A 56,083-nucleotide genomic window follows, 5' to 3' on the forward strand; every position below is an offset into this window, starting at 1 on the left:
GTAAACGGGGCCAGCACTTTGGCCAACTGCCCGGCGTCGGTGGCCACTTCCCGCTGTTCCATGACATTGCCCTGCTCATCCACAACGGCAACAGCACTTGATTTGGAAGCCAGATCGATGCCAGCGTAATTCATCGGACAACCTCCTCTTCTGCTGAGGCTCTTCGGGTGACCTCGTTTCTCATTGGCGGAGGTTGTCCTCTTCCTTCCGGCCCGATCAAGGCCTGCCCGCTTTATCCCATCTCCTACAACGGGATATCGCCCTACTGAACGCTATAGGCCATTCAGTGACGTAACGCCGTAACGACCTCAATACAACGGGGCTTCCAGGTCAGAGCCAGGGCCACTGCAAACCCACCGGCAACGAGCGCCATCACCCACAGCGGCACACCGAAATGAGCCGCGTCACGCAGCAGCGCCCAGACCAGGGAGAGCAGCAACCAGAGCGCACCGCCCAGGCGAAGCCGCCGGATGCGTGCGCGGCCGGGTGTTCCGCCCCTGACCGCGCGCCAGTGCCTTTCCTGGCTGAGTGCCAGCCAGGCCATACCGGTGTAGGCGCAGGCGAATACCGCCAGCAACAGTAGCCCGTCAACCAAACTCCACCTCCCGGAGCCTGACGGCCCTGTGCTGTGTCAGCCGCCGGGCACTCCACACGGCCACGGCGGCCCCGGCGAGCAGCATCAGGTCCATACCCGCCACCGGCCAGTAGCCCTCGGCCAGTGTCTTCAGCAGGTGATCGCCGGTGGTCACCGCGTTCAGGGCCACCGCCGCCACCGCCAGCATGGCTATGGCCCAGCACTGCCCGCGCCAGGCATCACTGCGTTGCAGCCAGCCATGGACGAAGGCGCCGAGCCACACCAGGAAGAAGACCCAGACCTCCAGGGCCGCCCGCTCATAACCGGCAAAGCGGGCCTCCAGCGGCAGGAGCCGGTTGGCCACGAAGAACGCCAGGGTGGCCAGGATAATGCCGGTTACGGAGCCGACCGTGAGCCCTTCAACAAGCCGGAACGCGCCCTGCCCCGCATGGCGCTTGCGCCGGGCCTGGAGCCAGAAGATGAAGCCGGTGACGATCATCACGCAGCCCGACAGTCCCCCGCCAAAATACAGCCAGCGCAGGGGCCAGTGGTCGAACTGGATGAAATGCAGGCCACTGATGAAGCGCTGGGTCTTCATCAACGGCATGGCCTCGAACCGGAACAGCACCTCGCCGGTGCCCCCATCGAAATAAAGCTGGTCGCGGTTGATGCGCACCATGTTCTGGTTGGAACGCCGCATCTCCACGTAGGAAGCCGCATCGCCCGGATGCCACACACGGACAAACGCCGGCCCTTCGCCCGACCACGCCGCGCGGGCCCGCTCAAGCATGGGCTCAAGGGGAGCCAGCGTACCGGGCTCGCCGGCGGGCGGACGGCTGAAACGGCCCAGGCCCTCCTCGATGAAGCGCCCCTGGGGATCGGCCGCGTCGTCGTAGGCCAGCGTGGCCGCATCGGGGAAGTAGATGTTGACGAAGATGACCAACCCGGAGAGCGTCATAATGAAATGGAACGGCAGGCCGACCACCCCGGTCAGGTTGTGGAGGTCCAGGTTGGCACGCCCGAGCCGCTTGTGCGCCCGGAAGGTGAACAGGTCCTGAATCGGCTTGCGGTGAACCACCAGGCCGGAGACCAGAAGCGACAACATGGCCATCCCGGCCAGTCCCACCAGCCAGTACCCAAGCTGCCCCGCCTTCAGGTGCAACGAGAAGTGGAATGGAAAAATGAACTCACTGCCGGCGAGCGTGCCCTGCGGGGGCAGCGGTCGGCCAGTGCCGGGCTCCAGGTCAACGAACTGCAGGTCACCCCCGGCATCCGGATAATACAGCCGCATCTGAGGCGAGCGTGAAGTGGGCAGCATCAAGCGCCAGCGCGAGGCATCCGGCGCCACCTTCCGGGCGCTGGCCAGGGCCGGCGCCAGGGAGAGTGACTCGGGCGGCTCGAGCCGCGTGGCCGGCATCATCCACCGGTCGATTTCCTTATCGAACACACTCAGGCTGCCCATCCAGAAGATGGCGAACAGCAGCGCCCCCAGAACCAGCCCAACCCAGGTGTGCTGCCAGCGCATGGATTCACGCCAGGAGGCCACCATTCAGGCCACCCCCGGCGCCAGGCTCACCATCACCCAGGCGGCCAGACTCCCGCCACCCAGCACCAGCCACAGCGTGAGCAGGCGCTGTTCGGCAAAGGCCCAGAGCGATACCCCCAGGTAGACCAGGAAGCCCAGCATGGCGGCCAGTACGACCGCCTCGCTGCGCGGCAGGACGGCACTCAACAGCCAGGCCAGCAGCACCACCGCCGCCAGGCTGAATCCGTAACCACCCGCCACCGCGAGCCCAATCCGTTGAACCGTGCGAAGCCATCCCTGGGCCATACCGCCACTCGTGCTCATTGCTGTCTCAGAAGTCCACCTCGTAACCCAGGGTGAAGGTGCGGCCACGTCCGGCGAAGAACTGGTTGGCCCCATCCCGCGCCGTCTGGGAATAGTAGGTGATGTAGTCCTCATCCAGCAGGTTCTCGATGCCCAGGCTCGCCTTGCCCACTGGCAGGCGGTAGCTCATGGCCGCATCCACCAGGGTATAGCCCCGGAAGTGCCGGAGGTTGGGATTGGACTGATCCTCGTTGGTATCGTTGAAGTTGTGACTGCCCTGCAACTGGGTCGAGAACCGCTCGCCCCAGAGTGCCTGCCACTTCAGCGTCAGCCGCTCGGGCGCCACATTGAAGCCGGTGAGATCGGTATCCACCCTGCCATCCCCGTCGGTATCGGACTCGCCCTGGTTGAACGCGTAAAGCAGCTCCAGGGTGTGCGCCTCGTTCAGGTCCCATTCGGCGTTAACGTCCACGCCCTGGATCTCGACCTTCTCGCGCTTGCCCACAAAGGTGGTGCCCTCCTGGGTCAGGCGCTCGCCAATATCGGAGTTTGACTCGTAATAGCTCGCCTCGAACCGGTAATTCGGCCCCTTGAAGCGGACACCAATCTCGCGGTTGTCGGTGACGATGGGCACCAGCTGGACCAGGGAATCCACGTCCTGGTTGGGTTGATCAATACCGCGCAGCGCCCGCCCCGCATCCGGTAGCCCGAAGCCTTCCGAGAGGTTACCAAACACCTGGAAGCCGGGCGTCACCTGGTAAACGGCGCCCACATTGAACAGGGTCTCGTTGAAGTCCGGGCTGCCACCATCAACCTGAACCAGGTCCTGGGTGACATCACTGCGGTCAATGGTGTTATAGCTTTCAACATTGAGCTGCGCGTACTCGTAGCGCACCCCGGAATGCACGGAAAGCGCATCCGTCACCGCAAAATCGGCCTGCAGGAAGGCCGCCACGTTGTGCAGCTGGGACTCCGGCACATAGGTGCGCCCCGTCTGCACCAGCATCTGCTGGGTTTCATCCTGGAGCAAATCCACCCCGGTGGTCAGGTCGAGACGGTCATCGATCATCCCTTCCCGGGTGAAGGTGAACTTGGCCCCCACCTTGTCCGACTCGGTCCGGGTCTGGTCCAGGCGATCATTGCCGTCCTCATCCTCATAGGGAAACGCCGTGGGATGGGTCCCGAACTGGGCGCGGAAGCGCTGGTAGTACAGCTGCGTATCAACCTGGTTGCCGTGCCAGTCACTGTGGCTGTACGCCAGGTTCGCGGTGGTGGAGCGGTTGAAGGGCGCGTCGCCGACAGGCGTGCCCTCGCGTGAGGTCGTCGGCGTACCCTGGCTCCGGTCGCCGGGCACGGCCACGTAATCGTTGTTGCTCTCCAGGTTGAAATGGTTCACCGAGAGCTCAACGTTCTGCTCGCTGTCGAGCCAATGCCCCACCTTGGTGAACACATCGTAGCTGGTGGAGTCCTGGACCTCGCCGGAGATCTCATCGATCCCCACCGTGCGGCCCTTGCCGTCGTAGAACAGGCCGCGCTCGTGCAGGGTGGCGCCGGTCTGATAGTCCCAGTCCCCCTGCTGACCGCTGACCCGGTAATTCAGCTTATACCCGGTGCCCTCGCCATGGACGCCATCGTCCGTGGTCATCTGGACACCCGCATGCTGGTTGAGCTGCCCGCTCTCGGGGCGCCGGGTCACATAGTTGATGATGCCACCGGTCGCGCCCAGGCCGTGCTCCGCACTGGCCCCGTGGATCACCTCGATGCGCTCAACCATGTCCAGGTCAATGGTATAGCCATCCCGCGCACTGTCGCGCAGCGGGTTGGACTGGGGAACCCCGTCCACCATGATCAGCGCCTCCCGACCCCGGAAGGTTTCGCCGGAATTGGTGAGCTTCTGGCGGCCCGGCGAATAGCCCGGGATCAGGTTATTGAGGATCTGGCCCCGGTCCTGGGTGAACTGCTGCTGCCGCTCAATCTGCTCGCGCGTGATCACCGTGACCTTCTGCGGCGTTTCGCCTTCAGACGTCTTGGCACGGGTAGCGGAAACGGTGATGGGCGCCAGCGATAGATCTTTCTCCCCGGCATGGGCGGGTGCGACCGCGGCCATCATCCACCAGGGCGACAGGGTGGACGCCATGGTCACGGCCAGAAAACGGCGTCGTCGGGACTCTGATTGCATCGGAACTCCTTGTTTCTTCAGGTGACAGCACAACTCATCCGTCCGACCACTGAGGTCTAGATTAAGAGGATGCAATCCTAATACCGTTAGTAATGGTTATCAACTGCTTTTAATGCATATTCCTATAAACCTAAACAGAAACCACCCACGGGAATGTCACTTAATAACCATTTTTATGGGTCATTTGGCCAGTGATCCCGGGTTTCTCGCCATCCATAATGATCAGAATTGCCGATAAACCTGTAGGAGCTTGCTCGCAAGCGACCTGAAACAATCGCGAGCAAGCTCGCTCCTACAACGGGACATCGCACTACTGACCCTATAGGCCATGGAGCGGGGCAGTCCTTTCAGGCAGGCTAGCGACAACAATGACAACCCCACTCCGTTTCATCACCTCAACATCCCTCTTCGATGGCCACGACGCCGCCATCAACATCATGCGCCGCCTCATCCAGCAGAAAGGCGCCGAAGTCATCCACCTCGGCCACAACCGCAGCGTCGACGACATCGTCCGCGCCGCCGTCCAGGAAGACGCCGACGCCATCGCCGTCTCCTCCTACCAGGGCGGCCACAACGAGTACTTCCGCTACCTCATCGACCGCCTCAACGACGAAGGCATCGGCCACGTCGCCGTCTTCGGAGGCGGTGGCGGCACCATCACCCCCGGCGAAATCCAGGAACTCGAAGCCTACGGCGTCGAACGCATCTACCACCCCAACGACACCCTGAACTCAGGCCTCGTCGCCATGATCGACGACGTCGTCGAACGCGCCGAACAGCGCCGCCAACACGGCAGCAGCCAGACCCCCACCGAGGTCGCCCGCATCGCCCAGCATCTCTCCGCCATCGAAGGCGAAGCACACACCGGCGAGATCCCGGCCAGCAGCACCCCGGTCCTCGGCATCACTGGCACCGGCGGCGCCGGCAAGTCCAGCCTCACGGACGAACTCATCAACCGCTTCCTGCGCTTCTGCCCCGGCCAGCGCGTGGCCGTGCTCGCCATCGACCCCACACGCCGGCGCACCGGCGGCGCCCTGTTGGGCGACCGCATCCGCATGAACAGCCTGCGCAACGACAATGTCTTCTTCCGCTCCATGGCCACCCGGCGCTCAAACCAGGCCACCAGCGCCGTGCTCAACGACGCCATCCGCTACCTCAAACAGGCCGGGTTCGACCTGGTCATCGTCGAGACCGCCGGCATCGGCCAGTCCGACTCCGAGATCATCGACTTTGTCGACCACTCCCTCTACGTGATGACCAGCGACTTCGGCGCCGCCAGCCAGCTCGAAAAAATCGACATGCTCGACCTGGCCGACACCATCGTCATCAACAAGTTCGAACGCGCCGGTTCCCTCGATGCCCTGCGCGACGTGCGCAAACAGTGGAAGCGCAACCACGTGCAGTTCGAGGTGGCGGATGAAAACATCCCCGTCTTCGCCACCAACGCCAGCCAGTTCAACGACGCCGGCGTCAGCGCCCTGTTCACCCACCTGGCCGACTGGCTCGAATGGCAGCCCAGCGAACGCTTCCCCTGGACGCTGCCGGACACCCACCCGCTGATCGCCGCCCACCGCACCCGCTATCTCGCAGACATCGCCGAGGACAACCGCGCCACGGGCGAGGCCATCGAACGCATGGCCGAAGCCGCGCAACAGGCCCAGACCGCGTGGAAGGCCCTGGAAGCACTGAACGACGACGCCCTGCCCGAGGCGCTGCAACCCTTCGCCAGCACCGAGCACAGCAACGACGCCATCGCCACCCTGCGCCGCCAGTACAACGACGCCCTGCAACGCATCGACCCGCACTGGCTGGAGGAACTGCGCCAATGGCCCCAAAAGAAAGCCGGCGTGGAACGCGAGCACTACCAGTACCAGGTGCGCGACAAGACCATTGAAGGCGATAACTACAGCACCACCCTGAGCGACCTCCAGGTGCCCAAGGTCGCCCCGCCGCAGACCAAGGACTGGGGCGAACTGGTGCGCTTCCTGGCGCGGGAAAACCTGCCCGGCTATTACCCCTACACCGCCGGCGTCTTCCCCTACCGCCGCCAGGGCGAAGACCCCACGCGCATGTTCGCTGGCGAAGGCCCGCCTGAGCGCACCAACCGCCGCTTCCACTACCTGGCACTGAGCGAGCCCGCGGCGCGGCTCTCCACCGCCTTTGACTCCGTCACCCTCTACGGCGAGAACCCCGCCGAACGCCCGGACATCTACGGCAAGGTGGGCAACAGCGGCGTGTCCATCGCCAGCGTCGACGACATGAAAAAGCTCTTCTCCGGCTTCGACCTGTGCGACCCGACCACTTCCGTCTCCATGACCATCAACGGCCCGGCGCCCACGATCCTGGCCTTCTTCATGAACGCCGCCATCGACCAGCAGGTGGAAAAACACCTCCACGAGACCGGCCAGTGGGAACGGGTGGAAAAGGAAATCGCCAAGCGCGACCGCCCCAGCTACAAGGGCGACCTGCCGGAAGGCAACAACGGCCTGGGCCTGGGACTGCTCGGCGTGAACGGCGATGAAGTGGTGGACCGCGAGACCTACGAACGCATCCGCGAGACCACCCTCAAGCAGGTGCGCGGCACCGTGCAGGCGGACATCCTCAAGGAAGACCAGGCCCAGAACACCTGCATCTTCTCCACGGAATTCGCCATGCACATGATGGGCGACATCCAGCAGTACTTCATCGACCACGGCGTGCGCAACTTCTACAGCGTCTCCATCAGCGGCTACCACATCGCCGAAGCCGGCGCGAACCCCATCACCCAGCTCGCCTTCACCCTGGCCAACGGCTTCACCATCGTCGAGTACTACCTCTCACGCGGCATGCACATCGACGACTTCGCCCCCAGCCTGAGTTTCTTCTTCAGCAACGGCATGGACCCGGAATACGCCGTGATCGGCCGCGTGGCACGCCGCATCTGGGCCCGCGCCATGAAAAACCGCTACGCCGCCAGCGAACGCGCCCAGAAACTCAAGTACCACATCCAGACCAGCGGGCGCAGCCTCCACGCCCAGGAGATCCAGTTCAACGACATCCGCACCACCCTGCAGGCGCTCTACGCCCTCTTCGACAACTGCAACAGCCTGCACACCAACGCCTTCGACGAAGCCATCACCACCCCCACGGAAGACTCGGTGCGCCGCGCCGTCGCCATCCAGCTCATCATCAACCGCGAGCTCGGCCTCAACGCCTGCGAAAACCCCTGGCAGGGCTCGCACATCATCGAGCAGCTCACGGACAAAGTGGAAGAAGCCGTACTCCAGGAATTCGAACGGCTGAACGAACGCGGCGGCGTACTCGGCGCCATGGACACCATGTACCAGCGCGGCAAGATCCAGGACGAATCCATGGTGTACGAACACCGCAAACACGACGGCAGCCTGCCCATCATCGGCGTGAACACCTACAAACCCAAAGAAGGCCAGGAAGCCGGCGGCGAACTGGAACTGATGCGCTCCAACGACGAAGAAAAGCACCAGCAGATTGATCAACTCAGGGCGTTCCAGGGGATTCACCACAGCCAACGAGACTACTGGCTGGAGCAGCTACAGCAGGTGGCGGCGAACCGGGGGAATACCTTTGAGGTGTTGATGGACGCGGTTAAGCATTGTTCGTTGGGGGAGGTTTCGGAGGTGTTTTATCGGGCTGGGGGGGAGTATCGGAGGAATATGTGACTCCGCCAAACAACTCTATGATTAAACAGCGCATGTCAAAGTGGACTCCACCGACAGTTTAGGTTTAATACCCCAAGACATCATGCCGAACCGTGATCTGGGAATTATTGTCCAAGTCCTCGACAAAGCGCTCCCAAGCTCCCTTCTCAACCCTGCGTGCCATATATCGACATGCCATAGTTGCAAAACTTGATGCGACATTGTCTAAGTTCGAAAGGAAAGTATTTAGGGTCTCTGTCCGGTTCGCACCATAGGACAAGTAAATTGAGTCTCTGTAGTTTGCTTTACCCCGGTACCTGGAGGCCTGCGTCAAAAAATTCACCGGTTTCTTGCCCAGTCGCGCATCCCTAAGCTGAGCAGCCCTCTTGGTCTTAAAGTTGCTGACACCTAGCTCCTTAAACTGACGCGAAGCTCGAACCAGCCTCTCCACTTTTTCTTGTTCGTATCCTGCTGTTCCACTCAGGTATGCAACACAAGCTCCCCACGCGTCAGCTTCATCAGTAGCTTCCTTTGTCAACGCAAACCTGTTGCCTTCTCTTAGCCGCTCCACCTCTGCCTTGACCTCTCTCGGAACTAGGGTGTTCAGATGCAAGCCGAACGGACCTATAGCATGCCCTCTGATAGCAATATCTGAGTGCCAGGTTTTCGCAGTCTCAGCGTGTGTCTCTGGTTTGGCGCCGGAAGCAGCCGCCACCATGCCGCTTGCGGCGTAATAGATCGTGTAATACCAGGTGATTATCGCGGACCGGATTACAGGAAGAGGCTCGCACTTCCTAGACATTTCTCCTAGAGCTTCCATATTGTGGAGCATCATAAAGACGTTTTCGAAGCACCAAGTGTCAGCTTCCTCGTTAACGGTTCGGCGGGGCACGGCCAAATAAAAAGACCGCATTGCTTCCGGGGAGAAGGCTTCCGAGTCGCACAAGATAGACAAGGCCGCCATCCAGTTGACGGTGCTTTGGTAGGCAAACCTTGGCGTGGCGGGGTCGCTGTGGGCGAACAAGCGTTGCAACAACCGCTGCTCCATCTCACTCCTCCAATTAATCCCAACTACGAAAAATAGACACTCGGTTATGCGCATTTGTGCTCATCGTTCGCTGTCCCGTAGAGCTCCCTTTTGAGTACACCACTATGTTCTCCAGCGATCTATTACTGCGGAGAAGGTGACATCTCGCCAAGGCTTCTTCCATTCTTTGTCGAAGCAAACGCTCTGTGAATGAGGCTCAGGCTTTGGCAAGGGCATCTGGACAACGGCGGGAAGCAGAACAGCGTCACCCACGACAATACATTCGCCGGGCGCAAGGTTTGGAAGGATATCCGTAATCCCGCTCGAGTTATCCGGGAAAAGCCTTTTCACGTAATTTTGATCCGCATTGTTGGTCAGCCTGAGCGCGACGAAGTTGTTGCATTGCGCAAAGATTGTTTCCGAAACCTCTGACGGACGTTGGCTCACAACCATAAGGCTAAGACCGTATTTCCTCCCCTCCTTCGCGACACGCTCCAGCGACTTTCGGGATGCCCGATATGCCGCATTATCTCTCTGCGGAATATAGTTGTGCGCCTCCTCGCAAACAATCATAACGGGCACATCATTCAGACAATCCTCTTTGTGACGCAACTTCGAGTAGTGGAAGCAAAAATCGAAAATCAAACGTGAGAGCAGGCTGACTGTAATACTTAAGACTTCAAAGGGAATCCCACTCAGGTCTACGATTGTGACATTAGCTTTATTGATATAACCGAGGAACTCTCTCATGATCTCCTCGAAATCCTCTGTCTCGAAAGGAGTCCCGTCGGCCTTGGCTGGATCAAGCAGAAAGCGTAGGCGTTTGTCGGAAAGCGTGGCTTCTAGTCGTGATACGAAGCGGTTGAATTCACCGTTAAATGGACCATTTGTCGCCTTCGTTGCGGCTGCACTATTCGGGGCAACAAAGACGCATTTTTTGTCAAAGTAATAGTCTTTTCGATCCTCAACCAGTGTCCCGTCTTCCAGCTTGGGCTTATCCTCACCGGCCAAACGCCCAATCACCTCACGATTCATGTTTTCAATGTAGCGATAAACTTCCTTGATCGAAAAGTACACCGGGGTGTCGTAAGTCATCTCTTGGATTCCCGGGTTGTGTCGCTCCTTATTCATAATGACAGCTTGTTTAAACTGGCTCACCTGATTGTGCGAGCTCTGCTCATTACTCTCGATGAACATACTCTCTAGCTCTTCGGAGTTCATAAGCCAGTAAGGAAGCTGAAGACTATCTATATCCAAACGATTCAAAGTGAAGTTCTGCTCTGCCTCCAGAGTAAAGGCCGCCGTATACTCATCATGGATATCAAAGATGACAACATGGGAGTTGTTCTGATTACCGAGCCTTGAATTCTTTTCATCGGCTATGCCCACCACATCTTGCAGAATCCTAGATACACTGCTGGATTTACCAGAGCCGGTAGACCCCACGACTGCGATGTGCTTGCTGAAAAACCGGTCCCCATGAATCTTCATGGGTGTTGCCTTGTTCAGCGATAGATGGCCGAGGGGGAACTGATAGTCCGAATCTCCTTCGAAGAGCATGCTCAATGTTTCTTGTCCTGCCGCGAACACTGGCTCAGTAGGAACCGGCAGCAAAACACTTGCGCGCTCAAACTTCTTACCGTCAACAAGCGTCCCTACTGCCTGGCATTCAATGTGAAATTGCCACTTCGGCTGTCCCTCTGTGTCCTCCCCATGAACCCCGCGGATATTGCGCACAGAAGCGATGGTAAAATCATGATTTCCTTGTGCGATCTGCAAAAACCGTCCTACTTGAAGCTCCTCCTTGTGCTCTTCGAACACTTGTAAGTCATCGACTAGAACAATGATTGCTTCTGGGGAGCAGGATAGAACCTTCCCGATGCTATTCGTAGACATTACTTACTCCCATAACGTATTTGATTTCCTTCATGGAGGCTCCTGCCAGCCGTTCGACGTTCACATCGACGGTATCGAGTGAATTGCAGTCCGGTTCACCAACTATGAAAAGATCATCACACTTCCGGTTGTTCAAGACATTGCCGTGATCTTCCCAACTCAGGATACGGAGACTGAATTCACGTTTCGTCTCTCCACCAGCGCCTTTTGAAATCAGCGGTTCTCGAAAAAAATAAGATTCTTCAAACTGCCCGCCCAGATAACCATCATTAGACACAATACCCTTCTGGTACAAGCGGTGCTGGATATCCTGAATCTCGCTTCGGTCCGCACAGAGGCAAAACGTGGGTGTGTTAATGTGCGCAGGCTTAAAGTGATACTTGTCTATATAGTCGGATATAAAAATAACAATTTCACTGTGGTAATCCTCGATACTATTGGGATCAATAATGAAGTAGCGAAGCCGCGCATTTTTATCCAGATTAATTTTGAGCTGCTTACGACGTGCTTGGATCAATTTTTCTCGGGTCTTGAGCGCCAACGTCCATCGGGAAATGGCCGTCTTTCGGATAGCCAGTAGATCAGAAATAAATTTCTTTTTCGTGATTTTCCTCTTCGCTTCGTCATGCTTAATACTGAGCGTAGCGATCATGTGAATCGCATTTGGATATACTAGGGTCTCAATGTCGCCCTTTGGAATCTCACTGGCCTCTAGCTGCTCAAAGACGCGCTTCACTATTTCGTCGTAGGAAGGACCGAACTCCATAGTAAATCGGCCTAAGAAACTATCAAGATCGATATGGGAAGGTATTACCCTAATGTGCTTCTCAAGTTCCTTATCCTTGGAACTCAAGGCTGCTACCAAGGTAGCCTTATCAATGGAAGGTTCCGGCGTAGGGACCCCAGAAAAATGGGCAAACAGGACGTAGCGTATGTTCCTTTCCTGATTATCAGAAAAGTGTTTTAGCATCTGGAGCAACGGCTTGTACACTGCGCTCGCAGTGAAGGATGTGCTCGCCTCATGGTACTTGCACTGGACCGCCGTCACCGTCGTAGGGGTAGCCACCTCAATATCTTCAACAATGCCCTCGACTGTGACTTCGTCATCTTCTTCCGCTCCCAATATCTCTAAAGCAGTCTTATTAAACTGATACAGGAAGCCTTGAATCGTATAGTCAGCAGTACGGGGCATATCGCCTTTCCTTAATCTTAATGCTCCCCAACGTTAAAGTCAGAGTTTGAGCCCCAAACCTGAGGAATTTAGGATTGGGGGCTGGATCGTTACAAAGCTAGTTTGCACTTAGCTTGAGTTCATTAAATATCTTTTTGGGATCATCGGGCTGAAGAGCCCATCTGTAGGCCGGATGCACCTCCCAGTCATACCCGAACTCAACAAACTTGTTCGACAGATAACGATTCTCCTCAAAATACTGCCTATCGATCCCTTTGTTCATTTCTTTTCTAGCGGTTAAAAAATTTATCTTATAAAGAAATGCCGCAAGCTCTTTTGTTGTTGCGATAGAGCCTTTTGCCCACCTAAAACTGCCTTGCTCCTCAATAGCAGAAATCTTTTTGAGAAGCTTGTCTGTAGAATACACATAACCTTCTGAAGCCCTTCTTTCTACTTTTGTCGGCTTCATGCCAAGCACTAATCGTTCTATATCAGGTAACTCCGATCTGTACTCATTAAATGTATCCTGCAACCTCCCCTGCGAATAGCTTTCAAATATACTTTCGAGATGGGATGTTCTTATTATTTCATCCTCTGCATTATTCGCTTCACGCCCAGCTAACGTTAAAAGCTTAACAAGATCCCGAGGGCGCTTCCTAATCAAAGACATCAAGACTCGGTACATTGGTGCATTATTCCAGTGACCCTTCCCCATAAACCTTTCTTCAATAACTGGAGAAAGATACTTCATTAACTCCCACTGATCTTTTCTCAGCAAGTCTTTTTCGTCAACGTCCCTCCCAAAATAACTCTCAATACGCTTTACCAGAAGTGCCAATATTTCATGATTACTCCAGTGATACCAAATAACCGATCCTTCAGTTTTATCTGTCGATTCATCTGATGTTCGAGAAAGGAAGTAAACATCCGACCGCAAACTTATTCTAAAGAATATCCCTCGATTTTCTGTAGAGATATCTCTTACTGCATTGAGCAATGCAGAAATCCGTTTTATATCCCATTCTTTACCTTCCCAACCTCTGTCCAAGTCGTCTATATACACATATATTTTATTATCCTTCAGAAAACTATTTATTACGGCCTTTTTTGATTCACTTAAATTTACTTTTTCATCAGCCCGAAGGGTAGATTCCAAGAAGTTTAGGGCTACACCACCGAATTGGTTTAATTTCTGACGCCAACCTTCATGGAGAAGCCCAAACGACTCCAAAGCTTTTCTCGCTATTATTTCGTTTACTCCGGACTTCCATTCACTTATCAAACCTAAAAAGTCTGAGGTATCTCTTCCTATCCCCTCAACATCATTGGGTTTAATTAAAAGAGTAAGTTTATTGGACTTTGATTGCTCATCAATCGCCACTTGAAAAAGCGCCGACTTACCAATGCCTTTATGACCCACCACTATTCTAAGAGGTAGGTCGTTCACTACTTGTTTATACAATTTACTTTTGAAGTAGTATTCCTTTAGCCGTTCAGGGTCTTCGCTTTCGGCTGCTTCATGCCCAAAAAGTCGCTGCAGATGATACTCGTCAAATTCCATATGGACCTCTAAATTTCTCTATTTGTCTTTTAACTGCTATCACACCATGTCACGCGATATACCCTCGAACTGCGTTCTAGATGAACCCGTTCGACAACTTTTTAAAAATCTATTTTTAGTTTTAAAACGTCCCCTTACCGGTGAGTCCTACGCCCACTGTAAGCATGTGGCTTCCTTATATCGTTGAATCAGTGACGTTCAGCATAGAACGGCGTTTTCCCAAGAAGCACAGGCATGGCACAACCGCGTATCTTTAAAAAATCACCAAGGCCACTCCGCTTACTCAACAGCCACACGCTGAGTGTCACTAAATGCCTCATCGTCACCTTTCTCAACCGGATCCTTCCGATTAATCTTAGGCGGTGGCGCCACCCAAGCCCTTAACCTCTGCCCAACCTGCTCATAGAAATGCGGCACAGCCGCTTCCAGCTCGTCGATGAACACCTTGTTCCCGGAGAACCGCCCGGCAAGATCCACCATGTAGAACACCTCGAATCGGGAGGGCACCACTGAAGTCGTATCGGAATCCAGCGCACTTCCGTCTTTCAAAACCGTTTCCAGCGGCGCCTGGGTTTCCTCGGCGTTGCCGGTCCGGAAGGCCTTCACGTACATGTCCCCGGTTTCGGCCTTGGTGAGCTGGCGGGCGAGCCAGTTCACCCGTGCTGAGGTGCGTTTCTTGTCCTTGGGCGCGGCCAGTTTCATGGAACAGGAGATGGTGCGCTTGGTGAGGTTGGCGACAACTTCCAGGTCCGTGGCGGCGTGGGGTACGTCCAGCACGCAGCGCAGTACGTTTTCGTTGACCAGGGTTTCGCAGTCATCCTTCAACCGGGCCTGGGGATCGGTGCGGTGGTTTTTGGAGAGTTTCAGGCCCACGTTCCGGCCAAGCTTGCGGCTCATGATGAGGCAGAGGTCGCGCTGTTCCTGGTGCCAGCAAGTGACAGTGTTGATCACTTCCTCGGAGTTCTTGCTGAGCGTCGCCCCACTCTTCACGTGGCCGACCACGTCCTTCCATTCGGAATTCATGCGGTCGAAGCTGGAGATGCCGCTGGAGTCATGGCTCAGGTAACGGTTCACTTCCTCCAGTACAAAGTGCTGGTCCTCGGACTCAATCTCTTCCTGCTCCAGCAGGAGCGTGGCCTGGGTGACGATGTACATCCAGGACCAGTGGTAGAGCTCGACGTTCTTCAGGTATTTCTTCGCCAGCTTGATGGGATGGTGCGTGGGCATGGCCACGAACTGGTTGGAAATGGTGATGACCGCGTCCAGCTTGTTCTCCTTGGCAATCTGCAGGTACTGCTTAAGCTGCTCTTCCCCGACCTCCGCGTTGCCGATCTTCGCCTCGATCAGCGCCCGCCACTGCTGCTTGCCGGTGTCGAGCACCAGCAGCCCGTCCGGCCGCTCCTGTTTCGGGACCTTCGGGTCGGACTGGAAGACCACTTCCGTCCAGGCCTCAATCCTTGCCCGCTTCCCTACCCGCACACCCAGCGAGTTCAGCATGGCTTTCCGGAAACCGTGCACACCCCGCAGTGCCGCCAGGAAGATGGACGCGGCGCGCTGTTCCTTGTTGGAGTCGGCGGTGACGGGAATCAGGCGGGCGAGTTCGCCCCGGGTGACGTTGTCTGGCAGGTCGATCATCACTGGTGGTCCCTGTTGGTGGTTCACACGTCACTGTGCAACGCAGCGGGCCGCTCCAAGCTTAGCCTCTGCCTTGCAGATTGACCTTTGTTTGAGCGTAGCAGAGATTTCCGTGGAATGAGGACAATGAGCCCTGCTCTTGCTGGCTCGCCGTCTTTGAATGAGCTTCATTACTGAGTTGAGAACCAGGTACGCTCCGGGCGGTTGAATGCGAGAATCCAATTTTGTAGGCTTCCTCCTCTTCCATGGAAAGGATGATCAGAATGGAATCTCAGACCCTCCCGAAAGCAGAATTGCGACTTACCGTCGCTCGCCTTCTCGAACTCTCCTACAGAAAAGATGAAGGAATCACCACTCGGCTCGTTCAAGAGGTGGGTAATGTTCGCCTGGCTGTTGATGAGAACGGTAAAGCACAGCTTTCCGGGAAGGCTGGTTCGGTGGAATTTTCGGCCAGCAAGTTAGCTTCAGAGCTCGGCGTGTCCATCCGACGGGTCAAGGTCCTGATGTCGGTCACAGACAGCGGCGATATCAGGTACAACGGAAGCTTCAACCTGGGGTATGCCTCAGTCAGTATCACGGGAACCATCGATATTGATGAGTTTTTGCGCTCCTGCTCAGGCCTGCTCTGCTACGCGGTTCGACTCTTAGAGGGCCAGAAGCGCGAACGGGATAGGCAGCTCCAGAAAGCGTTGGGGAATTGATCATGAAGGGATATGCAGCCCCGCTTCTTCTTGCCTTTATCTGCTCTGCGTGCGCAACGGCGGAACCTTTACCGGCAAAGGCTCGCTATGTGGCTTTCGAGAAAGCCCTGACGGGTTCTGAGGATGCCAGTCCCTTCGGGAGATACTTGTCGAATCGAATCATGGCCATCCACGAAAAAGCTGAGACCGACGAGGAGTTGGCTTCTCTCCGGAACCAAGGGGCATTTCCTCTGTGGCTGAAGGAAGAAACAACGTTCCATGAGCGCCGTACGGATAATGGACGCTGCCTGACCGTCTCCGGGACAACCTTCGATGGTGAGCCGGGATACATGGCTGTTCGCTTCATCACGGAGGACGGAGCACTGAGAGCTGACGACATCCACTACAACTATCCCGAGACAGCAGACGATTTTCCTTCCAAGGCTATATGCCCGGATGAGATCACGCTTTCATTTCCAGGCTCCGACGACACCTGACCCCTGATCACCACGAGTACAGACATGAAACGAATTCTCGCTTCGGTCATTGCTCTGCTTTTGGTGGCCTATGCTGGGCTGGGATTGTGGAGCCTGCACACGGCCGATATCGAAGATGTAGCGCTTTGCGTGACCGAGGAAAATACCCATCGCATTCCGAACTCAGTGTGTGAATGGTACTTGTTCCAGTTTCGGGGAACGCCGAGTGATATCGAGTACCTGGAGAATCGCGCCGGCATCGCCTTCTTCTTTGGGGTTGAGAACCACGAGATGCGCCAACGCCTGATTTCGTTCTTCCTGAAAAATGGTCTCTCCATCAACCAGCATTCCGCCATCAGTGGTTATCCACCACTCCATGGCGCCATCCTTATGAACGATGCGCAATTGGTTGAGTTCTTATTGTCGAACGGAGCAGACCCTACCCAAAAAGATGAAAGACACGAACTGACAGCGTCGGAATATCTGGAATTACTGAAGCATAAAAATCCGCAAAGAGATTGGTCTGGAGTAGAGGATCAACTGCAGTCACAAGACTGAGTGCCACCCCCTGATCCATTAGGAACCTGAGCGATCTTCGGCGTTCTGGTTGGAAACAGTAGGTGCTGGCTGTTGCTTGCCCCTTGCAACTGACTTCGAGGAAAGAGCGGGAATGGCCCAACTCCAAGAATCAGAGCCAGAGATCACTTGGCAGCTGGTACTCATAAGCCTTGGCCTACTTGCCCTGGCAGGACTCAGTGCGCTGTATCTCATACCACCCGCATACGACGGGCTTGTAAATGACCTCTTACGCCCAATCACCAGTTCAGGACGCGTCATTACAGTTCGGTCGTTTGATCTCGCTCTTCCGCTTTTGATCAGCGCCCTACTCTTTCTGCTTGCCCTCTCGGTCCTGGTGCTCGTTGCCCTGCCTCTAGGACTGACGCAAAGGCAAACCTCCAAGCTGTTCCAACCTTTCCTTTGGCTAGCATTCATAGGTGCTATATCCGGTCTGCTCGCAAACCCCGTGGCATGGGGAATCAGCATCTATCTGGAGAACACGGGATACCATGAGTGCCTGGACCATTGGCAAAGCAACCGGTTCATCACTACTTGGGTTTTCGTATCTCAGCCCCGGCTGTGCGGTGAGCTTTGAATCGTGGAATCAATCAACTCTGGCGCCGCATGCTCAAGGTCGAGCAGTAGGCGGGTTATACGGTGAATTTACATGCTTATAACGATTGCGAGTTACAGTTTTCCATTCGAAGCCCACATCGCCCGATCACGCCTGGAGTCGGAGGAAATTCCTGCCTTTGTCGCTGATGAGCACACCATCAACATGCAGTGGCTGTATTCGAACGCGCTTGGTGGCGTCAGGCTTCAGGTTCCCCAGGAATTTGTCGAGATCGCGCTTGAGATCCTGAGCGAGGACCGGGAGCAGGATCTGGTTGAGGAAGTCGGAGTTGACCCCAAATCCTGCCCACATTGCGGAAGCACGGATACGGAGTTCCATCAGATCGGCCGACGCTGGGCCTTTCTGGTTTTCCTGGGGTTGGATTTTCCGTTATTTCCTGTGAGGAATGGCATTCGCTGCAATCACTGTGGGAAAGTCTCCGAGATCTAGTATCTCGTATGCCCTCCAGCGGATTGCTCGCTATTTCGATACAACGGAGCGCTTCTGGCTGAACCTGCAGATGGAGTATGAGCTTCGCACCGCGCAGCTTCAATAGTCAGTGCTATCAGGGTCCGTCGGGTTATACTCAGCCAACTCCTCCCGAATTACCGTTCGCAACCGGTCCTCTGAGAGTTCTGGTTTTGACTGGAAGATCGCCTCGCGCAGGGTCTGATTAATCAGGGTCTGGTACCCAATCCCTTTTGCTTCGGCCTGGTCCCGGAAAGCATGGATCACATCCTCGTCCAGCATGATGGTGATGCGTGTTTTCCCACCGGGGGAAGAAACCGGGCCCCGCTTTGCATTACTGAAATCGTAGTTTTCACGCATGGTAAAGCAGCCTTCCGTAGGTCAAACTCGATCTCCATTTAATAAGTATGCATTAAATATGCATACGGTACAAGGTTCTGAAATAAAGGGCCTTCAAGACGCCAGGGTGAAGGCCGAATACGACAAACTGACTCCGGAATTTGAGCTGATTGACCAGCTCCTTTCTATGCGTAACAGCGCGGGGCTGACCCAGCAGGAACTTGCTGAGCGTATGGGTACGCAGAAATCCAACGTCAGCAGGCTGGAGCACGGACGGAGCAACCCAAGCTGGAAAATGCTCACCCGCTATGCGCATGCCTGTGGTTATGAATTAAAGCTGAGCACGCTGGAGCGTTCCGCATAAGTCCACCACTCCACCACCATGGTTCGGCGCGATACATGTGAGGCAATCTGCCCTCAGGCCGTGTCTTGCTGTGACCCGCGATCCATGAAAAACACCGTCGCAATGAAAATGATCGCATTGAAGACAATTACGGTGACTGCCTGAACCGCCGTAATCGGGGGAAAATCATAATTCTCCATCGCTCCCGATGCAGCGTGCAGAAAGGCTAGAAACGCCAGAGAGGACAGGCCCGCGATGGCCGCGAATGGGGCCACCACGTGCTTGTTTGAGAGGCTCAATAAGCCGCGTGACATCTTAATCACGATCACGCTGCTAATGATTGTTGCTGCTGCATTGCCCCCCAATTGCCCTTTTATGCCCAACCAAATGTCAACAACTATTGCAACCGTCGAGAATAGATTGAGGAGCAGGAAATAAGCTAGGCCTAGCCCTGCTACCCTGAATATTCTTCTGTCGCTCAGTTGTGTCATCTGGTCTTCGGCTCTATCCAGAGTGTTATTTAGTTCGCTGGGGAAGCAGCGATTAATCGAGACCGTGCGCTGCCTTCTTCTGATCTCTTCCAGTGCATGCTGGCGAGTCTCAGAAGAGGCTTGCTGTACGCCAAACAGGACAATTGAAAGGACGAGCCCTCCAACATTTCCCTTTGTTGCTCCCTGCTTGATGATCTGCCATGCGCTACCGCCCACACCGAGTGCCCCCGGGTTGAGGCCGATTGTACGGTCAACATAGGCCACCTTACCGTGAAACGACACGATGTCCTTAAGCTCCTCAGCAGTCTTGGTTTCAACTAATTAAAGCTAACCACACTGGAGCGTTCGGCATAGGCAACGCTACTGCTCCAGCGTCCCCTTAAACTCCCCCAACACCTGCAGCTCTCCCGCCTGGGCTTCGTCCAGGACAATATCCTCATAGCCCGGCGCCAGCGTATCGCAGGCGAGAACGATACGGCGGTGTTCCCACTGATGGTCAGGGTTTGGCACCTTCTCGCTGTGGTACACCTTAACGGTGAGTTCACCGCCATGATCCGGATCCTGTATGTCGCGATGGTAGACCAGCATCACCCGGCCGTTGCGGCTGCCGCCAGGGTTGGCCTCGAAAAGGCACAGCGAGCCGTTGGGGATGCGCCGGTTCATGGATTCGCCTTCCACGCGCACCGCGAAGAGTCCAGGCTTGGCGCGGTACATGTCCGGTAGCGCGATCCAGATTTCGGCCTGCCGGGGATTCTGGATTTCAGCAAAGCCTTCCGCGAAATCGCCAGCGGCGACTGGAAGATCGATGAATGGAACGGCATTGTCGTCATCGCCAACCTCTTCAGCCGACAGAAACCGCACGCCCTCTTCCGGCTCTGTTGTGGTTTCATCCGCTTCAGCCCGGTTGGCAGCTGCCGATTCCGTTGCGGGTTGCGGCTCGTCCTCGGTGACGGCGAGCGCGATCTGCTCCCGGAAGTATTCCTGGGTTTCCGCATCCGTGCAGTAGATGAGGCAGCCCTTCAAACCCCGGCTCATGAGAGTGCGGTAGGTGTTCTTGATGATGGCCTCGGCACGGGCGTCAGCCTCTTCCGGGTATTGTTTACGCGCTTTCTTGTAGCCGTGAAGGGAGCGGTCGGTTTTGGCGCGTTCCTGGGGCTGAGTGATGACCCGGCCATTGCGCACGATCAGGTCCGGCCCGATGATGACGCCCACGTAGTCCAGCTCCAGGCCCTGGACGGTGTGGATACAGCCGACCTGTTCAACGGAGTGTTCCTTTTCCAGGTAGCGGCCCTCGTCCTCGGTGAGGTTCCACTGCATGGCGAAGTCATGTTCCGGAAAGGTAATGTCGTATGCGCCGGCGTTTTTCTTACTGACCCAGTTCCAGCAGTAGCCGGCCACCAGTCGTGCCTTGTGGCCCGAGCGGTCGAGCTCATAGATACGGTCGCGAAGTTCACTGGGTGAATCGACAACCTCCAGCTGATAGCGGATGCCGGCGAGGTTGTCCTGGGCGGTGTCACGCAGAGCCAGCACCCGCTCCAGCCAGGCAAGGTAGCCATCCGAGCCATTGCAGCGGAACTGCGACTGCAGCACGGCACGATGGACTGTGGCGTTCTGCTGGCGGGCCCAGGTCTCGATCTCACCACGCGTGCCCGTGTCGTTCCAGGTAACCTGCTGGGCTTCATCCACGAAGAAGATACTGGCGCGGGCGGACTCTATGATGTCGCGGATCTGGTTGGCGCCCTTTTTCTGGTACTGGGAGCGTTCCAGCAGCCGGTGAGCCTCGTCCACCACCAGGGCATCCATGGCGTTGGTTTCCATGTTGTCGTAACTGGCCGAACCCTTGAACAGGTTACTGAAGCGGGTTTTGGTCATGGTCCCGGTCAGGCGCCCTTCATACACCTGCCGGGGAGCGCGGTTGGGGGTAACGTAATGGGCGGTGTAATAGCGCTTAGTCATTTCAACAAGCAGGTTGATGGCAACCACGGACTTTCCCGTGCCAGGGCCTCCCTCCACGATCAGGACCTGCTTGCCGCCCTGCTGCGCCATCTCGGTCACATCCAGCGCCATCTCGTAGACCAGCTTTTGGTCATCGATCATCAGGAACTCGCGATTGCCCTTCATCAACGATGCCAGGGCATCGGCCAGTTCCCGCGACGGTCGGATGCGCCCGCGTTCGATCCGATAGAGCACCCGGCTGGTGTCGCCGTGGCGCACGTGTTTCTGGATAAACTGCTGAAGCCGCTCCATGTCGTTGCGCAGATACAGCGGCGCACGATCAAGGTGTTCCCGGTAGCGGGCGTCGGTAACGCCGGAGCCATCACGGCAATTATGCAGGTAAGCGCAGGGCTGGAGTCGAATGCCCTCTTTTTGGACTGTCTCGTTGAAGTCCTCCAGGAGCGCGGCATAGCTCCAGGCCTGGTAGGACGGATGCGTGGTCTCGCGCTGGGCTCCGCCCAGGAAAGTCTCGACGATGGCATCCTTGCCCGTGGCCGTAATTTTCTCCCACTGCTTGAGCTCAACGATCACACAGGCTTCGCGCTGCCCTTCATCCAGCCCAGCCACGATCATGTCGATTCGCTTGGAGGTCTGGGGGATGCGGTATTCAATGGCGATACCGGCATCCCCGGGAATCCCTTCACCCTCGAGAATGTTCTTCATGTATTGCAGCGACTGTTCCCAGGAACGGCGTTCGCTATCGCTCACACCACCCTGGCCCCGGCGTTGCATTGCGCCCAGGATGCGATCCGATATCCGGTTGCGGCGCACGTCGTCCAGGAAGGTGGTCTTGTCGCTGTTGTAAACCAGCATGGCCGAGGCCTATAGGTTGGTGTACTTATCGGACCGGCCCCGCGCCTTGTCGGCCGGGTACTTGCCTTCATTCTCGTCGATCTTGTCATCAACCGCTTCCAGCAGGTCCATATCCAACCGGCCTGCCAGCAGCATCAGATAGATCTGCACGTCGGCCAGCTCCCGCCTGACGGCTTCGCGTGTCTCCGGTTCGAGGGCCTCGGATGCTTTGCCATCCAGCCACTGGAAATGCTCAACCAGCTCCCCGACTTCGCCGGTCAGCGCCATGGTGAGGTTCTTGGGTGAGTGGAAGCGCGACCACTCGCGCTCATCCACAAAGTGCTGGAGACGTTCCTGGAGCTCCCCAAAGGTTCGCATTCCGTCAACAGACATTCTTGAACTCCGCTAGGGTCAATCTGGGACTTTAAAGATTATGGGCGTCTCTAGGAGCAGTGAACAGCGCGGACGATGGAGCAGATCCTAACTACTTCGGGGGGGCTTCTCCTGCCTTATCGGGGAACTGCTAAGAAATCCTCAGTAATTGCCAGCCTACTCGGCAGCTACGGCGCACTTTTAGCTGAAGGGACCAGTCCCCGCGATCACATTGCCCCCCAATAGGTCTTGCCCTCAGACGCAGTCGTTGCATTTTCTGCAACAACTGAATTGCAGTCCATCTCTCCGGGTTTGAAGATGTTCCGAAAATGCCGCGAGGTCAGGGTTGGAGGCTGACAACCATACCTTAACCCACCAACAGGTGCTCAACCTCCACCCCGGAAATGGACGCCAACCGCTCGGCGATGAGCATCTTTGAACGCACGCCTGTCACTTCCGGGACCCTGCTGACAGAAGGATCCTGCCTTCGCCCTCTTTGGTGTCCTGGTGGCGGTGCACTGTCACCCCGGAGCCGATCACTGGATCGCCCGGCTCCGTGAGTCACATGCTGAATGAAGAACCCGGGGTCGGCTGACCGCGCAATTGGTCGCCCACATTGGACAGGAGGCCGCTGACGGTATTGCTCAGATAGTCCGTGAATCCGTTGCGCGACAGGGTGCGCTCAATCACCGTTGAAGGCAGAAAACGGGTCATCTCATCGTGAAATGCCTTACTGACGACGATCTCGGGCAGGCGCTTGATCATAGCCTCTACCTTCGCCTGGTAGTCATCAACACCGTAAGCCGCGACCTTCGATTCGACCATTTCCACATCAAGCTGTGCGCTGTGCTGGGTCAACCAGGCCAGATCCCATACGTCACGGTGGCGAACGTATTTTTCGGTAGCCGGGAGAGAAACCAGTTTGTCCGCCATGATTTCATCCAGTGACTCAACGGACATGAGAATGTCTTCGTAGCCATCTGGCAGGAAATCGTAATTACGGCGAAGCGGTAAACTGGTGGCCGACAGCGCTTCAATATTGGCGACCTCGAGCTTGATTCTCTGATTGGGCAGGTCTTTGCGTTCAGGCGTGGTAGCTATTGAAATCTGCCACTTGTCCACAGTCACATCGCCACGGCCCTCCCCCTGGCGAAGTGATGAGGGTTCTTTCACCGAAACGTCCAGCTGGTAGCGCTCGCCAATGTAGTGCTCAATGCAGTCTTTGATCTCGGCCAGCTTCGCCGAAGTGAACGTTGCTCCGCCGACGAAATCCAGGTCTTCGCTGAAACGGTTCGCGCCATGGCACAGGCGCAGTGATGTACCCCCCTGAAAGACCAGCTCATCCAACAACCGTTCCTTATCCAGAGCAAACAACACATCATAGTGCAGCAATTCCTTCTCCACGGCCGGCCTCATGCTGGCCAGCGCGGGATCCGCCATTGCGCGATTCACAAGCTCCCTGAAATCCTGCTGATCAGCGGTACTCATTGAGTGCATCCTCATCCACTAGATGGGTATTACGCCCTACTCGTTTGAGATCACGAAGGGCCGTCTGCACTGTTGCGATTTTCAGTGGCCGATTCCGGTCCTGTACACCTGACAGGATTTGAGCCGGACGACGCTTGGTGTGAGTGAACTCAATCACGCCATAAGGGGTGCTGTATTCGCCCTTGCGCCCGGTGGTCATCAGACTGATGCGATTGATCGGGATCTGGGAAATGATACCGTACTCCGATAATGCCGACTCCAGGCTGATGTAGCTGTACTCACCACGGCGCAGAGCTCTGGCGATAAGCTCGACCGTATCCGGACCCTTGTTCTTGGACATACCGTAGAGGTAAACCCCTTTGGCCGGACGCTCAAGAATGCCGCTGGCGACCAGCCGAGCAAGCGTCGCCTGACGCCCACGCGGGGTATCCTCATGAAAAACTCTGCCCATATCCCCGGCCGTGAACACGTAGCGCCCTTTGCGGTCGTATTCGTTGAGGCGCCGAATCGCATCGGACTGCTTCATGGGTTTCCTCACTCCAAACATCTATCGCCACAATCCCACTATGACATAGGTGGACACTAAAAACACTAATGTGTGTTATTGTTGTCCACTTCAAGGAGATAGAACCGAATAGTGATTCGGAATTCCCGGATCACTGCCCCCGGAGCACACTGAATGCTTCATACAACCGAGGTGGCAACGGGTATTGCAGGCGCCATGTGATGCTCATGGGCTTTTCGCCCCGATAGTCCAGGAAGATGACGGGGCCGCAGGCGCGGAAGGCGTGGTCCTTGGTTTCCTGAACAAAGAGCTGAAAGGTCCATGGGCTGTCCGGGCCGTCGCCCTGGTTGATGTAGCGGCGCCCCACGGGTGTGCTCGAGCCGGCTGAGTTCTGGCTCTGCCAGTGGAACCGTTCGGGGCTGATGGCGTAGTCGCCATAGGCCACGCCTTCGCGGGGGCTACTCAAAAGCGGATTGTAGTCGCTTAACTCGGTGCCCAGAATCTGCGGGGCGGATCTCTCGAAACACCTTAGCCTGGCTTCAGACTCCCGTCACACTGCCGCAAGGCCGAGGATAGCGCACTCCGAAAAAGTTTGTTAATTTCTCGCGGCAGCGAGGTATCGCACATGGACATCACACCACAAGGAAGCTGGTATGCCGACATCAATCTACTACCCGAGAACCCCCTCCTCCTCAAAGAAAATCGCCCAGAAAACCTGCCCTGCGGACATGACGTCCGAGGAGTTCGAGAGAATGTTCCTGGCTGCCAACGGGAAATCCCCGGATAGGCAATGCGTCTGCTCACCCAGTAAGCCAGTAGTGGTCCCGCCCTCAGCTCAGGATCGCTCCGTCAGTATTGCTGCGCTGAAAGCATGCACCGATGAACAACGACAGACGCTGTCCCACATGAGCCATTATGCCGGTGGCGCCACGGTGATGGGGCTGGCGAATCTGCTTTCGGACACCAAAATTCCTGAGGCAGTTGGTGACCTGACCACGTTTGGCGGCAACGGCATGGGCTCCGCCGTGGCACAATCCGACCGGGTATTGGGCGCCATCAACAAATACGATCTGGCGAACAAGCACTATGAGGACCTGAAGAATCACCGGGCTGCCCCCAGAACGCTTAATGCCGCCAAAACGCGGGCGCAGGCCGCCTTCAAGGAAATGAATCAAGTTCTCAATGAAAAGTCATTGAACTACCTGAACAACAATACCTTCGGGATGCGCCAGACCACCAATGCAACCGGCCGGACCGTTCAGGAGTCCATCCCTGTACGCAATACAATGGATGTAGAAAAGCTCGCCAAGTTCGCCAAGGCCGGCAGGGTGGCCGGCCCCGGATTTATCGTGTTTGATGGCTACCTGCGCGGCAAAGACGTTTACCAGAGCTGGCAAAACAACGATCCCAACTGGCAGCGAAAAGCGGTTGTTCAGGGGGTTTCGTTTGGAGCCGGGATCTATGCGGGAGCTGCGATCGCCACCGTGATCGCTATCACTCCAGTTGGGCTTGCTATTGGCATCGTGGCCGGAGGGGCAGCGGCTGTTGGAATTGATTATGGGGTCAAGGAAGTCGTGGGAGGGCTATATGACTGGTGGTGATCATGGCTAACATGCCGTTGCACATCTTTTTTGCTTTCATAGTACTTGGTGGCGTGGCAAGCATGATGCTTGGAATTCTGCTCCTCAGGCTAACGCTAACCTATCGCCTCAAGAAAAAGCTGAAGGCAACCGGCGACTACTGGGCGAGCGGCACCCTCGATTTCGACTTTATCAATACCATAATGTTTGCCTGGGCCTGCGCAACACCCTGGTTCCAACAGCTAAAAAGATTTCAGCTGCTTTACCCTGGCCTGGACGTCAGGTCTTTCGCCAAGTGGTATGAAAAGGTCGCCGCATATGGAGCTATCTACGGTTTGATGGTGGTGTTCCTGAGCCTTCCTTTTTTCTTTCTTTTTAGGCCATAGCCTTAAAGCAATTGGCCAGATGGACGGGCAGGCGGCACGCCTGCCTGACGACCACCTGCGCGAGGGAAGTCCATGTAACGCTGTCAGGTGTCTACTGTATAGGGGGCGTGCCACCCTTCATGACCCCACAAACAGGTGCTCAACCTCCACCCCGGCCATGGACGCCAGCCGCTCGGCGATCAGCATCCGGTGGCACTGCTTCGGATCACGCTCATAGCACATGACGCAGGGCGATTCATTCGCAGCCAGTTGTTTCAGCCTCTCCAGCGCCTGCTGCGCTTCCCCGCTATCAAGCTGGGCTTCGTAAAGACGGAAGAAAGTGGCGGCGTCGCCCTGCTTTGCGGCCTCGCGGGCCGGCTCGGGCGCGCCCAGCTCCGGCAAGCTTTCATAGGCAAGCCCATGGGCCTCGAGTCCCGGCCCCAGATGCTTGTAAGCAAATTCCCTGCGTCGCGAATGGGGACTGGCCCGCACATCAATCAACCGGGTAACGCCGGCATCGAGCAGCGTCCGAGCCAATGCGGGGAATTCGGATTTCTCATAGCCAATCGTGAATAGCATGCTTGATTACTTACGCTTGCGGGGCCCGGGAACATCCAGCTCCTGGATTTGGCCTTCCACGCCGCTGTCGGTCACACGGAGCCGCCCGACGGTGACGGGAAGACTGAAACGGCGCGGGCCGGCGCTGCCGGGATTGAAATAGAGCACGCCGTCTTTGGTCTCGTTGAAGGGTTTGTGGGAGTGCCCGAAAAGAACGACATCGCAGGGTGTGTCCGGGAGCAGTGTCGTGATGTCCTGATGGCGATGCACCATCTGGATGCGCAGGCCATTGACGGTGAGTTCCTGCGTTTCGGGATAAGCCGTGGCCCAGTCCCCGTGATCCACGTTGCCGCGTATCGCAACCACCTGTGCTTGCTCGGTCAACGCGTCCATCACCTCTGGCTTGCCGATGTCCCCAATGTGAAGGATCAGCTCACAATTGGCCAGAGCGCTCAGGGCCTCGGGCCGCACCTGGCCGTGGGTATCGGAGATAACGCCGATATCAGTGCTGACTTCCATGCTCGCTCTCATCGTCCCTTGTAGCGTCAATCGGCGACATTACCTTCACAACAGGGGTTTCAATAAAATCCGGAACCCGATCGCCGTCGCTCAACTGACTCAATGTGTCGTAGACACGGCGTCCCATTTCCCTGAAATCAATGGACACGAAACCGTCCACCTTGTGGTTGGCCAGCAACCTGAAGTCGACATCACGGAGGCTGCCCGTCGCAACCAGAATCGGGACTCGCTCTGAGCCCTTTGCTCTGGCCCTGGTCACAACCGTACTGAAACGCTCAGGTGCCAGGACCGGCCAGGCACCAACAGAGATGACGGCTGATGCCACGTCTTTGGTCAGAACAAAGTCAAGTTGCTTGAGGGCACCGTTAACAGAGTCACCGTTATAAAGGGGGCATCGCTCAGCCTCGCTCCAGGCGCTTCTCGTTTCCAGATGCCTACGAGCGCCCTCTATACGTTCCTTAAGGTTCGTGTCCTTAGGGTCGGATGACAGAAAACAGACCTTCCCCGGACGGGAGTCCGTCTCAAGAAGCATCTGCGCGAGCTCTTTACCAACCTGTTCATTGTCGGGGCCCACATAGGCTTGCCGGAGGTCGCGGAATGCCGGGCCAAAGTCTGAATCGAAGGTAATCAACACAGGTTCATCCGCGCGGGGATCACTCAACGCATTCTGTGCGAGAAAAGGCCCCTTCGTTACCGAAAGAGCGATCCCATCAGGCCCCGACTCTATCACTGATCGCAACGCGGCATTCTGGCCCCGGAAATGGGCAGTGCCTTTGGCTCCCCCCTGAACGCAACGATCACCATGCAAGCGAGCCTGTTCCTGGCACCCTGCCAACACATCAACGAAATTGATGTCATCGGCACTCTTACCCAGAACGACAAAGGTCCGGTCCGCGGCTTCCGTATTGGTGCACAGAAACACAAGCACCAGGACAGCCAATCCCGCACGCTGCCACATAGCAACCCTCCCCAGGAGGTTGAGCGCCAACCTCAGAACATCCCTGACTCTAACCTAGTCCTGATGAACACACTTTGCACACTCTTGTTCAAGGCCAGAAGCTGTATGGCAGTGCCCTAACCGGCCCTGGATTTCAGTTCCTCAAGCTCCCGGTCCTTGCGTTCCCAAAGCGCCTCCTGCCACTGCTTGACCCGCTGGCGATGGTTTTCGTCCTCGCTGTAACTGCCCCCCAGCAGATGCTCCGGAATGGGCACCTGCTCAACACGGATGACGATGTGAGTGACCCGCCCGCACATGAATTCCCAGAGCCCGGGGCGCCCGTTGGGGTAGGCAATAGTGATGTCGAGCAGCGTGGAGAGGGTATCGCCCATGGCTTCCAGGACGAAGGCGGTGCCGCCGGCCTTGGGGCGCAGCAGATGCTTGTAGGGGGATTTCTGGCCGTCGTGTTTCCCGGGGGTAAAACGGGTGCCTTCCGGGAAATTCATCACGCTGACCGGGGTATAGCGGAATTTCTCACAGGCGCGCCGGGTGGCCTCCATGTCCTCGCCGCGTTTTTCCGGGTGTTTCTGCAGATACTCCCGGGAATAGCGCTTCATGAACGGAAAGTCGAGCGCCCACCAGGCCAGCCCGATCACCGGCACCCAGATCAGCTCCTGTTTGAGGAAGAACTTCAGGAACGGAATGCGCCGGTTGAAGATGTGCTGCAGGGCGAAAATATCCACCCAGCTCTGATGGTTGCTCATCACCAGGTACCAGCCCTCCCGGCTGAGTCCTTCCACCCCGGAGACATCCCAGGTGGTGCGGTGGGTAAGGCGCATCCAGCCGCTGTTGCAGGCCACCCAGCACTCTGAGATCCCGATGATCAGCCGGGTGCAGAACACCCGCCAGGCGCGGATCGGGATGATCAGCTTCAGTATGCCCGGGATATAGAGCAGTACACACCAGAAGACGGTGTTCACCGCGAGCAGCAGGGAGTTCAGTACGCCGAGTAAGGGTTTGGGGAGAAAGTTGAGCATAGAGCAAGCCGACCATCGAATGATTCATGGCCATTGTTCGATGAGTTGGGCCATGGATCAATGGGGCATTGGTTGATTGGGATGAGCGCCGTACCGCAGGAAGCGGTTTTGACATTTGTCACCCGAACCGTATCCTTGCGCTCACCTTTTTGATGCAGGCGAGACGCATGTCCAATCCATCGCAGGAAAGAGAATCCAGCATTGGCCTCCTGCCGTTCCCCCATTACCGGCTCAGCAGACTGCAGGAGAAACACGGTCGCCGACCTGTCCTTGCCACCTTTAACCTCGTCAACGGCGCCGTCAGCATCGCACTGATCTCAACCCTGGCACTGATCACCCAGGAGGCGCTGATTTTTCCTTCGCTGGGTGCCACGGCATTCATCCTGTTCTATGTGCCCCTGGCCGAGCCGGCGTCTCCGCGCAACACGCTCATAGGGCACCTCACCGGCGCCATTGCCGGCTTCCTGTCGCTGGCCATTTTCGGTCTTCTGGATGCTCCCTCCGCGGTTGCCAATGGCGTGGACGGTGCGCGCGTGGGCGCCGCTGCGTTGTCTCTGGGGGCCTGTGGTGGGCTGATGATCCTGCTGCACTCACCCCATCCGCCAGCGGGCGCCACCGCCCTGATCGTCTCACTGGGCCTGATGCCCCATCCGGGGCAGTTGCCGATATTGATAGCGGGCGTGGTTCTCCTGGTGGTTCAGGCGTTCATCATGAACCGGCTGGCGGGAATTCCGTACCCGCTCTGGCGTTCGCGCTAGGGCACTCCGGGTGGCGGTGGGTTAACCCGCGCCCGAGTCAGCCAGGTTGTTGGCCTTGATCACCCGGCGGATGAGCCGGATGTAGCCTTCGCCCTTGGCGGAGTATTTCTCAAGACCCGCTGCAAGATCGCTCCCCTCCGGGGCCTGGCCTTTGTTGCGCGCCTGAGCCCGCCGTTCCCTTAACGGTTCGTAGACCGGGTGGCTGTTCAGGTGGTGGATGTAATCACGCACGGCGTCGGCCACGTTGTCATAGCTGGCGACCTCATGCGTGGCATCGGCACGGCGCTGGGCGGGCACAATTCCACAGCCCTGGGTAAAGCACCACTTGCCGAAGATGTTATTGCCCTGGCGGGCGAAGCGCGATGTGCCCCAGGCGGACTCGAGGGCGCCCTGGGCCAGGGCCAGGGAGACGGGGATGATGTCGATGCGGCGTTTGAGGGCCTCTACTTGCTGTTCCGGCTGATCCGCATCAACGCGATAGCGTTTCGTCATCCGGGCAAGCCAGTCCTGGGCCTGCTGGTCCGGGGACTGCCCGGCCTCAAGCTGCTTCTCCAGCGCAAGCAGCGCTTCACGGCGCTTTTCAACCTCGCTGTTGACGGCTTCCACAATGGGCGCGAGGTAATCGAAGAAAGCCTCCTTGCGCTCGGGCCCGGCGGGGATATCCAGAAAGGCCGGCATCGATTGGGCTCCGGTGCCCTCGTCAATCCGGGGTGGAATGGCAACCTGTTCGGATTCCGGTGTCGTGGCTTCCTCGCTCTCCTCCACGCCGTTGTCACAGGCGGAGAGCACGATGACAACACCGACCATGAACGCGGCCGACAGGCATTGGCGCCCTTTGTGACTCAACATGAATGCTCCCGGATCAATGGTATGGCCTCTTCCCACTATAGCTGCTCTTCGGTAAATGGCAGCTCCCAACCGGCTGAAAGCACCTTTCCTGCTTGTAATTAGATGCAAGTCCGGCACATGATGGAGTCGGATTTGACCAGTTGTCCTGTCCAGTGTGCCTGGGAACGGCACTAACTCTTGGATAATAAAAAGCTCCGGAGGACGTTATGGAGACTTGGTCAGAAATAGGATATTTGGCTTCGCAGTATGGCTTAAACGTATTGGCGGCTCTCGCCATCCTGGTGGTCGGCTGGATCGCCGCCTGGGTTCTATCCGGGCTTGTGGGGCGCGCCCTCAAGCACACCTCCCTCCACAAGCGCGTGGCGACAGAGCTTGCCGGGGATGGCACCAGCGCGAACCAGATCGGGAACTGGACCGCGCAGCTTGTCTTTGCGATTTTGATGCTCTTTGTGGTGATCGCCGTTTTTGAAGTCCTGCTGCTTCAGTCCATCACCGCTCCCCTCAGTGAAATGCTGGCTATCGTACTGGATTACCTGCCGCGCGCGGCCGGTGCCCTGTTGCTCATTGGCATCGCCTGGGGGCTGGCAACGGTCTCCCGCGCCCTGGTCAGCCGTGGCGTTGGGGCTCTGCGCCTGGACGAACGCTTTCGCGATGTCAGCGAGACATCATCCCAGGGCCCGGATCTGGCCAAAACGCTGTCCAGCACGGTTTACTGGCTGATCTTCCTGCTGTTCCTGCCGGCGGTGCTCGGCGTTCTTCAGCTTCATGGCCTGCTGGGTCCGGTTGAGACCATGCTCCAGAAGGTACTGGATTATCTGCCGAATCTGGCGGTTGCCGCGTTGATCTTCACCATTGGCTGGCTGGCGGCCGGCTTTGTACGACAGGTCGTGACCCGGCTGCTGGAGTCCAGCCGTGTGAATGAGCTGGCCGAGACCTACGGGGCCACACGGGTATTGGGTGAAGGCTATACCGCCGCGCGTGCCCTGGGCACGGTCATCTACATCATCATCCTGCTTCCAGTCGTTGTCGCGGCCCTGAACGCCCTGCAACTGGAGGCTCTCACCGCACCGACCCAGAACGTGCTGGCGCTTGTGCTCAACGCCATTCCCGCTGTCTTTGCCGCGGCGCTGTTGCTGGGCATTACCTACTTTGTCGGCCGCTTTGTCTCGGGCCTGGTGGCACAGCTTCTCGGGGCAACCAGCTTCGATCAGCACATGCGGTGTCTGGGCATAAAAACCGAGGAGGTCCAGGAAACCGGTGGCCGCACGCCGTCGCAACTGGTCGGGTCCCTGCTGCTGATTGCGCTCATGCTCTTCGCCTCCATGGAGGCGCTGTCTTTGATGCAGTTTGAGCATATGGCAGAGTTGATCTCCGAAATGCTGGTGTTTTTCGGGCAGGTTGTGGTTGGGCTGGTCGTCATCGGCCTGGGGCTCTACCTGGCGAACCTTGCCGCCAACACCATCCGCACCAGTGCTTCCAGCAATGCCGATAGACTGGCCATGATTGCGCGCATCGCGATCATCGCCCTGGCCGTTGCCATGGGACTGCACCAGATGGGCTTTGGTGAGGAAATCATCAATCTGGCCTTTGGTCTGACGCTCGGCTCTGTTGCCGTAGCCGCTGCTATCGCCTTTGGCCTGGGCGGCCGCGACCTGGCTGCACGCGAGCTTGAGCAATGGCGTGGTGGCAGTGGTAGTAGCAGTACCGCCAGGAAAAAGCCGGCCAGCAGCCAGAAAAAGAGCACCTGATAGCCGGCACTAAGCTCCTGCTCTGGGTCTGAGGGTTTCAGGCACAAGCAGGAGAGCAGAAATGACCCGGGGAGCTTTGTTCAAGCAAGGCTCCCCCATTTTGATGAACCCCAGATGCGATACCTGCAAACCCTCACCACGCTAACCGTCATCCTCGCCATCTTCGCCGCCCCCACCTGGGCTTCAGAAACGCTCGAGACCAACCGCCAATGGGATGTGTTGCCCTCGCCGAATGGAGACGAAGGACGACAAACCCTGGCGGCGGCTGCGGAATCCCTGGCCTCGCTGGATGTGACGCTGGCGGCGGAACCACTGACAGAGCAGCGACTGAGCCGGTTGGCGGCAACACCAGCGGAGGACCCCCTCATCCGTGCGCTGCGGGAGTTGCTCGGCCAGGCCATTGATCGGCGCGACTTCCTGTTGTTCCTGGACGATGTGGCCCGAGCCCAGCCGGACCGCGTGCGCGTGCACTCCGGGCGTGCGCGGCGGGCGGGCATCCTTCTGCACCCCGATGACGTCTTCAAGGGCGAGCCCCGCCGTTACGGCGGGCAGACGCTGGCTATCGCGCCGCCTCCTCGGCCCCACGATCTCGATCCCGCCCCGGACGGCGCGCCGCTTGGTGAGCGCTGGAGCGCACGTTACCCCAATCCACCCGATGAGACGGAGCGCCTGCGGGCGCTGGAGGCGGAAGGCGGCGGCGACTTCCGAGAACGCATCGAACAGCTGATTGAGCAGCTGCGTGATCAGAGGGCCGAGGTCCACGTGCTGGCCACGGTACGACGGCGCGAGCGGGGGTATCTGATGTATGGGGCCTTCACCCTGAGCCGAGCCAGCACCCGGGCGCAGGTGGAGCAACGGACCGAGGAACTGGATCGACTCAACCGGGAATGGGATCTGGATATCCCCATCCAGTGGCAGCATCCGGATGGCTGGCGGACCACCATTGAGGCCGCAAAAGAGATGGCTGAGGCCTATAACGTGGTCTACGCCACGCGCCACGGCGCGCGCCATTCCAACCATTACGGGGCCGGGGCCATTGACCTGTCGGTGACCCGCCTGCCACGAAACCTGCGGCTGCAGGCACCGGACGGTACGGAGCGGACTTTCGATCTCAGCGGAGCTGACGAACCACGGGACCTCAACCTTACCCCGCGGCTCATCGAGTGGATCGAGGCGCACTACGAGGTCCGCAAACTCCGATCCGACTATCCCCACTGGGGGAACGCCAACGGGGACTAGGATCACCGCCCTGGAAGCATACCGGGCTCAGCGCCCGCTTGGCAGAACCGCCACATGCTGCCAGAACCCTTCAACGGCTTCTGCGATCCGATAGAACTGTGAGAGCCCGAGCGGCTTGGTGATGTAGCAGTTGGCATGCAGCTGGTAGCTGGTGGTGATGTCCTTCCGGGCCTGGGAGGAGGTGAGCACAATCACCGGAAGTACCTTGAGCTCCGGATCGCTCTTGATGGCTTCCAGAACTTCGCGCCCATCCATGCGGGGCAGGTTCAGGTCGAGCAGGACAAGATCCGGCCTCACCGCCTCCCCATACTCGCCCTCCTGGCGCAGGAAACGCATGGCGTCCTCGCCATCCCTGACCGGGTGCAGGCGGGTGCCGTTACCGGTCTCGGCGAAGCTTTCCAGGATCAGGTCCACATCCGCGGGATTGTCCTCAACCAGAAGGATTTCGAGCGCCTCGGATTGTGGCTTCATGGGGATTCCCCTTTTCCGGTGCGCGGCGTCTTCGGAAGTGAGAAATGGAAGCGCGTACCCGCACCGGGCTCGGACTCGAACCCGATCCTGCCCCCATGACGCTCCACGATGCGCTTGGCGACAGCCAGACCAATCCCCGTCCCGGGGTAACGGTCCCGTTCGTGCAGGCGCTGGAACACCTGGAAGACCCGTTCCGCGTACTGAGGGTCGATGCCGATGCCATTGTCCTGAATATGGAAAAGCCATTCAGTCGCTTTTTCCTCACAGGAGACATGAACCCGGGCCGGCTCTTCCCCGTGGAACTTCAGGCCGTTGAAGATAAGGTTCTGGAACAGTTGGACCAGCATGGATTCGGAGGCCCTGACCGTCGGAAGCTCATCCCAGGTTATGGTCGCTCCGGGCTGTTCGGCCAGCGTGACACTGAGCAGGTTGGCCACATGGTTGACCACGGCGTTGACGTCCACCCGCGCAATATCCAGCTCACCCCGACCCACCCGTGAGTACAGCAGAAGGTCATCGATGAGCAGCTGCATCCGCTCCGCCCCTTCCACCACGTACTTCATGGCCTTGGCGCTCTTTTCGTCCAGATCCTGCCCGAGGTGGCGTTCCATCAGCTCGGTGTAGCTGCGCACCATGCGCAACGGCTCCTGAAGGTCATGGGAGGCAACATACGCGAACTGCTCCAGCTCGGCATTGGAGCGCGCCAGTTCATCGGCCTGCCGGGCCAGCGCCTCCTCGGCCTGCTTGCGGTAGGTGAGATCAATGATGGCGCTGAGCACATGGGTGCCATCCGGCATATGGATGGGTGTAAGGCCCACTTCGATGGGAATTTCCTCACCATCCTTGCCCATTCCGTAGAGATCACGGCCCTGCCCCATCATCCGGGGCTCGGGCGTGGCCAGGTAACTTTCCCGGTACTTGTGGTGGGATCCCCGAACGGAGGCGGGAACCAGCATCTCCACGGAGTTGCCCAGAAGTTCCTCGCGCGCGTACCCGAACAGCCGTTCCGTGGCGCGATTGACCAGAACGATCTCTCCGGCGGGATTCACGAGTACCAGGGCCGAGGGTGATGCGTCGATGATGTCCCGGTACCGCTGGATTTCCGCCTCGAGCTCATTCATCGCCCTCCCTCCCGGCCGACCTCAGCCAGCCATGGAACCGGGAAAGCTCGACGGGCCTGCCGATATGGAACCCCTGCAGATAATCGCACCCAATACCGCGCAGGAACGCCTGCTGCTCATCGTTTTCCACCCCTTCAGCGACCACTCGCAGGCCCAGTGCCCGGGACAGGCCCAGAAGGTTCTCGATGATGGCCTCAGTCTGGCGGTTGCTGCCGATCTCCATCACAAAGCTGCGATCAATCTTGAGTACGTCGACCGGCAGCTTGCGGAGATAGCTGAGTGACGAGTAGCCGGTTCCGAAATCATCAATGGCAATGGAGACGCCGAGCTCCCGCAACCGCCGAAGGGTTTCACAGGTGCGCTCAAGATCCGCCATGATGGAGCTTTCCGTCAGCTCCACCTCGAAGTTCCCCGGAGGCAGTCCAGTGGACTCGAGGACACCGGCGATCTGATCAAAGAGCCCCGGATCATAAAGCTGGCGCATGGACACGTTGACCGCCATACGCAGTGTAATCCCCAGTTCTTGCTCCGTCGCGACGGCCATTTGCGCCGCCTGCTTCATAACCCAGTAACCAACTCGCTCGATGAGCCCCACATCCTCCATCACCGGGATGAAGTCTGCCGGGGACAGAACCGGGATGGTGTCGGTGGGCCAGCGCAACAGGGCCTCGACGCCCACGGCCTGCCCGTCCGACGCGCGTATCTGGGGCTGATAGGCCAGCCACAGGGTCTCGTCCGCAACGACCTGGCGCACGGCCTGCTCCCGCACGAGCCGGGTCTCCACATCACGCTGCAGCTGTTCCGAGAAAAACTGGTAGTGATTCTGCCCCCGCTCCTTGGCCTGATACATGGCGGTATCAGCTGCGGAGTACAGTTCCTGGCCGCAGCTGCCGCAATGGGGATAAGTAGCGATACCGATACTCAGCCCGACCCCGACACTGCTTTCGCTCAGTCTCACAGGCTCGCGAAACACCTCAATGAGTTTCTCTGCGACGTGGGCTGCATCATCAGGCTGCTCAACATCCGAAAGCACCAACGCGAATTCATCTCCCCCCAGGCGGGCGATGAAGTCACTGCTTCGACTGTTCTGGCACAGGCGCTCCCCGACGAGCTGAAGCAGCTCGTCACCGGCACTGTGGCCCAGGGTGTCGTTGATGTTCTTGAAGTGATCCAGATCGATGTAAAGCACGGCCACCATGCCGCCTTCACGGTCCACATGGGCGATCAGGCGGTCGGTATGATCGAAGAAATGGTTCCGGCTGTTGAGCCCTGTCAGCTGGTCAAACTGCACCAGCTGTTTCAGTTTCCATTCGGCCTTCTTGCGCTCGGTGATGTCGTGGTAGGCGACGAGTGTTGCCGGAGCCTCATTCCAGTCGAGCGTTGCCCGGCGCACCTCGGCTACACGGCCCCCAACCAGCTCCAGTTCTTCACCTTCCTCTCCCATGAGATCCTGGCTCAGCCGTGTACCGATGTCCTCAGGCGCCTTCAGCCCAAGCATATGGCTCGCCGCCTGGTTGAGAAAGAGAAGCTGAAGGTCATCGTCCATAACCACCATGCCGTCCGGATTCGTCTCCAGGATCCGCGCATACTGGGTCTGAAGGCGATGGCGCTCCATGGCGTGGCGGATGGCCTGGGAAAGAACCGCCGAACTGAGATCCTGTTTGGCACAGAAATCCTGGGCATGCTCGCGGATAACGCGGACGCCCAGCTGCTGATCACGGCTGCCCGTGAGCACAATGATGGGAATCTCAGGGGCAATGGCCCGGAGCTTGATTACAGAGGTTACGCCGGAGCTGTCGGGCAGTCCCAGATCCAGCAACACGATGTCGACAGCATGCTGTTCAAGCAGCGGCTCGACCTGGGCAAGCTGGCTGGCATGCAGAACGTTCGCCCGGGAACCAAAAGCATCGGCCAGATAGAACTGGCACAGATCCGCATCCGCAGGATTATCCTCGATCAACAGGATCGTGAACGCATGCCCATGCCCACCGCCGGAACCTGCACTGGCTCCCTGCCCGGAATCACCGCTGGTAAAACTGTATTGGGTTAGATTCATCGATACCGCCCGCCCCTTTTCAAAGTCCCTGGCCAAGCCCTGCTCCTTTAAACACGGTAGCCCTAAAGGGAAGGCAGTTCAAACAGTAACCAGAGCCGGCTATGCGGCGGCACTACCAGATGGCGATAAGAGCGCCTGAGCCCAGCACCAGCGTGCCTCCCACTTCCGCAACGATCAGCAACCCCATGAATCCGTGAATCACCCAGGGTGGCAGGGTCGCGTTACCCAGGCGGTGTGGTTTGCGCATCTGGTTGCTGGTGTCCTGCAGCAGGCCATGAACGATGTAGGTACCAATCGCAAACGCGAAGAAACTCAGCGCCGCAACCGCCGCCAGGGTATTCAGCCAGCCCGGATAGATGCTGTAACGCGCAAAGGTGGCGAGAACCAGCGCGGCAAAGCTGTACATCAGCGAACTGCGGTGGGCGATATCCACGTACCGGGGCGCAGTGGCCCTGGGGCTGGCCGCCATGGCGGCGTATTTCCAGATTCCGGTCAGCAGGCCGGTCATGAGAAAGATGAAAGCCGCCGTGATGCTGATCTTTTCTGCCAGGGTCATTGGAGAAGTCCACTTGGAGTGAGCCGAATAACGCGTCTATTCGGCTCATTCTTCCATGGAAGTGAAATCACTGCCCATGTCCGGAGTGACGGAGTGGCAGTGCCCTAGTAGAACCCAAAAACAAATTTTCCCGACAGACCAATCAACAAGAAGCTCAAAGAGGAAACAACAAGCGCCAACCCCAACCTGCGATCCAAGGGCCTCGCATACTCGCGCACCAACGGCACATCAATAAGTGGGTCATTGCGAGGATTCAACGGGCCCACCGGCAAGCCCACGGCAAACGCATACCAAACCGCACGCCCTCCAAGCCCATCCCATGGACAGGGTCGGTTTAAACCATCCTGAACCATTGTTTTCTCAATGCGAGCCATCGATATTCGTGCAAAGGCAATCCAAACGACGGCCATGATTAAAAACGATATCCCTGTCGATAATAGGAACAGACTCTTTCCTGACTCGAAAAAAATCATGTGGATCACCAACTCCAGAGCAGATCGGCAAAATCTTTACCGATTTGGTCAAAATAGTAACCGACACCAATCCCCGCCAAAACGCCGGCTCCGACGATCACACCCAACGCAACCAGCCCTACAGGGCCAGCAGCCATTAACCCGAGGCTCCCGGCAAGTGCTGATCCACCCAATACGGTTGCTTTACCGGCCACCATGGCTGCCGCACCACCAAAACCAAAGCCGACCATCTGACGAGAGCCTTCTTTCAGCCAATTACCACCTTCATCATAAGTTGCCTTCACCTTCCCTATACGGAGTGCCCCATCAACAGCAACCGCCGCTTTTCCCAGGTAGTTGAACCCTCGAGCCAGCTTTCCCATACGATCGGCCTGGACTGTATCAGCAACATTCAGACGCGGATCCGCCATGGCGGGGCTAGCGCTGCGTTCCGCAAGCCGGATTCCCCGGGAAGCATTACTGAGAGCATTACCCTTGTTCCGAGCCCTTATCGTCTCAGGAGCAAAGCGGTTCAGCTCGGTCCGATACTGGGTTTGGAGCTCCTGATAGGCGACACGGGCCTGCTGCCGAATTTTCGCCAGGTAGGCTCCGCGCCCGGGTCCGCTATGCCGGCGGTAGGAATCCTGAAGCTCCATCAATTGCTTCTGGTAGTTGGCGACCGCTTTCTGAAACCCGTTCAGGCGGGCCTCCCCGGCTCCGGCCGCTGCTCCAACCGACGCATTGATGGCATCAATGCCTTCTCTTGAAAAATTCACCTCAAAAAACGCCGCCGCCTCATGGACACCGTCTCCCATCGAGGCAGTCGCATGGGCAGCGCTTCGGCGCTGTTCCGGGGGCAGCGTATTGATCCGTCGCACGATGGTTCGTGTTCCCGGGTCGCCAACGTCAAGCGAGTAGGCTCGCCCCTCGGCAAGAAACGCATTCCGACCAAGACCGTTGGCAGTGCAGAACTGCTCGATGGTTTGCGGGTCGTCCCCGACAATGTCGCTGGGGCGGCGGGTTGAGCGGGCGAAACGTACTTCGGGCATGCGGTCTCTCCTTCCTGGAGGTGGGTTCAGCGTCCTTTGATGATCGGATCATACGAACAGAACCGGTATGCTGTCCAGCGAGACGGGGTCACGAACCGTCCAGAAGCTTTGAGATGCCCAGAGGAGATCGGGTCATGACGGATCAGACGCAACCGACAACAGTCCTGGTAACCGGCGCAACCGGCTATGTGGCCGGGTGGCTGGTGAAGGCGCTGTTGAAAGAGGGCCATACCGTGCACGCGGCGGTGCGGGATCCTTCGAATAAGGAGAAGGTGGCGCATCTGGATGCCCTGGCCGCCGGGCAGTCCGGTGAGATCCGGTATTTCCGCGGGGATCTGCTTGAGGGCGGCTCCTATCACGACGCCATGCAGGGGTGCGAGATCGTATTCCACACGGCCTCCCCCTTCATCGCCAGCGTGGCGGACCCGCAGCGGGACCTAGTTGACCCGGCCGTGAAGGGCACCCGCAACGTGCTCAACAGCGTGAATGCTACCGAGAGCGTGCGCCGGGTGGTGCTCACCTCAAGCGTTGCGGCCATCTACGGTGACAACGCCGACATGGCGAACAGCAGGACCGGCGTCTTCACTGAAGCGGACTGGAACACCACTTCAAGCCTGGAACACCAGCCCTACTCCTATTCCAAGACGCAGGCGGAGAAGGTGGCTTGGGAGATCGCCGAGCAGCAGAACCAATGGGATCTGGTCACGGTGAACCCGTCACTGGTTCTCGGCCCGGGCATCAAGCCGGATGCCACCTCCGAGTCCTTCTCCATCTTCAAGCAGATGGCGGACGGCACCCTCAAGCCCGGCGCGCCGGACCTGGCTTTCGGGCTCGTGGATGTCCGCGATGTGGCCGAGGCCCACGTCCGTGCCGCCTTCACTCCGGAGGCGAAGGGCCGCTATATCACCTCCGGCCATGATTCGAACCTGATGGAAATCGCCTCGATCCTGCGGGAATCGTTCGGGAACGACTGGCCCTTCCCCAAGCGCACCCTGCCCAAGTGGCTGCTCTGGCTGGTGGGCCCGATGGTGAACAAGGCGCTCACCCGGAAATTCATCGCCCGGAACGTGGGCTACCCGATCTCATTTGATAACACCCGAAGCAGGAAGGAACTGGGCATGACCTACCGGCCGCTTGCGGAGACGGTGGATGAAATGTTCCAGCAGATGCTGGATGCGGGCTCCATCCGCAAACGCTAACGGATCAGGGATTCCGCCAAGGATCAGCGTCATGGAAAAAGATCCCTTACTTCCACGTCCGCCATGGCTTGGATCCGCTCCCTGATCAACAACCGGTGGCACTGCCGGGGATCGCGCTCGTAGCACATCATGCAGGGGGATTCCATCCGGGCCAGCTCTCATAACCAATCGTAAACAGCATCGGAATACCTGATCGACTTCGACTCAACCCTCAGAAGGTCCTTCCCACTCGAATCGCGGGAAGGTCTCCCCATTGCGCTCCACTGTCTCCGTGAACATGGCCAGGGGCCGGACCCAGAGTTCGCGTTCACCGTACATGGGCCGATAGACCACGAGCGCCTCGCCCGTCTCGCTGTGCCGGGCCTCGCCGATTACTTCATAGCGATTACCCTTGAAATGGCGGTAGATTCCGGGGGAGATCGTCATCGTCTCACTCCATGCCAATACGCCGGGATTGCCAGTAGTTGGAGGCCCAGTAGGGATTATCCAGCTCTGAGGTGGTTACCCCCTCGGAGCTGGAGGCATGGAGGAACCGGGCATCGCCGGTGTAGATGCCCACGTGGCGCGTCTTGTAGCCGGTCCGGAAGAAAACCAGGTCGCCGGGGCGCAGCTGGTCCCGGCTGACAGGCTGCCCGACTTTGGCCTGGCGCCTGGTGGTGCGCGGAATCTCATGGCCAAGTCTGGCCAGGAAAGTCCGTTGGACCAGGCCGGAACAGTCCACGCCATCACGGCTGACGCCGCCCATCCGGTGCGGGGTCCCCTTCCACTGGGCGTACTGGTCGAGAAGGATACGGCGCACTGCCTGACGGTCCGCGAGATCCACAGCATCATCGCGGGGCGTAACAGTGGCGGACTCCTGAAGGGAACCCCCGGTGCTGGCACAACCGGCAAGGACAAGCATCGCGAGGCCGCAGAGCACGTATCGAATCATGGGTCGGGCTGAACCTTGAAGTGTTTCCCCCAATGCTAGCCCGGTTCGCGGCAGAGACAAGTTACGATTCGCCCTTGCCGGGCGGCATGACCACCCATTCCGGTTCATCAAACTCCCCGATCGGGCGGATATCGCACAGGTGGGAAGCGCCCCGGATGATCTCCGCCACCCTCGGATCCTGCTGCGACTCCATGGCATCCCGGTGCGCCTTGCTGTCCCATTCGGCAATGGCGATCAGCACATTGGGGTCGTCCATCTTCCGGTGCAGCGCTGTACCCCGGGCGCCGGCGGCCTGCTGGATGATCTCGCTGGCCCGCACCCAGGCATCCGCGTATTCCTCCGCCGTGTGGCCTTCGCGGATATGGACCTCAAACAGGTATTTCATTGCGCCTCCGGTATTGTGGCTTCACATGCCCCCAGACTAAGGCCATTATTGGCCCATGTCGCTGTCCTGGCTGGAACCGCTGCCCATTGATGTTATCCGTGCCCCGGAGACCCGGGGGCGCATTGGCATGAGCTATTGCCCGGGCCGCTACCTGCGCGGCTGGGGCCTGATGGGCGGCCAGCGGGATCTGGATAAGGACCTGGACACCATCAGGCGCTGGGGCGCCCGGACCATGGTGACACTGGTCCAGGCCCCCGAGCTCCGGACGCTGGGTGTGCCCTACATGGCGGAAACCGTACCCGCCCGCGGGTTCGACTGGTTCCACGCGCCCATCCGCGACTTCAGTGCCCCGGGCAGCGCCTTTGAACTGGCGTGGGCCGAGGCGGGGCCGGTCGTGCGGGAGCGGCTGCGCCAGGGCGAGGACGTGCTGCTTCACTGCCGCGCGGGTCTCGGACGCACGGGCACGGTTGCCGCCCGGCTGCTGGTTGAGTTCGGGCATGAACCGGAAGCCGCCATAGCCACCGTGCGCCGGGCACGGCAGGGAACCGTGGAGAACGCGGAGCAGGTCGAGTACGTCCACAGCCTTGCCGAGCTCCAGAGCCTGGCCTGGCGGGAAGTCAGCTGACCTCGATACTGCCGCGCAGATACTCCACGCAGCGCCCGCCGATACGCACCCGCTCACCGAGCCACTCGCAGTCCAGCTCACCACCGCGCGCCGAGACCTGCCGGGCGCTGAGATGATGGCGCCCCAGCCGTTCCGCCCAGTAGGGGATGAGCGTGCAATGCGCTGACCCCGTCACCGGATCCTCAGGCACGCCGGCGCCGGGTGCGAAGAAGCGCGACACGAAGTCGACGTCCGTTCCCGGTGCCGTCGCGATGACGGCAAACGTATCCAGGTTGGCGACCGCCGCCAGGTCCGGCCGCAGGTTGCGCACGGTAGCCTCATCCTCGAATACCACCATCCGGTCACGACTCTCCCGCACGTCCACCGGCCGGGCTCCCAGGGCTGTTTCCAGTTCCGTCGTGACGGTGTCCTGCTCGCCGGCACGCGCCGGGAAGTCGAGACTGAGCACATCCCCGGAACGGGTGACGGATACCGTGCCGCTGCGGGTTTCAAGGTCGATGCGTTCTTGTTCGGGCATGTGTTCGCGAAACAGGACATAGGCTGCCGCCAGGGTGGCATGCCCACACAGGTTCACCTCCACCGTGGGTGTGAACCAGCGCAGCCTGCAGGTCTCCCCGTCAGGAATCACGAAGGCTGTCTCGGCCAGGTTGTTCTCCGCCGCAATGGCCTGAAGGGTCTCGTCCGGGAGCCATTCGTCCATGGGGACCACGGCCGCTGGGTTGCCGCCGAAGAGGCGATCGGTGAAGGCATCAATCTGGTGGATGGCGTAACGCATGAATCGTCCCTGCAATACTGTTCTGGGTTAAAACACTTAATTAAATCAATTTGGTTTAAAACAACAATATAACCTGATATGGTTTACTCTGTGATCACGCTCACTGGAGCTGGCACCATGAACCACCTGGTGATGATCGCCGATGTCATCGGCTCCCGACAACTGGCCAACCGCGGGCAGCTCCAGACACTGCTGGAAGCCGAGCTGCGCACGCTCCACAAGGAAAGCACCGGCCTGGCCTCCCCCTACACCATCACCCTCGGCGATGAATTCCAGGCCGTGTTCAGGGATGCGGACCGGGTATTCCCGGACATCCTCGCCATCCTGCGGGCACTGCATCCCGTCGGGCTGCGCTTTGCTCTCGGGATCGGGTCCATCACCACCCGGATCAACCCGGAACAGGCCATCGGCATGGACGGCCCCGCCTTCTACCAAGCACGTGACCTGCTGGAACGCATGAAGAAAGACAGACGGATCCTTGCCGTGGCCGGCCTCCCGGAGGACGATGGCCTGCAGGAGAGCGCCCTCGGCCTGCTGGACCACCAGCTCCGGAAATGGCGGCCCAACCGGCTCGATATCCTGCGGCTGCTGTTGCAGGGGTGGGAAGCGGGGACCATTGCCGACCATCTCGACATCACGGAACAGAGTGTGTACAAGAACATCCGTGAGGGTGGGCTTGAACATGCCATCCAGCTGACCCGGGCCCTGACCGGGCGCATGAACAACGCCCTGGCGCGCACCGACTGAAACGGAGTTCCCATGGCCATTCTTCTGTTCCTCAATGCCTGGCTGCTCACCCGTCTCTGGTTCACCTTCCGGGACCAGCCCCTGCCCACGCGCGAATGGACCGGCCTGGCGCTGGTCCAGGTGGTGCTGATCGGCGTGCTGACACCGGGGCTGCATACCCTGGCCCTGATCCCGGCCGTGATTGCCGCGCTCGCGTTGCCCGAGGCATGGGTGCCGAAAGAACGGTTCAATGAGGGTCGGCTTGCTGGCGGGTTGCTGGTGGGGATAACCGCCTTTCTTGCCGCCCATTACGGAAGCCCGCAAACCTGGCTGTTGAACGTTCAACAACTGGCAGACCTCCGCCCGGCGCTACTGGGCCTACTCGGTTTCCTGCTGGTGGCAAACGAGACCAATCTGGCCATCCGCACCCTGCTCAACCGCTTCCAGATGGAGCCCACCACCTCGAGCCACGGCGAGCCGGACACCGTTGATGACCGTGAATACAACGCCGGCCGCGTCATCGGCATGCTGGAACGCTGGCTCATCTACCTGGTGGTGGTCTTCGCCCAGAACTACAACGTGATCGCGCTCATCCTGGCCGCCAAGGGCTTTGCCCGGTTCCGGCAACTCGAGGAGCGCGAGTTCGCGGAGTACGTCCTTATCGGGACCCTGGCCTCGCTGCTGTTCACCGTCGTGATCGGCCAGTCCATTCTTTACTTTCTCTGATCCCGGCCGCCACCCTGTGAGCCCTCGATATCGAGCGAGCGATTCCGGAAATCACGGGCGGTCACCTGCCGGCGCTCCAGTTGCCGCACCGTGAAGACCACCCTGTCACCCGCCTCACTGAGCGTCGGGGCTACACCGCCATCCCCTGTCACAGAGAAAACCCTGTCGAGGGCCGCCTCCCGATCCGCCTCGGAGAGTGTGAAGTGCATCGTGGCGGTATCGCCGCTGTGCTGGAAACCGACACGCGCCAGCACGCCGCTGATCTCCATCGGCTCCGCGCCCTCTTCCAGGTTGATATCCTGATCCGCCTCATTGAGCTGCTCAGTGTACCCGCGCATGGCCCCTTCAACCGTTTTGCCAACGGCCGCCACTGAACGGTCATCGTAGGCAACCATCCCAATCTGCTGGGGATTCCCGCTTTCGTCCTTGAGGATACTGATAAAGGTGCTGACTCCCTGGACGTTGTAGGGAATCGGCAGCGTCGCCGTGTAATCGTATTCCTGAACCAATCCTTCCAGCGTGCTCTGGGCAGCCTGCTCCGTAATACCGGAGCGGCGATAGAAGGTGGTTTCCCCGGTGCGGGAATCCGTCAGGAAAAAGCCCATGGTCCCCTGGCCGGAGTCATTCTGGGAGCGGGCGCCGGTATACCAGGCGGCGTCACCATCCCGGGTATAGACGAGCAGGCTGCCCGGCGTCGGCTCGACGATGGACTCGCCAATGAATGCCTTGTTAAGCCATCCATCAACGTACTGCCCCCAGCCCGCGATCTGGGTCTGTACCACCTCATAGGGCTGGATCCGGTCAATCCACCCGGGCACCTCGTCCACATCATACTCACTGATCTCCCGGCTCCTGGCATCAACAACCACGACCCCCTGGACAGCATAGCCACCAAAACCGATCTGCGGCGCCACGATCGAAACGACCCAATGGGGCTTGCCCGCCGGGTCAAGCTCAAGCGTGTAGCCGCTCAGGCCAACGGTACTGTAGCCATTCCGGTACAGATAACGAGGCAGGTAGTCTCCCGCATAGAAACCCTGCATCCCTACATTGATTTCGGACCGGTCGTCCGTAACCATCCGGGAGTCCGAGTAGGAGGAGGCGCTGACGGTGACATAGCCGGGAATGGTGGCGTCGCTGAGCCAGCGCCAGATGCTTTTGTGGGCAAACGGGGCGACCCAGTACAACCCATCATCGTATTTCTGGATACGCATGGGTGAAATGTCATACCGGGATCCCATTCCCATGGTATTCCCCAGCAGCTCGTTGGCTGAGCGGCTGGCCAGGGCCTGGTCAACCGTGCGGGCCTCGGTCTGATCGAGGAGCACATCGGAGGGGTCGAATTCCTTCTGTTCGGTGACCTCGAGAAGGTTGCGCCACTTGTGGCTGTTGAAGATCCCGTGCGTGGTGACAAACATAACGCCGACAACCGCGATCAGGGCGGCAACCGGCACCAGATCAAGAACCTTGGAACGACTTCTGATGCGGATCCGGGATTTCCTGCCGCGAAGCGTATACCGGAAAACGAACAGGGGCAGCAGTAGATAGAACAGGATGCCGGCGAATCCCCAGGCCAGCGTGGGCATGGCGAAATAGGCAATGATTAGCCCGGGAATGAACGCAATAACGAATACAAACGCGTTAGCCTTGAGGGATTTGGCGCAGGCACCGAGCATCGCGGCCAAGCCGAACAGGGTTGCGGGAATCAGGAAAACCATAGGAACAAACAGTGGTGTTGTGGCAATTGGATTGATCATCGTGAATACGGCAGACTGGTGACCCCGCTCCCGGGGACTGCTGGCTACCAGTGAATGGGACCACCAGGGACGTAACCGACACGCAACATAGCACAGGGGTCAAGAAGCCCCGGAGGCTCCAACCGCGAGAGGGAGATACTCACCATGTCGCTGAACCCCGCACAGTCTGTTGAAACCGAACGCGGCCGTTTCGCCTGGCGTGAAGGCGGCGATCCCGCCGGAACCCCGGTCGTCATGATCCACGGCTGGCCCGAGAGTTCCTGGTGCTGGGCTGCGGTCAGTGACCACCTGAAGCCCGGCCTGAGAGTGATTGCCCCGGACCTGCGCGGTCTGGGTGACAGCGAGCGCACGGAAGGTGCGGAACACTACCGCAAGCAGAACCTCGCACAGGACGTGATCGCCGTGCTGGATGCGCTGGGCATCGAGCAATTCCAGCTGGTGGGGCATGACTGGGGCGGCGTGGTGGCCCAGGAAATGGCCCTGGCGGTGCCGGAACGCGTGCAGCGCATGGTCATCCTGAACATCGCCATCATCAACAATCTGCGCGGTAACCAGGAGGTGATCGAGAAAGTTCGCGGCTCAGGCGGTGCCCAGTACTGGTACCAGCACTTCATGCAGACGAAAGGGCTCCCCGAGGCCATGATCCCGGGCGCGGAGACCGAGTGGCTGGGGTATTTCCTGAAACTGGCCAATCGTGAGCCCTTCCCGGAAGAGGCCTTCAACGAATACGTGCGCACCTTCCGGATACCCGGCACACCCCACACCAGTGCCAACTACTACCGCACCTTCCATGACGACGCCAAACGCTGGGCCACCCTCGCCGATCACGTCTGGCCCATGCCCGGGCTCTACATCTATGGCAACCAGGACCACGTGATCGTGCCGGAATACCTGAACCACATCAAGGACTGTTTCGAGTCCATCACGGTGCGCGAGGTGGCCGCCGGGCACTTCCTGCAGGAGGAGCAGCCAGAGGCGGTGGCGGAGCATCTGAACGGCTTCCTGGCGCCCTGAGTCGTCAGGGGCCGGCGCGCCGCAGCGTCAGGACGCCGTCCTGCTGGGAGAAATCCACCTGCCCCAGGGCGCTCATGCCCAGCAGCGCCATGTCGTCGTCCATGGAGGGGCTGATGGTGCCCGGGACATTGCGGAAGCGCATATCGCCGAGGCGCAGCTCCGGGATCGTGGTGCTCCAGACCGTGACCGTGCCGGCGGCGGTGCGTGCCCTGCCGCGGCTCTCGCGCTCCAGGCCGGCCCTTTGGGCAATCGCCTCCGAGACCGTTACCCGGGTTGCCCCGGTGTCCAGGATGAAGGTTACGTCGGCCCCGTTGATGCCGCCCCCCGCGACATAGTGACCCTGCCGATTGGCCTCCAGCTCAATGGACTGGACGCCGTTGACCATTTCCGTTTCAGGAGTCTGGTTCGGGTTCCGCTGACTCTCGGTAATACCGCCAAAGAACCAGGTGGCACCACCGATCAGCACCAGCCAGAAGCCGCCGAAATACAGCAGGTAACGGGTCTCGCTCGCCATGCCTAGGCGGCTCCTCTCTGGTCCGCATCCCGCATCTCCCGGGTCCAGTACACCGTGGCGCCACAGACGGCGGCCGGCACCAGCACCAGGTTGACCAGCGGCACCATGGCCAGAACCGCCACCGGCATCCCGAAGCCCAGCGCGGTCAGCCGCTGGGTCGCCACGCGCTTACGCAGCCCATCGAAGGAAACACGGTGGTTGTCCGCCGGGTAATCCACGTACTGCAACACCATCATCCAGCTGTTGAACAGGAACCAGAGCACCGCGGCCACCAGGTTCACCACCGGGATCAGCCCCAGCACAAACAGCACCAGTGCCCTGGGCAGGTAGTAGACGATTTTCCGGACCTCCCGATACAGGGCACGGGGAATGTCCTTCACGATCTGGAGCCAGCCGTCGTCCGGTGTCAGCGTTTCCCCGGCGATGTCCTTCTCCACCAGCTCGGAGAGGTAACCGTAGAAGGGCGACCCGATGAGGTTGGCCAGCATTACAAAACCATAGGCCAGCAGCAGAAGGATCACCAGGCCATAGAGGATCCAGAACACCCAGTCCAGAACCTGGAGCCACTCCCAGTCCGGCAGCCAGCCCATGGCAGCGTCCACCATGACGGCATAGCCCTCACCCAGCAGCCAGATGAGCACACCGAACACGATGATGTTCAGGATCAGCGGCAGCACCACGAAAAGGCGCAGTCCCGGCTGGCGGATCAGCCGGAATCCCTCGCCCAGATAGCCCATGCCACGGAATGGATTGCCTCGCACGTTGCACTCCTCCGGAGAACCAGTGATGACCCGGGAGCCTACCACGCCAGCACCGACAGCGCTGCCCTGTGCAGCCCGCCTCTAGCGGGCCATAATAACGCCAGGATTACCGGATGGAGAAAGGCGACCATGAGTGATGAGGACGACACACGCCCCAGCCCCGGTGCCATCCGCAAGCCGGCCATGCGCCGCTCCGGCTGTGGTTTCCGGTATGAGCCCGGGGAACTCAGCGGCGGCGTGGATTTCTCACGGGCCCATGAGCTTCTGAACGGTGCCAGTGAACCGCTGCTGCGCGATGCCACCCCGGATGACGCTGAGGCCATCGCCGAACGCGTGAACAGCGCCTACCGCGGCGACATCAGCCGCCGGGGCTGGACCACGGAAGCCGACCTGCTGGGCGGCCAGCGCACCGATGCCCCGATGATCCGGGAACTGCTGGCGGAGTCCCTGTTCCGGCTGGCATGGGACGGCGACATCCTGATCGGCAATCAACAGATCAAGCACCTGAATGAGAAAACTGCGGAGCTGGGCATGCTCGCCGTTGCCCCGGACCGCCAGGGTGAAGGCATTGGCCGGCACCTGGTGACCGACGCGGAGGCCATTGCACGGGAGCGCCTCGGGTGCGGCACGCTGAAAATCCATGTGCTTCACCAGCGCGCAGAGCTCCTCCACTGGTACGAGTCACTGGGCTTTGAACGTACCGGTGAGACCGCTCCCTTTCCCACGTCACAGCGTTTTGGAAAGCCGCGGGTTAAGGATTTGTGGTTTGTAACTCTTAAAAAGTCACTCTTGATTAAATCTTCAACACCTTGACTCATAACCACGCGCGCTAGTAGATTTCCCAGCGCCTTGGCAAAGGAAATGTCATTCAAGTACTGAAAGGAGTTCGGTTTTCCTGTCCACGACTCGTCCCAGATGATCGTTCCAGCTCGCCTGGAGCCTTTCAATACCCAGTGGCACCACCTTTCCCAGATAACGATGGATCTCCATCGGTTATCTACCAGGGCTTGACAATGGATTCGCATTCACCGCGAACCGAGATCCGGAACCAACCTACTAAAGGATTAGATACAATGCTGAGACGACTGTTGCTTACCACGTTGGTCATGTTTTCCGTTTCCTGTGCGGCCAGCCTTCAACTGAGCCCGTACCCGGATGTTTTTGTTAGCGAAGGCAGCCTTAAGGCAACCCTGGTCAAGGAGAAATCCGGTGACCATGCCCTTCTTCGAATCACCGGCACAGAGCATGAAATCGATGGTGTGGTATTCCGCACTGACATTACCAGTCGGGGAGAAGACAGGACCGCTTACGAGGCCAAAATTGATGGTGAAACACGCGCTCTCCTGCTGAAAAGCCGCCACTGGGGATCCGATCGTTACACAGCTTATCTACCTGACGGAGATAAATACCACCTTTCCCGTGACAAGGACGAAAGCGAGTCTCTCGATACGGATGAGCTGCTGAGTACCTTCCAACAACAGAAAAACGATGGTGTGCAGGACGACCTCGCGGCGTTTGATCGCGACGCCAACGAGAGAGCCCAAAAATCCCGTCTCACTGACATGGATGCCTCGGCATCCGATGCATGCGGCTCAGAGGTATCCACTAACGTCGACTGGAACACCATTGATGACAGCAAGCTAAAAAAGCTCAGTGTTGCAGGCTACTGTGGAATCGTTGTATCCCAGATGGAGCGCCTTTGCAGCTCTGATGAGAGTTTCAAATCGACAGCTAGCGACATCGATACGATCAACTGCGGCTTCAGGGATGCCCTTAAGCTGAAGAAGGATGGATCGTCATTGAATTTCACTACAGGTGAAAGTGAGCCCAACCAACAAGATTTTGTCCGACAGATTCTCAGAAACCTGTAACGCCTTGGATCCGGAGCGGATAAGCTCCGGATCTTCCATCGTTTTAGTTACCCGCTTCCTTCCTTTCCCGGCTTACGCCTGCATCACGCATCTAGCTGCCCAATGTAAGGTCCAATCAATCAGGGAACTCTGATCACTGATCAATTTGCTGTCCCCGGTTGGACATTCTATCTTCCTATCAATATCCGATGACCCAGCCAGTCAGTACGGACAGGGCATAGCCTCAAAATCAGGAACATCCACGGAGGATCCATGAGTTCAATCGCCAGGGACAGCGGCCGGGTACCCCCGGTCTGGGAACGTCTGCCACAGATCTTCGGCTACCCTTTCAAGACCGCCTGCCTGACCACGCTCGGGCTCGCCGCCATACTCTACCTGATCGGGATGGTGGTTCCGCTTCTAGGCCTTATCCTGGTGATCGCCGCCTGGGTGGTGCTCTACAAATTCGCTTACGACGTGCTCGAGGCCACTGCCCGGGGCTGGATGGATCCACCCGAGATCCAGCGCAAGAGCAACAGCTGGGTGCTGGTGAAAACCTTCGTGCTCTTCGTGGTCCTGGGGTTCGCGGTTACCGGCATTGCGATTGTCACCGGCTCGCTGACCCTGGTCGCGGCGGCCGCCATTTTCATCGTGCTGGCGCTGCCGGCGGCCATCATCACCCTGGCCATGAGCAACAGCCTGATGTCGGCACTCAACCCGGGCACCTGGGTCGGCATCATGCGCTCGGTGGGCTTTCCCTACTTCATCGCCTCGCTGCTGCTGTTCATGCTCTCGGTCAGTCAGGGCATGGCGGAATCCCTGGTGGCGGGCCTGTTCGGGCCCAGCCTGGCAGGCCATGTTGGCGTATTCCTGATTGGCGGCTACTTTCTCATCGCCTCCTTTCACCTGATGGGCTACCTGGTTTACCAGCACCATGACATGCTGGGCGTGGAACAGGAGGTCACCGCCGCTGACCGGGCCCGTGCCGCCAACCCGGATCTCAGCCCACTGCTCCAGGAGGTGGAAGGCCTGGTGGCGGAAGGCAGCGTGGACGAGGCGATTGAGCGCCTGCAGAAGGAGCTCCGCCAGAGCGGCCTCCAGCCGGAAGAGCACGAGCGCTACCGGAAACTGCTGCGGCTCCAGGGCCGCACGGATGAGCTGCTTGCCCACTCCCGGGAATACATCTCCACCCTTCTCTACGGGCTGGAACAGCCCAAGAAAGCCATGAGCATTGCCGAGGAAGCGCTGCGCGTCGACGCCAGCTTCCAGCCGGAGCACCCCAAACAGGTGCGCGACCTGGCCCGCCTCGCGGACCAGTACGACCACCATGAACTGGTCATCCGCCTGACCAGCCCCTTTGGCAAGCAGAACCCGAAGCACCCCCACCTGCCGGAGAACTACTTCCTCGGCGCCAAGGCGCTGTTCGAGGGCCGGGGTGATGAACAGAAGGCACTCAAGATCCTCCGCCAGCTCCAGAAGCACTTCCCGGACCATGAACTGCGCGAACGGGTGGATGAACTGGCAGAGCGGGCGGAACGCATCGCGACAAGCTGACACGCCCTGCCCGGGGCGGCTCAGTCCTGGATCTGGCGCAGCGCCCGCATCATGGCCGGATCGCTGGTCAGCCGCTGGACGGCGTCCATGTAGCGCTGTGCATCGTCGCTGCGGCCCTGGCGCCGCAGCTGCTGGGCGGCGATCAGGCAGGCCCGGGGCAGTTCCTCCGGCGTCTTCTTCAGCCGCAGCAACCGGTCCAGTAACAACAGCCCCTCTTCCAGCGCCTCCCAGCGCAACAGGCGGCAGCACAGATCCGTGGCCTGGCTGGCCGTCAGCTTCAGGTTGGCGCGCTGGCGGTAATCCGCAAAGGTTTCCATGACCAGCGCACGCTCCTCGGCGCTATCCCCGGGCAGGGCCAGGAGGCGGCCGGCGGCGTCGTGCAGGTCCGGGTCCTCTTTCTGGACCTTGCAGGCGTGATACCAGCTCTCCAGTACCGCGGTATCGTCGGCGTTACGCTCCAGCAGGGGCCGGAGCCGGTGTTTGGCGCGCGTCACGTTCAGGGCCGCCAGGTCCTGCCGGGCCGCTTCCAGTGCCTCCCGGTCATCCTCACGATGGGACTCCTCCTGCAGGAACCCATCACGCTGCCACCCCAGGGCCCGCACACCAGCGGCAATCAGGGCGCCGGTGGCGATACCGCCCGCATGGGCTTCATAGGCCACATTGCTGCCCTCCGCCAGCAGGAACTGCAGCAGCTCCCAGCCCAGCCATACCGGCAGAAGCACGATGGCGGGGGCGCGCACGTAATCGAAATAGACCCAGACCCAGTAGAAGAAGCGCACCCTGAGACGCCCGTAAAGAACCGTGAACAGCCCCATGAGCCCGGCAATGGCGCCCGAGGCCCCGAGCATGCCGGTTGGTGTACCCCAGTGGACCGCCAGGGACAGGGCCGAGCCTCCAAGCCCCGCTACCAGGTAGGCCGCCAGGAACAGGCCCGGCCCGAGCGCGCCTTCCACCAGAATGCCCAGCAGCAACAGGAACAGCATGTTGCCGACCAGGTGCCCCACACCTCCGTGCAGGAACATATGGCTGAGCAGCGTTACCGGCTCCACATCGTCATAGTGCATCATGTACTGGCGCGTAAAGCTCTGGTCCATGAGCCGTTCGAACTCGGCCCTGTCGGCCTGCCAGTCGGCATACCGGTCGCTGTCCGGGTCAATGATGTCACCGGACCTCAACGCCGGCAGGAAATCCGGATGGGATTCGACCATCCGTGAGCGGGCAAGCGCGATGCGCCGGGCTGCCACATCATTCTCCGCCGCCCTGTCGAGCCGTTCCATCTGGTTGCGGAATTCCATTTCATATCCGGGAACGAACTCCTCCAGCCAGGCCCACTCCCGCTCCTCGAGACCACTCTCCTGGTAATACGAGGCCGCCTGCTGCATGACTCTGGTGTCACCGCCTTGAAAGATCGCGAACACGACACCATTGAGAAGTACCAGCAACAGGGTTACGAGCGGAAAGTTCTTCCGCGAGACAGCTTTATGGAGCGGAATGATCAGCATGGTTGGGCGTCCTTTTCTGTGTCCGGCTTCCTTTGGACCTGGGTCCGGGGAGAGCATAGCCCATTCGCCGCCCGTAGCCAGCCCCGATCCCAGCGATGGGATCTGTCCATCACCACAGCGTGATCACCCACACGAACATACAGGGGGAACCCCATGAAGATCCTGATGGTCCTGACATCGCACAGCGAGATGGGCAACACCGGCCACAAGACCGGTTTCTGGCTGGAAGAGTTCACGGCACCCTACTACGCATTCCGCGATGCCGGAGCCGAGGTGACACTGGCCAGCCCCGCAGGCGGTCAGCCTCCGGTTGACCCCAACAGCGAGGCGGACGATGCCCAGACCGAGACCACTCGCCGCTTCCAGACGGATGAGGACGCGAAAACAGCGCTCGCGACGACACAGAAACTCTCGGAGGTGTCGATCGACGGGTTCGATGCCGTCTTCTACCCCGGCGGCCACGGCCCGCTCTGGGACCTGGCGGAGGACGCCGACAGCATCCGTCTGATCGAGAACGCCGCCAGCCAGGACAAGGTGGTCGGTGCTGTCTGCCACGCCCCCGGTGTCTTCCGGCACGTGAAGGGTGCGAACGGCGAACCGCTGGTCAAGGGCCGCGAGGTAACCGGTTTCACCAATACCGAAGAGGAAGCGGTGGGTCTTTCCGGAGTCGTGCCCTTCCTGGTGGAGGACATGCTGGAGGCCAATGGCGCGGATTACCGCTGCGGGGATGACTGGAGTTCGTTCGTGGTCCGCGACGGCAGACTGGTAACCGGCCAGAATCCGGCCTCATCCGAGGAAACCGCGAAGGCGGTCCTGAATACCCTGAAGCAGTAACGGGCCCGTCTGGGCCCGTTCAGGGTTACTGGGTGGTGTTGTAGACGTAGGAGTCGACCGTGCCGTCCTCGTTGAAACGCACCACCAGATCCGTGGTTTCCGCATCACGGAAGGCGGACCAGCGGTACTTCGCGTAAGTCCAGGTCCGCTTGCCATCCTCGAGGCCAGTGCGCCACGGATCGCCGAACATGGCTTCAATGTCCGAGCGGGTCGTCTCGCCGACATTGATCTCTTCCACCTTGTGAGTCGCAAAGTCTTTGCCGACACTCGCGCAACCGGCAGCCGCGAGCATCACACCTGCCAGAAACACGCCTGCGAACTGCTTGCCTGTGCGCATTACACTACTCCCTTTACGGATGTCGCCCCCATCCTACCCAGAGCCTTCCAGCACTGAAAGTCACGATCAATTGCCGTTTATTCATTCCTCGACCACTTGCTTTGGACCGCCCTGCTGCCCTACATTGGTTGCGTTCCGCAGCGAGGGGAACTCCGGTGAGAATCCGGGGCTGTCGCGCAACGGTATGGTGGTTCCGCCACTAAGCCCGATTACCTCCTCGGAACAGAGACTGGAGCCTTCGCGTCAAGGGTGAAAGGTCGGAAAGGGCACTGCACCACTACCATCCCGTGCCCCTACCCTCCGTTTCGACTCCGCGTTGGCTTCTCCAATAATCCTCTGAAAGACTCAAGGAGAAGCCCGTGTTGGAAGCTACCATCCATTCCAATCCCGAATCCGTTCATACCGCCGGTATGCACACCAGCGATGAAACCGGTGGCCTGGACACCCTTATCCTGCAGAGCAGGCTGACCCGCAGCGCCCGGCGCCTTCTGGAAGCCATGGGTGTGCGCATCGAACCGGTGCGCTGGCACAGGGTGGCCGGGCCCGCTGTCTACAGGCTGGTCTGCGCCCAGCGGCGCCCCGTGCTCCACTGGCTGCCACCGGAGGCATCGGAGATGCTGATGGAGGACCTGCGCCGCGAGGAGGATGACC

At 59.0% G+C, this 56,083-nt stretch carries 58 protein-coding genes (1 of these 58 cut by a window edge); 21 read left to right on the forward strand and 37 right to left on the reverse strand.

Annotation, left to right across the window (positions count from 1 at the left end):
- Positions 1-283: 283 nt before the first annotated feature.
- The 4 genes from CK501_RS11315 to CK501_RS11330 are packed head-to-tail and all read right to left on the reverse strand — an operon-like array spanning position 284 to position 4,581.
- Complete coding sequence (locus tag CK501_RS11315) at positions 284-595, reverse strand: DUF3325 domain-containing protein (RefSeq protein WP_095617854.1); 312 nt, start codon at positions 593-595, stop codon at positions 284-286.
- Entirely contained in the window at positions 588-2,123 is a 1,536-nt protein-coding gene (locus tag CK501_RS11320) for a PepSY-associated TM helix domain-containing protein (RefSeq protein ID WP_095617855.1), read from the reverse strand. The genes CK501_RS11315 and CK501_RS11320 overlap by 8 nt, the downstream gene beginning before the upstream one ends.
- A complete protein-coding gene (locus CK501_RS11325; RefSeq protein ID WP_143421425.1) occupies positions 2,124-2,423 on the reverse strand; it encodes a hypothetical protein in 300 nt (99 codons plus the stop codon).
- A 7-nt stretch (positions 2,424-2,430) separates the two neighbouring features.
- Complete coding sequence (locus tag CK501_RS11330) at positions 2,431-4,581, reverse strand: TonB-dependent receptor (protein WP_198949494.1); 2,151 nt, start codon at positions 4,579-4,581, stop codon at positions 2,431-2,433.
- 368 nt (positions 4,582-4,949) lie between these two features.
- On the opposite strand from CK501_RS11330, the gene CK501_RS11335 reads away from it, so the two are divergent.
- Positions 4,950-8,258, forward strand: a complete 3,309-nt coding sequence (locus CK501_RS11335) for a methylmalonyl-CoA mutase family protein (protein WP_095617857.1) — start codon at positions 4,950-4,952, stop codon at positions 8,256-8,258.
- A 64-nt stretch (positions 8,259-8,322) separates the two neighbouring features.
- Here CK501_RS11335 and CK501_RS11340 read toward each other — a convergent pair whose 3' ends face one another.
- The 5 genes from CK501_RS11340 to CK501_RS11360 form a co-directional block, all read right to left on the reverse strand.
- Complete coding sequence (locus CK501_RS11340) at positions 8,323-9,339, reverse strand: hypothetical protein (RefSeq protein ID WP_095617858.1); 1,017 nt, start codon at positions 9,337-9,339, stop codon at positions 8,323-8,325.
- A gap of 48 nt (positions 9,340-9,387) precedes the next feature.
- Positions 9,388-11,160 carry an ATP-binding protein gene (locus CK501_RS11345; protein ID WP_095617859.1) on the reverse strand — a complete coding sequence of 591 codons (1,773 nt, stop codon included), beginning with the start codon at positions 11,158-11,160 and terminating at the stop codon, positions 9,388-9,390.
- On the reverse strand, positions 11,147-12,352 hold the full coding sequence (locus tag CK501_RS11350) for a hypothetical protein (RefSeq protein ID WP_095617860.1): 1,206 nt from the start codon (positions 12,350-12,352) through the stop codon (positions 11,147-11,149). Before CK501_RS11350 ends, CK501_RS11345 begins: the two co-directional genes overlap by 14 nt.
- Positions 12,353-12,449: 97 nt before the next feature.
- Positions 12,450-13,892, reverse strand: coding sequence for a P-loop ATPase, Sll1717 family (locus CK501_RS11355; protein WP_095617861.1), 1,443 nt, complete (start codon positions 13,890-13,892; stop codon positions 12,450-12,452).
- Between the two features lie 279 nt (positions 13,893-14,171).
- Positions 14,172-15,527, reverse strand: a complete 1,356-nt coding sequence (locus tag CK501_RS11360; RefSeq protein ID WP_095617862.1) for a hypothetical protein — start codon at positions 15,525-15,527, stop codon at positions 14,172-14,174.
- Positions 15,528-15,790: 263 nt separating this feature from the next.
- On the opposite strand from CK501_RS11360, the gene CK501_RS11365 reads away from it, so the two are divergent.
- The 4 genes from CK501_RS11365 (at position 15,791) to CK501_RS11385 (ending at position 18,304) form a co-directional block, all read left to right on the forward strand.
- On the forward strand, positions 15,791-16,228 hold the full coding sequence (locus tag CK501_RS11365; protein WP_095617863.1) for a hypothetical protein: 438 nt from the start codon (positions 15,791-15,793) through the stop codon (positions 16,226-16,228).
- Positions 16,229-16,230: 2 nt separating this feature from the next.
- The gene (locus CK501_RS11370) at positions 16,231-16,704 is read left to right on the forward strand and encodes a hypothetical protein (RefSeq protein WP_095617864.1); all 474 of its coding nucleotides are present in this window, start codon (positions 16,231-16,233) and stop codon (positions 16,702-16,704) included.
- A gap of 24 nt (positions 16,705-16,728) precedes the next feature.
- The gene (locus CK501_RS11375) at positions 16,729-17,241 is read left to right on the forward strand and encodes an ankyrin repeat domain-containing protein (RefSeq protein ID WP_095617865.1); all 513 of its coding nucleotides are present in this window, start codon (positions 16,729-16,731) and stop codon (positions 17,239-17,241) included.
- A 667-nt stretch (positions 17,242-17,908) separates the two neighbouring features.
- On the forward strand, positions 17,909-18,304 hold the full coding sequence (locus tag CK501_RS11385; protein WP_095617867.1) for a putative signal transducing protein: 396 nt from the start codon (positions 17,909-17,911) through the stop codon (positions 18,302-18,304).
- 99 nt (positions 18,305-18,403) lie between these two features.
- On the opposite strand, the gene CK501_RS11395 is transcribed toward CK501_RS11385, so the two are convergent.
- On the reverse strand, positions 18,404-18,682 hold the full coding sequence (locus CK501_RS11395) for a BrnA antitoxin family protein (protein ID WP_095617868.1): 279 nt from the start codon (positions 18,680-18,682) through the stop codon (positions 18,404-18,406).
- Between CK501_RS11395 and CK501_RS11400 the strand changes: the two genes are divergently transcribed.
- Positions 18,681-19,025: a helix-turn-helix domain-containing protein gene (locus CK501_RS11400; RefSeq protein WP_233128895.1), complete on the forward strand. Its 345-nt coding sequence runs from the start codon at positions 18,681-18,683 to the stop codon at positions 19,023-19,025. The two genes, CK501_RS11395 and CK501_RS11400, sit on opposite strands and share 2 nt — an antisense overlap.
- Positions 19,026-19,078: 53 nt before the next feature.
- Here the strand turns inward: CK501_RS11400 and CK501_RS11405 are convergent, their stop codons facing one another.
- From CK501_RS11405 to CK501_RS11430, 6 genes are all read right to left on the reverse strand, one after another.
- The gene (locus tag CK501_RS11405) at positions 19,079-19,777 is read right to left on the reverse strand and encodes a hypothetical protein (RefSeq protein WP_095617870.1); all 699 of its coding nucleotides are present in this window, start codon (positions 19,775-19,777) and stop codon (positions 19,079-19,081) included.
- 78 nt (positions 19,778-19,855) lie between these two features.
- Entirely contained in the window at positions 19,856-22,303 is a 2,448-nt protein-coding gene (locus CK501_RS11410) for a DNA/RNA helicase domain-containing protein (protein WP_095617871.1), read from the reverse strand.
- Positions 22,304-22,312: 9 nt separating this feature from the next.
- Positions 22,313-22,675: a MazG-like family protein gene (locus tag CK501_RS11415; RefSeq protein ID WP_095617872.1), complete on the reverse strand. Its 363-nt coding sequence runs from the start codon at positions 22,673-22,675 to the stop codon at positions 22,313-22,315.
- Between the two features lie 540 nt (positions 22,676-23,215).
- On the reverse strand, positions 23,216-24,142 hold the full coding sequence (locus CK501_RS11420; protein WP_095617873.1) for a nucleotidyl transferase AbiEii/AbiGii toxin family protein: 927 nt from the start codon (positions 24,140-24,142) through the stop codon (positions 23,216-23,218).
- Positions 24,129-24,668 (reverse strand): type IV toxin-antitoxin system AbiEi family antitoxin, encoded by a 540-nt coding sequence (gene abiEi / locus CK501_RS11425; RefSeq protein ID WP_095617874.1) that lies wholly within the window; start codon positions 24,666-24,668, stop codon positions 24,129-24,131. Before abiEi ends, CK501_RS11420 begins: the two co-directional genes overlap by 14 nt.
- Before the next feature lie 130 nt (positions 24,669-24,798).
- Positions 24,799-25,113, reverse strand: coding sequence for a DUF3427 domain-containing protein (locus tag CK501_RS11430; protein WP_198949495.1), 315 nt, complete (start codon positions 25,111-25,113; stop codon positions 24,799-24,801).
- Between the two features lie 187 nt (positions 25,114-25,300).
- Here CK501_RS11430 and CK501_RS11435 point away from each other — a divergent pair, with 187 nt between their 5' ends.
- Together CK501_RS11435 and CK501_RS11440 are read left to right on the forward strand one after the other, a co-directional pair.
- The gene (locus CK501_RS11435; protein ID WP_095617876.1) at positions 25,301-26,248 is read left to right on the forward strand and encodes a hypothetical protein; all 948 of its coding nucleotides are present in this window, start codon (positions 25,301-25,303) and stop codon (positions 26,246-26,248) included.
- Positions 26,249-26,250: 2 nt separating this feature from the next.
- Entirely contained in the window at positions 26,251-26,613 is a 363-nt protein-coding gene (locus CK501_RS11440; protein ID WP_095617877.1) for a hypothetical protein, read from the forward strand.
- 117 nt (positions 26,614-26,730) lie between these two features.
- Here the strand turns inward: CK501_RS11440 and CK501_RS11445 are convergent, their stop codons facing one another.
- From CK501_RS11445 to CK501_RS11460, 4 genes are all read right to left on the reverse strand, one after another.
- A complete protein-coding gene (locus CK501_RS11445) occupies positions 26,731-27,171 on the reverse strand; it encodes a DUF488 domain-containing protein (protein ID WP_095617878.1) in 441 nt (146 codons plus the stop codon).
- 6 nt (positions 27,172-27,177) lie between these two features.
- A complete protein-coding gene (locus CK501_RS11450) occupies positions 27,178-27,669 on the reverse strand; it encodes a metallophosphoesterase family protein (RefSeq protein ID WP_095617879.1) in 492 nt (163 codons plus the stop codon).
- Positions 27,653-28,627 (reverse strand): substrate-binding domain-containing protein, encoded by a 975-nt coding sequence (locus CK501_RS11455; protein WP_143421426.1) that lies wholly within the window; start codon positions 28,625-28,627, stop codon positions 27,653-27,655. The genes CK501_RS11450 and CK501_RS11455 overlap by 17 nt, the downstream gene beginning before the upstream one ends.
- 116 nt (positions 28,628-28,743) lie before the next feature.
- Positions 28,744-29,643 (reverse strand): acyltransferase, encoded by a 900-nt coding sequence (locus CK501_RS11460; RefSeq protein WP_095617881.1) that lies wholly within the window; start codon positions 29,641-29,643, stop codon positions 28,744-28,746.
- A gap of 167 nt (positions 29,644-29,810) precedes the next feature.
- Between CK501_RS11460 and CK501_RS11465 the strand changes: the two genes are divergently transcribed.
- Positions 29,811-30,401, forward strand: a complete 591-nt coding sequence (locus tag CK501_RS11465; RefSeq protein WP_095617882.1) for an HPP family protein — start codon at positions 29,811-29,813, stop codon at positions 30,399-30,401.
- Between the two features lie 21 nt (positions 30,402-30,422).
- Here the strand turns inward: CK501_RS11465 and CK501_RS11470 are convergent, their stop codons facing one another.
- The gene (locus tag CK501_RS11470) at positions 30,423-31,250 is read right to left on the reverse strand and encodes a glucosaminidase domain-containing protein (RefSeq protein WP_095617883.1); all 828 of its coding nucleotides are present in this window, start codon (positions 31,248-31,250) and stop codon (positions 30,423-30,425) included.
- A 206-nt stretch (positions 31,251-31,456) separates the two neighbouring features.
- Between CK501_RS11470 and CK501_RS11475 the strand changes: the two genes are divergently transcribed.
- Entirely contained in the window at positions 31,457-32,998 is a 1,542-nt protein-coding gene (locus CK501_RS11475; protein ID WP_095617884.1) for a mechanosensitive ion channel, read from the forward strand.
- A 114-nt stretch (positions 32,999-33,112) separates the two neighbouring features.
- Positions 33,113-34,237, forward strand: coding sequence for a hypothetical protein (locus CK501_RS11480; RefSeq protein WP_095617885.1), 1,125 nt, complete (start codon positions 33,113-33,115; stop codon positions 34,235-34,237).
- A gap of 27 nt (positions 34,238-34,264) precedes the next feature.
- Here the strand turns inward: CK501_RS11480 and CK501_RS11485 are convergent, their stop codons facing one another.
- The 6 genes from CK501_RS11485 to CK501_RS11510 form a co-directional block, all read right to left on the reverse strand.
- A complete protein-coding gene (locus tag CK501_RS11485) occupies positions 34,265-34,708 on the reverse strand; it encodes a response regulator (protein ID WP_095617886.1) in 444 nt (147 codons plus the stop codon).
- Positions 34,705-35,829 (reverse strand): sensor histidine kinase, encoded by a 1,125-nt coding sequence (locus CK501_RS11490; protein WP_095617887.1) that lies wholly within the window; start codon positions 35,827-35,829, stop codon positions 34,705-34,707. The genes CK501_RS11485 and CK501_RS11490 overlap by 4 nt, the downstream gene beginning before the upstream one ends.
- Entirely contained in the window at positions 35,822-37,885 is a 2,064-nt protein-coding gene (locus CK501_RS11495; protein ID WP_143421427.1) for a putative bifunctional diguanylate cyclase/phosphodiesterase, read from the reverse strand. The genes CK501_RS11490 and CK501_RS11495 overlap by 8 nt, the downstream gene beginning before the upstream one ends.
- 112 nt (positions 37,886-37,997) lie before the next feature.
- Positions 37,998-38,441: a hypothetical protein gene (locus CK501_RS11500; protein WP_095617889.1), complete on the reverse strand. Its 444-nt coding sequence runs from the start codon at positions 38,439-38,441 to the stop codon at positions 37,998-38,000.
- A 104-nt stretch (positions 38,442-38,545) separates the two neighbouring features.
- Complete coding sequence (locus CK501_RS11505; protein WP_095617890.1) at positions 38,546-38,914, reverse strand: hypothetical protein; 369 nt, start codon at positions 38,912-38,914, stop codon at positions 38,546-38,548.
- A 5-nt stretch (positions 38,915-38,919) separates the two neighbouring features.
- Positions 38,920-39,942, reverse strand: coding sequence for a hypothetical protein (locus CK501_RS11510; RefSeq protein ID WP_095617891.1), 1,023 nt, complete (start codon positions 39,940-39,942; stop codon positions 38,920-38,922).
- A gap of 134 nt (positions 39,943-40,076) precedes the next feature.
- Between CK501_RS11510 and CK501_RS11515 the strand changes: the two genes are divergently transcribed.
- Entirely contained in the window at positions 40,077-41,141 is a 1,065-nt protein-coding gene (locus CK501_RS11515) for an SDR family oxidoreductase (RefSeq protein WP_095617892.1), read from the forward strand.
- Positions 41,142-41,170: 29 nt separating this feature from the next.
- Here the strand turns inward: CK501_RS11515 and CK501_RS17255 are convergent, their stop codons facing one another.
- From CK501_RS17255 to CK501_RS11530, 4 genes are all read right to left on the reverse strand, one after another.
- Positions 41,171-41,287, reverse strand: coding sequence for a DUF488 family protein (locus CK501_RS17255; protein WP_143421428.1), 117 nt, complete (start codon positions 41,285-41,287; stop codon positions 41,171-41,173).
- 58 nt (positions 41,288-41,345) lie between these two features.
- Positions 41,346-41,567 carry a DUF1653 domain-containing protein gene (locus tag CK501_RS11520; protein ID WP_095617893.1) on the reverse strand — a complete coding sequence of 74 codons (222 nt, stop codon included), beginning with the start codon at positions 41,565-41,567 and terminating at the stop codon, positions 41,346-41,348.
- Positions 41,568-41,571: 4 nt separating this feature from the next.
- On the reverse strand, positions 41,572-42,072 hold the full coding sequence (locus CK501_RS11525; protein WP_095617894.1) for an NlpC/P60 family protein: 501 nt from the start codon (positions 42,070-42,072) through the stop codon (positions 41,572-41,574).
- A gap of 61 nt (positions 42,073-42,133) precedes the next feature.
- The gene (locus CK501_RS11530) at positions 42,134-42,457 is read right to left on the reverse strand and encodes an antibiotic biosynthesis monooxygenase family protein (RefSeq protein ID WP_095617895.1); all 324 of its coding nucleotides are present in this window, start codon (positions 42,455-42,457) and stop codon (positions 42,134-42,136) included.
- A gap of 55 nt (positions 42,458-42,512) precedes the next feature.
- Here CK501_RS11530 and CK501_RS11535 point away from each other — a divergent pair, with 55 nt between their 5' ends.
- On the forward strand, positions 42,513-43,082 hold the full coding sequence (locus CK501_RS11535; RefSeq protein ID WP_095617896.1) for a cyclin-dependent kinase inhibitor 3 family protein: 570 nt from the start codon (positions 42,513-42,515) through the stop codon (positions 43,080-43,082).
- On the opposite strand, the gene CK501_RS11540 is transcribed toward CK501_RS11535, so the two are convergent.
- Positions 43,075-43,857, reverse strand: a complete 783-nt coding sequence (locus CK501_RS11540; RefSeq protein ID WP_095617897.1) for a PhzF family phenazine biosynthesis protein — start codon at positions 43,855-43,857, stop codon at positions 43,075-43,077. The two genes, CK501_RS11535 and CK501_RS11540, sit on opposite strands and share 8 nt — an antisense overlap.
- A gap of 117 nt (positions 43,858-43,974) precedes the next feature.
- Here CK501_RS11540 and CK501_RS11545 point away from each other — a divergent pair, with 117 nt between their 5' ends.
- Both CK501_RS11545 and CK501_RS16885 read left to right on the forward strand, forming a co-directional pair.
- Positions 43,975-44,604, forward strand: coding sequence for a SatD family protein (locus CK501_RS11545; RefSeq protein WP_158223105.1), 630 nt, complete (start codon positions 43,975-43,977; stop codon positions 44,602-44,604).
- Positions 44,605-44,616: 12 nt separating this feature from the next.
- Positions 44,617-45,309 (forward strand): hypothetical protein, encoded by a 693-nt coding sequence (locus CK501_RS16885; RefSeq protein ID WP_198949497.1) that lies wholly within the window; start codon positions 44,617-44,619, stop codon positions 45,307-45,309.
- On the opposite strand, the gene CK501_RS11555 is transcribed toward CK501_RS16885, so the two are convergent.
- Complete coding sequence (locus CK501_RS11555) at positions 45,297-47,066, reverse strand: ECF transporter S component (RefSeq protein WP_095617899.1); 1,770 nt, start codon at positions 47,064-47,066, stop codon at positions 45,297-45,299. The two genes, CK501_RS16885 and CK501_RS11555, sit on opposite strands and share 13 nt — an antisense overlap.
- A 144-nt stretch (positions 47,067-47,210) precedes the next feature.
- Here CK501_RS11555 and CK501_RS11560 point away from each other — a divergent pair, with 144 nt between their 5' ends.
- Entirely contained in the window at positions 47,211-48,080 is an 870-nt protein-coding gene (locus CK501_RS11560) for an alpha/beta fold hydrolase (protein ID WP_095617900.1), read from the forward strand.
- Positions 48,081-48,084: 4 nt separating this feature from the next.
- Here the strand turns inward: CK501_RS11560 and CK501_RS11565 are convergent, their stop codons facing one another.
- Both CK501_RS11565 and cysZ read right to left on the reverse strand, forming a co-directional pair.
- A complete protein-coding gene (locus CK501_RS11565; protein WP_095617901.1) occupies positions 48,085-48,594 on the reverse strand; it encodes a retropepsin-like aspartic protease family protein in 510 nt (169 codons plus the stop codon).
- A 2-nt stretch (positions 48,595-48,596) separates the two neighbouring features.
- Entirely contained in the window at positions 48,597-49,355 is a 759-nt protein-coding gene (gene cysZ / locus CK501_RS11570) for a sulfate transporter CysZ (RefSeq protein ID WP_233128896.1), read from the reverse strand.
- 129 nt (positions 49,356-49,484) lie between these two features.
- Here cysZ and CK501_RS11575 point away from each other — a divergent pair, with 129 nt between their 5' ends.
- The 3 genes from CK501_RS11575 (at position 49,485) to CK501_RS11585 (ending at position 52,759) form a co-directional block, all read left to right on the forward strand.
- A complete protein-coding gene (locus tag CK501_RS11575) occupies positions 49,485-50,168 on the forward strand; it encodes a GNAT family N-acetyltransferase (protein WP_095617903.1) in 684 nt (227 codons plus the stop codon).
- Between the two features lie 260 nt (positions 50,169-50,428).
- Positions 50,429-51,226, forward strand: a complete 798-nt coding sequence (locus tag CK501_RS11580; protein WP_095617904.1) for a hypothetical protein — start codon at positions 50,429-50,431, stop codon at positions 51,224-51,226.
- Positions 51,227-51,478: 252 nt separating this feature from the next.
- Complete coding sequence (locus tag CK501_RS11585; RefSeq protein ID WP_095617905.1) at positions 51,479-52,759, forward strand: DUF4013 domain-containing protein; 1,281 nt, start codon at positions 51,479-51,481, stop codon at positions 52,757-52,759.
- A 20-nt stretch (positions 52,760-52,779) separates the two neighbouring features.
- On the opposite strand, the gene CK501_RS11590 is transcribed toward CK501_RS11585, so the two are convergent.
- Positions 52,780-54,261, reverse strand: coding sequence for a rhomboid family intramembrane serine protease (locus CK501_RS11590; protein WP_158223106.1), 1,482 nt, complete (start codon positions 54,259-54,261; stop codon positions 52,780-52,782).
- A 153-nt stretch (positions 54,262-54,414) separates the two neighbouring features.
- On the opposite strand from CK501_RS11590, the gene CK501_RS11595 reads away from it, so the two are divergent.
- Positions 54,415-55,095, forward strand: coding sequence for a type 1 glutamine amidotransferase domain-containing protein (locus CK501_RS11595; protein ID WP_095617907.1), 681 nt, complete (start codon positions 54,415-54,417; stop codon positions 55,093-55,095).
- Positions 55,096-55,120: 25 nt separating this feature from the next.
- Here CK501_RS11595 and bamE read toward each other — a convergent pair whose 3' ends face one another.
- The gene (bamE, locus tag CK501_RS11600; RefSeq protein ID WP_095617908.1) at positions 55,121-55,432 is read right to left on the reverse strand and encodes an outer membrane protein assembly factor BamE domain-containing protein; all 312 of its coding nucleotides are present in this window, start codon (positions 55,430-55,432) and stop codon (positions 55,121-55,123) included.
- Positions 55,433-55,791: 359 nt separating this feature from the next.
- On the opposite strand from bamE, the gene CK501_RS11605 reads away from it, so the two are divergent.
- A protein-coding gene (locus CK501_RS11605) for a hypothetical protein (RefSeq protein WP_143421429.1) crosses the window boundary here: on the forward strand, positions 55,792-56,083 show its 5' portion. 146 nt of this gene lie beyond the right edge of the window; the window shows 292 of its 438 coding nt (coding positions 1-292); its start codon is at positions 55,792-55,794; its stop codon lies beyond the right edge, outside the window.

Source organism: Halovibrio salipaludis (assembly GCF_002286965.1).
In the GTDB taxonomy this organism is placed as follows: Bacteria; Pseudomonadota; Gammaproteobacteria; order Pseudomonadales; family Oleiphilaceae; genus Halospina; species Halospina salipaludis.

Bases quoted from the DNA above. Each gene is read 5' to 3' on its own strand.
- CK501_RS11485 (WP_095617886.1), bottom strand. From the start codon at position 34,708: ATGAAGCCACAATCCGAGGCGCTCGAAATCCTTCTGGTTGAGGACAAT.
- CK501_RS11420 (WP_095617873.1), bottom strand. From the start codon at position 24,142: ATGAGTACCGCTGATCAGCAGGATTTCAGGGAGCTTGTGAATCGCGCA.
- CK501_RS11560 (WP_095617900.1), top strand. From the start codon at position 47,211: ATGTCGCTGAACCCCGCACAGTCTGTTGAAACCGAACGCGGCCGTTTC.
- CK501_RS11340 (WP_095617858.1), bottom strand. From the start codon at position 9,339: ATGCGCATAACCGAGTGTCTATTTTTCGTAGTTGGGATTAATTGGAGG.
- CK501_RS11580 (WP_095617904.1), top strand. From the start codon at position 50,429: ATGCTGAGACGACTGTTGCTTACCACGTTGGTCATGTTTTCCGTTTCC.
- CK501_RS11465 (WP_095617882.1), top strand. From the start codon at position 29,811: ATGTCCAATCCATCGCAGGAAAGAGAATCCAGCATTGGCCTCCTGCCG.
- bamE (WP_095617908.1), bottom strand. From the start codon at position 55,432: ATGCGCACAGGCAAGCAGTTCGCAGGCGTGTTTCTGGCAGGTGTGATG.
- CK501_RS11345 (WP_095617859.1), bottom strand. From the start codon at position 11,160: ATGTCTACGAATAGCATCGGGAAGGTTCTATCCTGCTCCCCAGAAGCA.
- CK501_RS11440 (WP_095617877.1), top strand. From the start codon at position 26,251: ATGGCTAACATGCCGTTGCACATCTTTTTTGCTTTCATAGTACTTGGT.
- CK501_RS11450 (WP_095617879.1), bottom strand. From the start codon at position 27,669: ATGGAAGTCAGCACTGATATCGGCGTTATCTCCGATACCCACGGCCAG.
- CK501_RS11575 (WP_095617903.1), top strand. From the start codon at position 49,485: ATGAGTGATGAGGACGACACACGCCCCAGCCCCGGTGCCATCCGCAAG.
- CK501_RS11385 (WP_095617867.1), top strand. From the start codon at position 17,909: ATGCTTATAACGATTGCGAGTTACAGTTTTCCATTCGAAGCCCACATC.
- CK501_RS11445 (WP_095617878.1), bottom strand. From the start codon at position 27,171: ATGCTATTCACGATTGGCTATGAGAAATCCGAATTCCCCGCATTGGCT.
- CK501_RS11415 (WP_095617872.1), bottom strand. From the start codon at position 22,675: ATGTCTGTTGACGGAATGCGAACCTTTGGGGAGCTCCAGGAACGTCTC.
- CK501_RS11595 (WP_095617907.1), top strand. From the start codon at position 54,415: ATGAAGATCCTGATGGTCCTGACATCGCACAGCGAGATGGGCAACACC.
- CK501_RS11330 (WP_198949494.1), bottom strand. From the start codon at position 4,581: ATGCAATCAGAGTCCCGACGACGCCGTTTTCTGGCCGTGACCATGGCG.
- CK501_RS11515 (WP_095617892.1), top strand. From the start codon at position 40,077: ATGACGGATCAGACGCAACCGACAACAGTCCTGGTAACCGGCGCAACC.
- CK501_RS11500 (WP_095617889.1), bottom strand. From the start codon at position 38,441: ATGACCCTGGCAGAAAAGATCAGCATCACGGCGGCTTTCATCTTTCTC.
- CK501_RS11565 (WP_095617901.1), bottom strand. From the start codon at position 48,594: ATGGCGAGCGAGACCCGTTACCTGCTGTATTTCGGCGGCTTCTGGCTG.
- CK501_RS11585 (WP_095617905.1), top strand. From the start codon at position 51,479: ATGAGTTCAATCGCCAGGGACAGCGGCCGGGTACCCCCGGTCTGGGAA.
- CK501_RS11530 (WP_095617895.1), bottom strand. From the start codon at position 42,457: ATGAAATACCTGTTTGAGGTCCATATCCGCGAAGGCCACACGGCGGAG.
- CK501_RS11400 (WP_233128895.1), top strand. From the start codon at position 18,681: ATGGTAAAGCAGCCTTCCGTAGGTCAAACTCGATCTCCATTTAATAAG.
- CK501_RS11460 (WP_095617881.1), bottom strand. From the start codon at position 29,643: ATGCTCAACTTTCTCCCCAAACCCTTACTCGGCGTACTGAACTCCCTG.
- CK501_RS11480 (WP_095617885.1), top strand. From the start codon at position 33,113: ATGCGATACCTGCAAACCCTCACCACGCTAACCGTCATCCTCGCCATC.
- CK501_RS11375 (WP_095617865.1), top strand. From the start codon at position 16,729: ATGAAACGAATTCTCGCTTCGGTCATTGCTCTGCTTTTGGTGGCCTAT.
- CK501_RS11495 (WP_143421427.1), bottom strand. From the start codon at position 37,885: ATGAATCTAACCCAATACAGTTTTACCAGCGGTGATTCCGGGCAGGGA.
- CK501_RS11590 (WP_158223106.1), bottom strand. From the start codon at position 54,261: ATGCTGATCATTCCGCTCCATAAAGCTGTCTCGCGGAAGAACTTTCCG.
- CK501_RS11505 (WP_095617890.1), bottom strand. From the start codon at position 38,914: ATGATTTTTTTCGAGTCAGGAAAGAGTCTGTTCCTATTATCGACAGGG.
- CK501_RS11470 (WP_095617883.1), bottom strand. From the start codon at position 31,250: ATGTTGAGTCACAAAGGGCGCCAATGCCTGTCGGCCGCGTTCATGGTC.
- CK501_RS11370 (WP_095617864.1), top strand. From the start codon at position 16,231: ATGAAGGGATATGCAGCCCCGCTTCTTCTTGCCTTTATCTGCTCTGCG.
- CK501_RS11475 (WP_095617884.1), top strand. From the start codon at position 31,457: ATGGAGACTTGGTCAGAAATAGGATATTTGGCTTCGCAGTATGGCTTA.
- CK501_RS11410 (WP_095617871.1), bottom strand. From the start codon at position 22,303: ATGCTGGTTTACAACAGCGACAAGACCACCTTCCTGGACGACGTGCGC.
- CK501_RS16885 (WP_198949497.1), top strand. From the start codon at position 44,617: ATGGCCATTCTTCTGTTCCTCAATGCCTGGCTGCTCACCCGTCTCTGG.
- CK501_RS11545 (WP_158223105.1), top strand. From the start codon at position 43,975: ATGAACCACCTGGTGATGATCGCCGATGTCATCGGCTCCCGACAACTG.
- CK501_RS11510 (WP_095617891.1), bottom strand. From the start codon at position 39,942: ATGCCCGAAGTACGTTTCGCCCGCTCAACCCGCCGCCCCAGCGACATT.
- CK501_RS17255 (WP_143421428.1), bottom strand. From the start codon at position 41,287: ATGGAATCCCCCTGCATGATGTGCTACGAGCGCGATCCCCGGCAGTGC.
- CK501_RS11365 (WP_095617863.1), top strand. From the start codon at position 15,791: ATGGAATCTCAGACCCTCCCGAAAGCAGAATTGCGACTTACCGTCGCT.
- CK501_RS11455 (WP_143421426.1), bottom strand. From the start codon at position 28,627: ATGTGGCAGCGTGCGGGATTGGCTGTCCTGGTGCTTGTGTTTCTGTGC.
- CK501_RS11540 (WP_095617897.1), bottom strand. From the start codon at position 43,857: ATGCGTTACGCCATCCACCAGATTGATGCCTTCACCGATCGCCTCTTC.
- CK501_RS11490 (WP_095617887.1), bottom strand. From the start codon at position 35,829: ATGAATGAGCTCGAGGCGGAAATCCAGCGGTACCGGGACATCATCGAC.
- CK501_RS11360 (WP_095617862.1), bottom strand. From the start codon at position 15,527: ATGATCGACCTGCCAGACAACGTCACCCGGGGCGAACTCGCCCGCCTG.
- CK501_RS11520 (WP_095617893.1), bottom strand. From the start codon at position 41,567: ATGACGATCTCCCCCGGAATCTACCGCCATTTCAAGGGTAATCGCTAT.
- CK501_RS11335 (WP_095617857.1), top strand. From the start codon at position 4,950: ATGACAACCCCACTCCGTTTCATCACCTCAACATCCCTCTTCGATGGC.
- CK501_RS11525 (WP_095617894.1), bottom strand. From the start codon at position 42,072: ATGATTCGATACGTGCTCTGCGGCCTCGCGATGCTTGTCCTTGCCGGT.
- CK501_RS11435 (WP_095617876.1), top strand. From the start codon at position 25,301: ATGCCGACATCAATCTACTACCCGAGAACCCCCTCCTCCTCAAAGAAA.
- CK501_RS11350 (WP_095617860.1), bottom strand. From the start codon at position 12,352: ATGCCCCGTACTGCTGACTATACGATTCAAGGCTTCCTGTATCAGTTT.
- CK501_RS11320 (WP_095617855.1), bottom strand. From the start codon at position 2,123: ATGGTGGCCTCCTGGCGTGAATCCATGCGCTGGCAGCACACCTGGGTT.
- CK501_RS11395 (WP_095617868.1), bottom strand. From the start codon at position 18,682: ATGCGTGAAAACTACGATTTCAGTAATGCAAAGCGGGGCCCGGTTTCT.
- abiEi (WP_095617874.1), bottom strand. From the start codon at position 24,668: ATGAAGCAGTCCGATGCGATTCGGCGCCTCAACGAATACGACCGCAAA.
- CK501_RS11535 (WP_095617896.1), top strand. From the start codon at position 42,513: ATGTCGCTGTCCTGGCTGGAACCGCTGCCCATTGATGTTATCCGTGCC.
- CK501_RS11325 (WP_143421425.1), bottom strand. From the start codon at position 2,423: ATGAGCACGAGTGGCGGTATGGCCCAGGGATGGCTTCGCACGGTTCAA.
- CK501_RS11355 (WP_095617861.1), bottom strand. From the start codon at position 13,892: ATGGAATTTGACGAGTATCATCTGCAGCGACTTTTTGGGCATGAAGCA.
- CK501_RS11555 (WP_095617899.1), bottom strand. From the start codon at position 47,066: ATGATCAATCCAATTGCCACAACACCACTGTTTGTTCCTATGGTTTTC.